Origin of the sequence: Allonocardiopsis opalescens, assembly GCF_003002095.1 — a bacterium.
Taxonomy (GTDB): domain Bacteria; phylum Actinomycetota; class Actinomycetes; order Streptosporangiales; family Streptosporangiaceae; genus Allonocardiopsis; species Allonocardiopsis opalescens.
The window spans coordinates 396,854-453,444 of the sequence record NZ_PVZC01000007.1 but is presented as its reverse complement, the minus strand read 5'-3'; the positions used below and the strand labels follow the sequence as shown (position 1 = coordinate 453,444).

Here is a 56,591-nt window from a genome sequence, read left to right as displayed (position 1 = left end):
GCGCCCGTCAGCCGCGTTCGTACGCGGCGGTGCGGCGCTGCGCGGCGCTGATCCTGCCGATGTCGAGCTTCTCGCTCCGGTCGAAGCCGTACAGGCCGTTCTGCTCCTGGAAGACGTCGGTCAGCTGCGTGTAGCAGTAGCCGAACATGCCGGGGTCGTCCAGCAGCACCGCCACCAGCCCCTCGAAGCGCCGGTAGAACTCCTCGACATCGCGCGGCCGCTCGCCGTAGCCCCAGGAGCCCTCGCTCTCGCCGGCGCCGGGGCGCCACCAGATCCCGCCGAACTCGCTGCAGAAGTACGGCTGGCCCCGGTAGGGCAGCGACCAGGGGAAGCCGGGGCCCTCGTTGACGTGCGGCCTGCCCTCGGCCAGCCCGGCCATCTGGGCGCGGAAGGCGTCGGGGTCCTGCTCGTAGCTGTGCGAGTCGTAGACGTCGGTCTCGGGCACCCGGTGGGAGTAGCCCGAGGCGTCGATCACCGGCCTGGTCTGGTCCATCGCCTTGGTGGCCAGGAACATCGCCCGGGTCACGTCGTCCAGCGGGGTGGTGCGGTCGTGCAGCCGCTGGTAGGTCTCGTTCAGCGGGCACCAGCCGACGATCGACGGATGGGAGTAGTCGCGCTCCAGCGCCTCCAGCCACTGCGCCACGTAGGAGGCGTCCGGCTGCTGGTTGGCGCCGGAGGTGTGCCCGTCCACACCGCAGCCCCAGTCGCCGAACTCGCCCCACACCAGGTAGCCGAGCCGGTCGGCGTGGTACAGGAAGCGCTCCTCGAAGACCTTCTGGTGCAGCCGGGCGCCGTTGAAGCCGGCCCGTAGCCCGAGTTCGATGTCGGCGACCAGGGCCTCCTCGGTGGGCGCCGTCATCAGCCCGTCCGGGTAGTAGCCCTGGTCGAGCACGAGCCGCTGGAAGACGCGCCGCCCGTTGAGCAGCACGGCCCTGCCCTCGATCGTCACCGAGCGCAGCCCGGCGTAGCTGTCGGCCGTGTCGACCACCCGGCCGGTGCCGTCCAGCAGTTCGAGCCGCAGCCGGTACAGGTGCGGGTCCTCGGGCGACCACAGCCGCCGCCGCTCCTCGGGCACGGCCAGCGTCAGCCGCGGGGCGAAGTCGCGGTCGGCGGGCGCCTCGGCGGCCGCCACCTCGCCCGCGCCGTCGGCCAGCACCGCGCGCACCCGGTGCCCGGGCCGGGTGGCCGACAGCGGCAGCACCAGGTGGAAGGCGCCGCCGGCCAGGTCGGGGGTAATGCGGGGGCGGCGCAGGTGCGCCTCGGGCACCGGCTCCAGCCAGACCGTCTGCCAGATGCCGGTGGTCCTGGTGTAGAAGCAGTGCGTGTTGGCGTACCAGGTCGCCTGCTTGCCGCGGGCCTGCGGGCCGTGCCGGGAGTCGCGCGCCCGCACCACGATCACCGCCTCCTCGCCCGGCGCCGCCACTCCGTGCAGCTCGGCGGTGAACGGGGTGAAGCCGCCCCGGTGCCTGGCCACCTCGACGCCGTTGACCCAGACGGTGGTGTCGTAGTCGACGGCCTGGAAGTGCAGCAGCACCCGCCGGCCGGTCCACTCCGCCGGCACGGTCACCGTGCGCCGGTACCAGACCGCCTCCAGGAAGTCGGTGTCGCCGACGCCGGACAGCTCCGACTCCGGGCAGAACGGCACCGTGATCCGGCCGGACAGCTCGGCCTCGCGCAGGCCGCGCTCAAGGCCGCTGTCGCCCCGGTCGGCCTCGTACTGCCACTCGCCGTTCAGGCAGAGCCAGTCGGGGCGGGCGAACTGCGGCCTCGGGTACTCGGGCCGGGGAACGGCGGGCGCCTCGATGGGCACGGGCTACTCCTCGCATGTCGGAGACGGGTCGGCGGCGGTCCGGACGGGCCGAAGGCCGCGCTCCCGGCGGCGGCCAGCGGCCGCCTCCGGGCGCAAGAGCCATGGCAGCACGTTTTTACATCGATGTAAATGCCTGATCCGCCACGCCCTGCCACGCACTAGGATTCGAGGGGATACGGAGGTGGAAGTGGCGAGCAGGCCCCGCATCAAGGACGTCGCCCGGCTCGCCGGGGTGTCGGAGAAGACCGTCTCCAATGTCATCAACGACTACCCCTACGTCACCGAGAAGACCCGCAGCGCCGTCCGCGAGGCGATCGCGCAGCTCGACTACCGGGTGAACCTCGCCGGGCGCCACCTCAGGAGCGGCCGCACCGGCATCATCGCGCTGGCGCTGCCGATGCTCAGCGTCGGCTACTTCGGCGAGATCGCCAACAACATCGTCCGCGAGGCCGAGGAGCGCTCCCGCACCGTGCTGGTGCACCAGACCGAGGCCCGCCGCGAGCGCGAACTCGACGCGCTCGGCGGCTTCGCCGCCGACTTCGTGGACGGCCTGATCTTCAGCCCGCTGGCCATGTCCCATGCCGACCTGCGCGAGTACCAGGCCCGGCTGCCCATGGTGCTGCTCGGCGAGCAGAACGTGCCGGGGCTGCACGACCACGTCGCCATCGACAACGCCGCGGCCGCTCGCGAGGCCACCGAGCACCTGCTCGCCCTGGGTCGGCGCCGCATCGCGGTGCTCGGCGGGCGCCTGGACGAGAAGATCGGCACCGCCCAACTGCGGGCGCGCGGCCACCTGGACGCGCTGGCCGCCGCCGGGCTGCCCGTCGACGAGCGGCTGATCATGCCGGCCGCCGACTTCTACTGGCAGGACGGCGCCGACCTCGCCGCCGAGCTGCTGGCCGGGCCGCGCCCGCTGCCCGACGCCCTGCTCTGCCTCAACGACCACATCGCGCTCGGCGCGATCCGCACCCTGCACACCGCGGGGGTTCGGGTGCCCGACGACGTCGCGGTGGCCGGCTTCGACGACATCGACGCCAGCCGATACAGCGTGCCCACGCTGACCACCGTCGCGCCCGACAAGGCCAGGCTGGCCCGCGAGGCGGTCGAGCTGCTGGAGAGCCGGATCCACGCCGCGCGCTCGGGCGCCGAGCTGCCGCCGCGCGAGGTCGTCGTGCCGTATGAGCTGCGTGTCCGCGAGAGCACGGCCGGAGGCGGGGCCCGCTAGCGGACGCGGGAGTGTCCCGCCAGCCGGAACACGTCCGTAATCCACATATCGGCCCGTCCGATTGCGGACAGTGAGTGATCCGTGGCGGATCGCGCGCCGCTGACATGGGTGGGGCCGTCCCCGTCCGGCCGTGGCCGCACGGAGGCGATCCGGTGCGTGATCAATTGCGGTCGCTGGAAAAAGATTTAAATATCTCCATCTTTTCAACGACGTTTCCCCAGGGTTATATTCAGCGTGTGGGAGCGCTCCCATACCGGAGTGGAGCCCACGCGTCCGGCCATTCCGTTCCTCGCTCGATCGGGAGGTCCCACCGCGCGTTTTCCGCCGTCTCCGAGGCGAAACCCCAGGTAGCTGGGCTTATTCACGCACGCCCGTCTTCGCAGGCGGCCATTGGTCGGCCCCGGCTGGAACTTCTCTGTCCGTTTTTACCCCCATCAAGGACAGTGAACGTCCGAAGATCATCTTAGGAGTACCCGAATGCAATGGAATCCGCTGACCGCCGCACGGCGATCGCGGCTGTGGCGCGGCGTGGCCGCGTCAACGGCGGTGGTCGCCCTGGGCGCCGGCATGACGGTCGCGGCGACCTCCGCGGCCAGCGCGGCACCCGGATGTGACGTCGACTACACGATCGCGAACCAGTGGGGCAACGGCTTCACCGCCAACGTGACCATCACCAACCTCGGCGACCCGCTGAGCACCTGGAACCTGGAGTGGGACTTCGCCGGGAACCAGCAGGTGAGCCAGACCTGGAGCAGCACCCACACCCAGTCCGGCGCGCACGTGTCCGTCCGCAACGCCAGCTGGAACGGCACCCTGGGGACCAACTCCACGGTGAGCTTCGGCTTCAACGGCACCTACTCCGGCAGCAACGCCGTGCCCACCGAGTTCACGCTCAACGGCACCGTGTGCGACGGCAGCACCGGCCCCGGCGGCCCGACGGACCCGCCGGACCCGACCGACCCCCCGACCGGCAGCAGGGTCGACAACCCCTACGCCGGCGCCCAGGTCTACGTGAACCCGATCTGGTCGGAGAACGCCTCCAACGAGCCCGGCGGCGACGCGATCGCCGACCAGCCGACCGGTGTCTGGCTGGACCGGATCAGCGCGATCGAGGGCAACGGCAGCCCGACCACCGGTGACATGGGCCTGCGCGACCACCTCGACGAGGCGGTCAGCCAGGGCGCCGACGTGATCCAGGTCGTCATCTACAACCTGCCCGGCCGCGACTGCGCCGCGCTGGCCTCCAACGGCGAGCTGGAACCGCACGAGATCGACCGGTACCGCAACGAGTACATCGACCCGATCGCCGAGATCATGTCGGACCCGGCCTACGCCGACCTGCGGATCGTGACGACGATTGAGATCGACTCGCTGCCGAACCTGGTCACCAACACCGGCAGCCGCGAGACCGCGACGCCCGAGTGCGACGAGATGCTGCGCAACGGCAACTACGTCAACGGTGTGGGCTACGCGCTCGCCACCCTCGGCGCGATCCCCAACGTCTACAACTACGTGGACGCCGGCCACCACGGCTGGATCGGCTGGGAGAGCAACTTCCGGCCCAGCGCCGAGCTGTTCTACCAGGCCGCCAACGCCGCCGGCGCCCAGCCGTCGGACGTGCACGGCTTCATCGCCAACACGGCCAACTACTCGGCCCTGCGGGAGGAGAACTTCCGCATCGGCGAGACCATCGCCGGCACCCCGGTGCGCCAGTCCAGCTGGGTCGACTGGAACAACTACATCGACGAGCTGTCCTTCGCCCAGGCCCTGCGCCAGGAGCTGGTCAGCGTCGGCTTCGACTCCGGCATCGGCATGCTGATCGACACCTCCCGCAACGGCTGGGGCGGACCCGACCGGCCCGACGGCCCCGGCCCGACGACCAGCGTCGACGCCTACGTCGACGGCGGCCGCTACGACCGCCGCATTCACCTGGGCAACTGGTGCAACCAGTCCGGTGCCGGCCTCGGCGAGCGCCCGCAGGCCAACCCCGAGCCCGGGATCGACGCCTACGTGTGGATGAAGCCGCCGGGTGAGTCCGACGGCTCCAGCCGCTTCATCGAGAACCCCGAAGGCCGGGGCTTCGACCGGATGTGCGACCCGACGTACGAGGGCAACGCCCGCAACGGCTACAACATGTCGGGCGCCCTGCCTGACGCGCCGCTGTCCGGGCACTGGTTCTCCGCCCAGTTCCGCGAGCTGCTGGCCAACGCCTACCCGCCCCTGTAACCAGGACGGGTCGACCCGGTGGTGAGCGGACACCGGGACCCGCCGCCGCTCCCGCCGTCCCGGGAAGGTCTCCCCGCCTTCCCGGGTGGCGGCCGGCGGCCGGGTGGCCGCGCTCACCCACCATGACGGCGGCGCCCGTGCCGGTCTCCCCCCAAGACCGGTACGGGCGCCGTTTTCACGTCCGGGACGGCGCCGGCCAGCGCAGCTCGACGTGCGCGGTGCCGCCCGAGGGGGCGGTGCGGTGCCCGTAGGCGGCCGACAGCCGGGCCACCAGCGCGAGCCCGCGGCCGCCGACGGCGTCGGGGGCGCTCATGGTGTAGCGGGGGCGGGCGCCGTCGCGGCCGCCCTGGTCGTCGCACTCCACCCGCACGGCGCCCGCGGCGCAGCGCACCCGCAGCCGGAAGCGCCCGCCCGGCTCACCGGAGCGGGTGTGCCGGACGGCGTTCGCGGCCAGCTCGGAGACGAGCAGCAGCGCCGTGTCGGCCACGTCGGCGGGCACACCCGCGTGGGCGAGCATCCGCCGCGTCCAGCGGCGCGCGTCGGGCACCGCCGCGATCGTGCCGCGGAAGGTCGCGGCGGCGTCCGCCTCGTGCCGGAGCCGGTCCGAGTTCCGGAGGGCGAGGTTCGACATGTCGTCAGCTCCGTCCCATCCGCTGCTTGGCCGCGCTTCTCGGACGGTGCTACCCACTACGGCGTTCCGTACGAATATCGGCGCGAGTGCGCAGGCCACGCGGATATGGTGACCATGCGTCACGCGGCTCGCGAATCGCTGGAGAACGGACATGGCGGGCGGGAGGGCCGCGGCGATGACCGTGAAGCGCGCGGCGCTCAGCCGCCGATGAGCAGGCCGACGGCGAAGGCGGCGGCCATCGTGACCAGGCTGACCAGCACATTGCGCAGCACCGCCCGGCCCACCGGGGCCCGGCCGAGGCGCGCGGCGGTGAAGCCGGTGAGCGCGAGGGCGGCCACCACGGCGGCGAAGGTGACCGGCACCCGCGCCTCCACCGGCGGCAGCACGATGGCCAGCAGCGGCAGCAGCGCGCCGAGGGAGAAGGAGACGAAGGACGAGATCGCGGCGTGCCAGGGGTTCACCTGCTGCTCGGGGTCGATCCCCAGCTCGGCCTCGGCGTGCGCGGCCAGGGCGTCGCGTGAGCTGAGCTGCTCGGCCACCTCGCGGGCCAGCTCGGGGGAGAGTCCCTTGTCGCGGTAGATGGCGGTCAGCTCGTCCAGTTCGGCGCCCGGCATCTGCCGCAGCTCCCAGCGCTCCTTGTCCAGCGCGGCCCGCTCGGTGTCGCGCTGCGCGCTCACCGAGGTGTACTCGCCCCCGGCCATCGACAGCGCTCCGGCCACCAGTCCGGCCAGCCCCGCGATCAGCACGGCGGCGCGATCGGTGGACGCCCCCGCCACGCCGACCACCAGCCCGGCCGTGGAGATGATGCCGTCATTGGCCCCGAGCACCCCGGCCCGCAGCCAGTTCAACCGCTCCTCAAGGCGGTCGGTGTGTGGCTCACCCTGGTGGTGACCGGCCGCGGTGCCGGCGGCCGGCCCGCCGTCCGGCTCGGTGGACTCAGGAGGTGAATCGGACATGTGCCCACTTTAGGGTGGCGACCGGCTGCTTCCGGAGCCCGGGGCCGCGCGGCTTCGAACGGCGATCGCGCGAACCGAGCGCGCTTCGGCCGCGCCGTGTCCGGCGCCGGACCGGGCTCAGTCCACCACCGGGTCCGCCAGGACCTCGGCCAGCACTCGGTTCTGGAAGCCGTCGGGGTCCGGGCTCGACAGGCCGCCCATGGTCGCGAGCGCCTTCCACAGCGCCCACCCGCGCGCCCGCCGCCAGGTGTCGTCGGACAGCCCTGCGGCCTCCCGGAAGACCTGCCGCTCGTGCCCCTCGAAGTAGGTCCACGCCATCACCAGGTCGCACGCGGGGTCGCCCACACCGCAGGTGCCGAAGTCGATCACCGCCGAGAGTCCGCCGCCGGCCGCGAGCAGATTGCCCGCGGCGACATCGCCGTGGAACCACACCGGCGCCTGCGGCCAGGCGGAGGTCAGCGCCCGCGCCCAGACGTCCTCGCAGGCGGCGGCGTCCACTTCGTCCTCCAGCGTCACCAGCGCGTCCTGCACCTGGTCGCCGTAGACGCTCGGATGGCAGCCGCGCCAGTAGCAGTGCCGTCCGGCAGCGGGCCCGCGCGTCGCGGGCACCGCGCGCAGGGCCGTCAGGAAAGCACCGAGATCGCGGGCCAGCGCCGTCCGGTCGACACCGTGGGCGTCCGCCAGGGTCTCCCCGGACATCCAGCGCCGCACCGACCAGGGGAAGGGGTATCCGCCGCCCGGCCGCCCGGTCGCCACCACCTCGGGCACCGGCAGCGGCAGGGCCTTGGCCAGCACCGGCAGCCAGCGGTCCTCCTTGGCGACGGCGGCCGCGTAGCTCTCACCACTCGGCAGCCGCACGGCCAGCTCGTCCCCGAGCCGGAAGGTCCGGTTGTCCCAGCCCTGCCGCTCCACGGGCACGATCGGCAACCCGCTCCACTGCGGGAACTGCGCCGCGATGAGCGTCCGGACGAGCTCGGCGGTGATCTCGGGCACGGGTCTCCTCAACACGCATGGTCCGCTGCGACGGGACCGCGCGTTCTCCGGCGGCGACCGGCGAGGCCGCACCGCACGTCTCCCGGGGCGGGATCCTGCCAGGCCGCACGGGGCTCTACCAAGCGAATATCCGTCCGTCATGCACGTATGACGGACAGCCGGCCGATGACCCATTCGGCACGGCGCGACGGCGGTATGGTCGGCGAGTCGGACTGCGGCTCTTGAGAACAACTGAATGAAATCAGTTTCCTTCGCCTGTGGACCCGCAGGTCATGAAGGGTGTTCCCCGTGCGTGCGGGGATGGTCCCGCGACAGTGGAGCTGGCCGTCCTGAACCTACAGTGTTCCCCGTGCGTGCGGGGATGGTCCATACCTGGCGCGGCAGCCGCTCACGCAGGCAGAGTGTTCCCCGTGCATGTGGGGGTGATCCCTTGCTCGGCGTCCAGGCTCGGCAGCCGCACCCGGGGCGTGCTCCGAAGGTCGGCAGGTGTGGGCCAGACTGGGCGTATGGCGATCGAGGTGGATCGGGCGCGGGTGCTGGCGTACCGGACGTGGGCGCACGGCTTGGATCGGACGGTGAGCGATCCGGCCGTGCTGGAGGTGCTGGACCTGGGGATCGCGGAGACGCGGGGCTCGGCGCGGCTGGCCTTGGACGCGCGGCTGGCCGAACCGGCCGGGGCGGTGGGGGACGGACTGGTCCACACCTGGTCGTTCCGGGGCGCGCCGCATCTGCACCGGGGCGCGGACCTGCCCGCGCTCGCCGCGGCGCTGTGGCCGCGTGACGACGTCGACGCGATGGCGCGGCTCGGGGCGGAGCGCACGCCCTTGAAGAAGGCCGGGATCGGCGGGCTGGCCGCCTTCACCGCGGCGACCGCCGCCCTGAACCGGGCTGTCACGGAGCCGTTCGCGGCGGATGCGGCGACGCGAAAGGCGCCGGGCGCAGGCGGTGCGGACGCGTCCGGCGGCGGGGCGGCACCCGTCGGGGTTGCGGCTCTGGACAAGGCGCTGACGAAGGGCGAGGCCAGCGGGCGCGTCACCGAGCTGCTGCCCGACGCCTACGCCCGGGACTGCTCGACCTGCCGGGCGCGGCACGTGTACGGCGGCATCTTCCAGCAGGTGGGCCTGTTCGCGGGGGTCCGGCTGCTGACGGACTCCGCACCGCTGCGGCTGGCGCCCCTGGCCGACGACTGGCGGCCCCCGGGCGCGTCCACCGGAGCGGAACCGCTGATCCGCGCGTATCTGCGGCTGCACGGACCCGCCACCCTCGCCGAGGCGGCCGACTACCTCGGCACCACCCAGAAGGCGCTGCGGCCCGAGTGGCCCGGCACCGGCCTGGTCGAGGTCAGCGTCGACGGACGCACGGCCTGGCTGCCCGAGGACCGCGTCGGCGCGCTCCGCACCGCCGGCGTCGACCGCGGCGGTCCGCTGGTCCGCCTGCTGCCCACCTGGGACCCCTACCTCCAGGCCCGCGACCGCGAGCTGCTGGTCCCCGACGCCGCACTGCGCAAGGAGGTGTGGCGTGTCCTCGGCAACCCGGCCGTGGTCATGGCCGACGGCGAGATCGTCGGCACCTGGAAGCCGTCCGGCTCCGGCACCCGCCTGACCGTCACCGTCCGCCCCTTCGGCCGCCTGACCGAACCCGTCGCGGCCGCCATCGAGACGGAGGCCGCCCGGGTGGCGACGGTGCGCGGGGCGCGCGATGTCCGGGTGACGGGCGCCCGTGATTGAGGGCCCGGTATCGGTAAGGTCGGCCGCGCCGCAATCCTGAGAACCAACCGAATGAAATCGGCCCTCTTCGCTCACAGACCCGCAGGTCGTGAAGGGTGCTTCCCGCGCACGCGGGGATGGTCCGATTGTGGACGGTTTTCCGCCGTGTCGGCGACAGTGCTTCCCGCGCACGCGGGGATGGTCCCTGGTGGCAGGACAACGACCTGGACGAGGAGAGGTGCTCCCTGCGCAAGCAAGGATGGTCCGGACGCACTGTCCGGCTGGAACTTCCGGCCGCTGTGCTCCCCGCGCATGCCGGGATGGTCCGTACAGGGTCAGTGGCGGAACCGGGACGTTCGTGTGCTCCCCGCCATCGCGGGGACGTTCCCGCCCCCGACACCCCAGCCGCCACCCGCCGACCGCCCACCGTCCTCACGATCTAGAGGACAATCAGGATCGACGGCTGCACAATGCGTCAGGGACGGATTGAGTTAGGGCGGGGTCGGATTGTGACGACGGCTATCAACGGCAGGATCGCGGCGGAGCTCGGGGTGGCGCCGCGGCAGGTGGCGGCGGCGGTGGACCTGCTGGACGGCGGGGCGACGGTGCCGTTCATCGCGCGCTACCGCAAGGAGGCGACGGGCACGCTCGACGACGCGCAGCTGCGCACCTTGGAAGAGCGGCTGCGGTATCTGCGGGAGATGGAGGAGCGGCGGGGCGCGATCCTGGAGTCCATCCGCGAGCAGGGCAAGCTGGACGACGCGCTCGAAGCGCGGATCATGGCGGCCGATACGAAGGCGCGCCTGGAGGACATCTACCTGCCCTTCAAGCCGAAGCGGCGGACGAAGGCGCAGGTCGCGCGGGAGGCGGGGCTCGAACCGCTGGCCGACGGGCTGCTCGGCGACCCCACGCGGGACCCCAAGGAGGCGGCGGCCGGGTACGTCGATCCGGAGAAGGGGGTGGCCGACGCGGCGGCGGCGCTGGAGGGGGCGCGGGCCATCCTGGTGGAGCGCTTCGCCGAGGACGCCGACCTGATCGGTGAGCTGCGCGAGCGGATGTGGACGCGCGGGCGGATCGTGTCGCGGGTGAACGAGGGCAAGGAGGAGGCGGGCGCGAAGTTCGCCGACTACTTCGCCTTCGAGGAGCCCTTCACCAAGCTGCCTTCGCACCGCGTGCTGGCGCTGTTCCGCGGCGAGAAGGAGGAGGCGCTCAGCCTCAGCCTGGAGCCGGAGGAGGCCGACGACGCGTCGCCCGGCGCGCTGAACGGCTACGAGGTGCGCATCGCGCGGCGGTTCGGCATCGCCGACCAGGGGCGGGCCGCCGATCGGTGGCTGAACGACGCGGTGCGCTGGGCCTGGCGGACCCGGATCCTGGTGCACCTGGGCATCGACGTGCGGATGCGGCTGCGGCAGGAGGCCGAGGACGAGGCGGTGCGGGTGTTCGCCACGAACCTGCGCGACCTGCTGCTGGCCGCGCCCGCCGGGAGCCGTCCGACGATGGGGCTCGACCCGGGTTTCCGCACCGGGGTGAAGGTCGCCGTCGTGGACGCCACCGGCAAGGTGGTGGACACGGCGACGATCTATCCGCACGAGCCGCAGCGCCGCTGGGACGAGTCGGTCGCCGAGTTGGCGCGGCTGGCGCGGGCGCACCGGGTGGAGCTGGTGGCGATCGGCAACGGCACCGCCTCGCGGGAGACCGACCGGCTGGCCGCCGAGCTGATGAAGCTGCACCCCGAGCTGAAGCTGACCCGGATCTCGGTGTCGGAGGCGGGCGCGTCGGTGTACTCGGCGTCGGCCTACGCCTCCCAGGAGCTGCCCGGTCTCGACGTCTCGCTGCGCGGCGCGGTGTCGATCGCGCGGCGCCTCCAGGACCCGCTGGCCGAGCTGGTCAAGATCGACCCCAAGTCCATCGGCGTGGGCCAGTACCAGCACGACGTGGCCGAGACGAAGCTGTCGCGCTCGCTGAACGCGGTGGTGGAGGACTGCGTGAACGCGGTCGGCGTCGACGTGAACACGGCGTCGGCGCCGCTGCTCGGCCGGGTGTCGGGCATCAGCCAGACGCTCGCCGAGAGCATCGTGCGCCGCCGCGACGAGCAGGGGCCGTTCCGCTCCCGCACCGCGCTCAAGGAGGTGCCCCGGCTGGGGCCGAAGGCCTTCGAGCAGTGCGCGGGCTTCCTGCGGATCCGCGGCGGTGACGATCCGCTGGACGCGTCCAGCGTGCACCCGGAGGCGTACCCGGTGGCGCGGCGGATCGCGGCGGCGACCGGCGCCGGTGTCGCCGAGTTGATCGGCGACAGCGCCCGGCTGCGCCAGGTGCGGCTGGCCGACTTCGTCGACGACACCGTCGGGCTGCCGACGCTCACCGACATCGTCGCCGAGCTGGAGAAGCCGGGCCGCGACCCCCGTCCGGCCTTCACCACCGCCACCTTCAAGGAGGGCGTGGAGAAGATCGGCGACCTGGAGCCGGGCATGCTGCTGGAGGGCGTGGTCACGAACGTCGCGGCCTTCGGCGCCTTCGTGGACGTGGGCGTGCACCAGGACGGCCTGGTGCACGTGTCGGCGATGTCGCGGAACTTCGTCAAGGACCCCCGCGACGTGGTCAAGTCGGGCGACGTGGTGCGCGTCAAGGTGCTCGACGTCGACATCCCGCGCAAGCGCATCTCGCTGACGCTGCGCCTGGACGACGAGCTGCCGGCCAAGGGCGGCGACCGTCCGGCGCAGGGCGGCGGCGCGCGCCGCGAGCGCGGCGGCGGCCAGAACCGGCAGCGCGGCCAGGGGCGCCAGGGCGGCGGGCAGCCGCCGGCGGGCGGCGCGCTCGCCGACGCGCTGCGCCGCGCGGGCCTGGACAAGGGACTCGACCAGGGCCGGGGCGGCGACCGGCGCGGACGCTAGGACCGCCCGGGCGCCGTCCAGCCGGCTGCGGCGGACGGCGCCCGGGCGGCGACGCGGTCGGCAGGCCGCCGCGGCGGAAGGCGATCGCGTCGCACCCGGGAGTCCCAGCCGGTGGCTGATGCCGCCCACTACGCTCGACAGGTCCGGCGAAGCGCCGGGCCCGCCGACGACCGAGCCGCCGCGTCCCGGGCGGCTCGGGCCAAGACGCCCGGGAGCGCCTTCCGTGACCTCGCAGCCCGACGTGGACGTGATCGTCTTCGACATCCTCGGCACCATGGTCGACGAGCCCGGCGGGATCGCCCGCGGCATCCGCCGCCTGCTCCCCGGCGCCGGCGACGCGCGGACGGGCGAGCTGGTCGAACTGTGGCAGCGGCATGTCGACGAGCAGCAGCGCGAGATCCTCGCGGGCCGCCGCCCCTACGCCGGCAGCACGGAGCTGGACGCCGAGGCGGCGGCCAGGGTCGCGGCCGAGGCCGGAGTCGGGGACGCGGAAGCGGTCCGCGCGCTGGCGGCCTGCGGGCGGCGGCTGGAGCCGTGGCCGGACTCCGTCCGGGCGCTGGACCGGATCGCCGCGCGCTTCCCGGTGGTCGGCCTGTCCAATGCCGACCGCCCGGCGCTCACCCGCATCAGCGCGCACGCCGGGCTCCGCTGGCACCAGGTGCTGTCGGCCGAGGACGCGCGCCGCTACAAGCCCCATCCCGACGTCTACCGGCTCGCGCTCGGCAGCGCGGGCCGTCCGCCGGACCGCCTGCTCATGGTCGCCGCCCACGCCTGGGACCTCCGCGGTGCCCAGGCCGTGGGCATGAGGACCGCCTACGTGGCGCGCCCCGTGGGGGACCCGCCCCGGCGGACGGACGCGTTCGACCTGGCGGCGGCGAGCCTGGACGAGCTGGCCGACCGCCTCGCGGCCTGACACCGGGGCGGGCCTTCGGGGGCTGAGCGGTCCGGATCAGGCCGCGACGGGCGTCGCCGCCGCGCGCCTGCCGCGGTAGGCGAGGGTGCGCAGCAGCCATTCGGCGGGTCCGCGCCGGCCGGAGCGTTCCAGGACGACCGCGAAGACCATCGAGGCGAGCCAGACCGCCACCGCCACCAGCGCGGCCTGCCACTGCGAGAGGACGCCGCCCAGCCCGAGGCCCCAGGCGCACAGCAGCGGCGCGAACAGCACCGACTGGAGCAGGTAGCAGGAGAGCGACCGCTTGCCGATGGCGGTCAGGCCCCGCACCACCGGGCCCGGTGACCGGTCCGCCGCGAAGCGCGCGGCGATGAGGGCGAACACCGCCGCGTAGCCGAGGGCCGCGAAGAGCCCGGCGAGGCCGCTCAGCACCAGCGGCGTCCAGGAGGGCACGTCCCACAGGCCGTGCTGGATGAGCACGGACGGCACGCCGCCGAGCCAGCCGACGGGGATGCCGATGGCGGCGGTCCGGACCAGCAGCCTCCGGTGCGCCTCGGGGTTCTCCAGCACCCGGTGCCGCGCGCAGACGAACGCGAGCAGCACGGCGATCGGCACGATCAGCCCCAGGACGCCCTGGCCGAACACCAGCAGCAGCCAGAACTGGAGCCGGGGCAGGATCGACGCGGGGTAGGACTCGATGTCGTTCGGGTTGGGCGTCGTGGTGGTGGTCATGGCGGCGATCTCTGGCGGGATCAGCGCGCCGCCCACCATGAGCAGCACGCCGAGGACCGCCGAGACGGCCGAGAGCACCGCGATCCACACGATGAGCGTCCTGTTCGTGCGGCGCAGGAACAGCCAGGCGGTGATGAGGCCGATCAGGCCGTAGGCGCCGAGCACGTCGCCGAACCAGAGCAGCGCGGCGTGCACCGCGCCGAAGGCGAGCAGCAGGGCGTGGCGCAGCTGCAGCAGGCGGCGCGCCGAGCGTTCGTCGAGTCCGGCCGCCTGCTGCCGGGTGTAGAGCTGCCAGATGCCGTATCCGAACAGGAAGGCGAAGAGGGGATAGCTGCGCGAGTCGATCGCGATGATGGCGATCGTCTGCCAGACGGCGTCGAGGCCGGTCGCGTCCGCGCGGTGGGCGCTGGTGGCGGAGGTCGGTTCCCCGTACAGGAACCACGGCACGTTCGCCAGTGCGATCAGCAGCAGCATGAGTCCGCGCGCCAGGTCGGGCGCGATGGCACGTCTCTGCGGAGGAGACGTTCGGACGTCGGTCGTCATGGTTGTCGCTCTCTGTGGCCGGATGCTGAAGTGGCTGGTTCGCGGGTGCGCCGCGCCCGGTCAGGACGCGTTCTCCGCTGCCCCGCTCGCCTCGCCGGTGTGGGCGAGCGCGCTGGGGGAGAGGCGGCCGACGATCGCGGGCGCCTCGTGGACGAGGGTGTCGTCGGTGAGCGCCTCCACCATGAACAGCGCGAAGTCGACCCGACGGGTCATATTGCTGGCGAGGGCCGGGTCGCCGACGTGGCGGCGCCAGACGGGCAGGCCCTGGCTCTCGCCCTCTTCGAGGTCGCTGCCGCGCACGAGGGTCCAGCGCCGGTCGCTGGCGAAGATCCGCCGGCCCGCCTCCACCTGGTCGTCGATGTCGACGGCGCGTACCAGCCGGGCCAGCGGAGTGACCATCCGCACGGTCGTCTTGAACGCCCAGGAGTACCGGTCGTGCTCGTCGCGGGCGACGTGCCAGCCGCAGGAGAAGACCAGCCGCGCGTGCGGCTCGGCGAAGTCGAGCACCGCCTGCGCCGTGCCCGAGGAGTACTGGTGCACGCCCCAGGGGACCAGCACCGTCAGCACGCCGTCGCAGCCGGCCACCGCCTCGCGGATCACCTCGCGGTCGTTGGTGGGCCCGGGGAGGATCGTGATCCGGTCCGCGAAGGCGGCGAGCTTCGGCACGCTGCGTTCGCGGCAGACGCCGACGACCTGGTAGCCGCGGTCCAGCGCGTGCTGGACCATGTACCGCCCGAGCTTCCCCGAGGCGCCGATGACGCAGACCTTCCTTAAGTCGTCCGTGCTCATGTCCTGCTCCCGTCCCCTTGCCACCCGTGTCTGACTTACGATGTAAGTGAGCGTAGACTTACGCCGTAAGTTGGTCAAGCGGAGTGGAGGAGGTGGCCATGGCCGGACACGGCCGCGGCGCGAAGCCCGAGCGGGCGCCGCTCAACCGGGACCGGGTGGTCGCCGCCGCGGTGGCGGTGGCCGACGAGAAGGGCACGGCGTCCGGGGCCACCATGCGGGCGATCGCCGCCCGGCTGAACGTGGAGGCGATGTCGCTCTACAACCACGTGTCCGGCCGGGACGACATCCTGGACGGGATGGTCGACGCGGTCTTCGGCGAGATCGACCTACCGGAGCCGGGCACCCCGTGGAAGCAGGCCATGCACGACCGCGCCGCTTCCTCACGCGCGGCGCTGCTGCGCCATCCCTGGGCCGTGGGCCTGATGGACTCCCGCAACCGGCCGGGCCCCAACACCCTGCGCCACCACGACGCCGTGCTGGGCTCCCTGCGCGCGGGGGGCTTCTCGGTCCCGATGGCCGGGCACGCCTTCAGCCTGCTCGACAGCTACATCTACGGATTCGTCATCCAGGAGGTGAGCCTGCCGGTCGTGCCCGAGGACGACTTCGACGAGATCGCCAACGAGATCCTGCGCTACATACCGGCCGAGGACCTTCCGCACCTCGCGGAGTTCATGGCCCACCACATCCTCACGCCGGGCTACGCGTTCGCCGACGAGTTCGAGTACGGCCTCGCCCTCATCCTCGACACCCTTCGGCCGGACGAGACCTAGCGGCGGGAACCTCAGCCGGTCAGCGGCGGACGCGGTAGCGGATGTGGGTGGCCTCCGGGGTGTCGATCACCCGCACGACGTCCAGCTCCACCCGCGACGGAAGCACATCGAACAGGCGGCGGCCGGCCCCGAACAGGATCGGGACCTGGTGGATCTGGATCTCGTCCAGCACTCCGGCCTCGATCGCCCGCTGGGCGGTGTACGCGCCGATCACGTGCACGGTGCGGTCGCCGGCGGCAGCCTTGGCCTGGGCCATCGCACTGGCGATGCCGTCGACCACGTAGGTGATCAGCGGATAGGCCGCGACCGACGGGTCGGGCGGCCGGTGGCTGGGCACGAAGACCGGCACGCCCTGGCCGTTGTGGTCGCCGCCCCAGTGGTCGACCTGCTCCGCGGTGCGGCGGCCCGAGACGACGGCGCCGGACGCGTGCACCTCGGCCAGCAGTTCGGCGGCGACCCCAAAGGTGCGGAAGCCGCCCTCCGGGGTGAGGGCCCAGGCGTGCAGCGGGGCGAAGCCGTCGCCGCCGGGATTGCCCGGCCGGTCGTTCGGGCCCGCGACATAGCCGTCGAGCGACACCGACATGTCCAGCACTGACACCGACACTGCGACCTCCTGCGGTCGTGATCCCTCACCGGATGGGAGGCAGCGTAGCCCTCGCGGACGACACTCCCGGGCCGCCGGGCCCGGCCGGCGCGGTCAGGGGAAGCGGGCCCGGTAGAGGTCGCGCAGCAGCGCGATCTCCGCGCCGTGGTGCATGGCCTCGCGGTTGAGGTGCAGGATCAGCGTGGCCATCGGCCGGTCGCCCCAGGGGCCTTCGGCCTCGCCGACCGGGCGCAGCAGCGCGTCGTCGTCCAGGGTGAGCACGCCCTCGCGCCAGGCGCGGTGCTGCTCGTGCAGGGCGGCGAGCCCGCCGGCGGCGGTGGTCGGCCAGTCGGCGGTGGCGACGGTCAGCGAACCGTCGCCGAAGTGCGCGCTGGCGCGGATGCCGAACACCGTGACGGCGATGTGCGCCATCCGCCAGGCGATGGTGGTGACCGGCGCCGGGTCGGGCGGCGGCCACTGCCAGTCGACCTCGCCCCGGCCGTCCGGGCCGGTGCGGATCGTCCAGCAGTCCGGCACCGGCTCCCAGAGGTACTCGTCGTCGGTCAGCCCCTCCAGCCGGGGCAGCATGTTCCGCTCCCAGTAGAAGTCGAGCTGGTCGAGCAGTTCGTCGCGCCAGAACATCCGGTGCTCCTGTCGGGGTCGGTCGGTGCCGCGTGCGCCGATGCCGGACACGACGCTAACGGGGATGACCGACAGGGCTGTGTCGATCTCTGCGCGACCGGGTCCGCGTCGGTGGTCCGGTTCTTACCCGCCCGGCTCAGCCGTCGTGCGTGTGCGCGCCCGTGTCGGCGTTCGAGGGGGCGTCGTCGTCGCCCTCCTCGGCCGGGTCCGGGGCGGTGCGCCGGATGGTCACCGCCGAGATGGCGCGTCCGCTCACCTCGGTGACCTCGGCGGTCCAGCCGTCCATGGTGACCGTCTCGCCCGGCTGCTGCGGGATGTGCCTGAGCGCCGCCACCAGCAGGCCCGCGACGGTGACGTAGCTCCCCGGCGGGCGATCGCGCAGCTCGATGCCGATGTCGCCGAGGTCGTGCACCGGATAGGTGCCGGGCAGCAGCAGCGCGCCGTCGTCCAGGCGGGTGACGGTGCGGATGTCGGAGTCGGTCTCGTCGTAGATCTCGCCGACGATCTCCTCCAGCAGGTCCTCCATGGACACGATGCCGTCGACGGACCCGGCCTCGTCCACCACGAAGGCCAGCTGCTGGCGTTCGGTGGTCATCCGGTGCAGCGCCACCGACACCGTCAGGGAGTCGGGCAGCAGCAGCGGCTGCCGGGCCACCTCGCGCGCCAGGGCCTCGCGGGTGACCAGGTCGGACCAGTGCACCACGCCGATCACGTCGTCCAGGTCGTCGCCCTCGACCACGGGCGCCCGGGAGTGTCCCACCTGGGCCAGCATGCGGGCGGCGTCGTCGGTGCGTGCGTCCGCCGAGATCATGTGCACGTCGCGGCGCGGCACCAGTACCTCGCGCAGCATCCGGTCGGTGATCTCCAGCGCTCCCGAGATGATCGTGCGCTGGGCCGCGGTGATGCCCCGGTGGGTGGTGACCATGTCGCGGAACTCGTCCTCGCTGATCTCCTCGCGCCCGGCCGTGGGGTCGCCGCCCGTCAGCCGCACGACCAGGTCGGTGGAGACGCCGAGCAGCCACACGGCCGGGCGCGACACCACCGAGACGACGTTGAGCGGACGCGCGATCACCAGCGCCCACGGCTCCGCCCGCTGCATCGCGATCCGCTTGGGCGCCAGTTCACCGAAGACGAGGGTGACGTAGGTGAGCACGATCGTGACCAGCACCACGGCGGTGGGCCCGGCGGCGTCGCCCAGCACCGGCGACAGCACCGGGACCAGCGGTTCCGACAGCGCCACGGCGGCGGTCGCCGACGCCAGGAAGCCCGCCAGCGTGATCCCGATCTGGATGGTGGCCAGGAAGCGGTTCGGGTCGCGGGCCAGCCGCGCGACCATGCGGCCGCCGGACCCCCGTTCCTCCAGCCGCTTGATCTGCCCCTCGCGCAGCGAGACCAGGGCCATCTCGCTGCCCGCGAAGGCCGCGTTCAAGATCACTAGCAGCAGGACCAGAGCGAGTTGTATGCCGACGCCGTCCATGAGGCCGCCGCTTCCCTTCATCGGTTCCGAGGTGGAGTGCCGCCCGCGCCGGTTCGCCCTGTCGCGCCTGGCAGTGCTTGCGAATGGAAGCTACCACCCGGTGCCCCGCCTACTCCCGGCGTACCTGACGGCAGGTGCGCCGGAAGTCAGGCGCGCCGCGGCCGGATCAGGAGTCCCGGGTCCCGGCGCCGTGGCGGAGTCCGTCGATGAGCAGCGCGACCATGCGCATGCTGAAGGCGGGCCCCTCGTCCGCCCCGGGCATGCACAGGTGGGCGACGGCGTACAGGACGTCCTTGGCGGGGATGTCGGCGCGGACCTCACCGGCGGCCGCGGCGGCGTCGAGCAGCGACCCGAGGGCCGGGCCGAAGCGCGACATGAAGTAGCCGGGCAGGGCGTCGAAGGCCGGGTCGCCGGAGTGCAGGGCCGCGGCGAGCCCGCGCTTGGTGGCCAGGAACTCGGTGTACCGGTGCAGCCACTTCTCAAGCGCCACCCCGGGCTCGTGGGCCGCGCTCAGCGCCGAAGCGGCGTCGGCGCAGGCGTCCACCTCGCGCTGGAACACGGCCTTGACCAGGTCGGAGCGCTGCGGGAAGTGCCGGTACAGCGTGCCGACCCCGACGCCGGCCAGATCGGCGATCTCCTTGGCGGGCGCGTCGACGCCCGAGGTGCCGAAGGCCGTCTTCGCCGCCTGGAGCAGGGAGTCGATATTGCGCTGCGCGTCGACGCGCAGCCGGCGCTGGGGGCGGGCCGGTGCGCCGGCCGGGTCCGCTCCGTTCGGTGCCGTGTTCTCGGTCACCACACACCCTCCCCTTGTGTTCCGGAACGACTTTCCGTATAGTTCTGGAACGGTGTTCCGCTTCAGTCAGCGTACGTCATCGGAGGAGCGCTCACCACTCCCTGAACCCAACCCTAGGAGAAGGCGCATGCGGTACCGCCCGCTCGGCCGGACCGGCATCAAGGTCAGCCCCTACGCGCTCGGCGCCATGATGTTCGGCGCGTCCATCGGCAACCCCGACCACGACGACTCGATCCGCATCATCCACAAGGCGCTGGACGCGGGGATCAACTTCATCGACACCGCCGACGCCTACTCGCGCGGCGAGTCGGAGCTGGTCGTGGGCAAGGCGCTCAAGGGGCGCCGCGACGACGTCGTGCTGGCCACCAAGGCGCACCTGCCGATGGGCGACGACCCCAACCGGCGCGGCAACTCCCGGCGGTGGCTGATGATCGCGGTCGAGGACTCGCTGCGCCGCCTCCAGACCGACCACATCGACCTCTACCAGATCCACCGGCCCGACCCCGACACCGACATCGAGGAGACCCTGTCCGCGCTGACGGACCTGATCCGCAGCGGCAAGGTCCGTGCCATCGGCTCGTCCGCGATGCCCGCCTCCGACATGGTCGAAGCCCAATGGGTCGCCGAACGGCGCGGTCTGGAGCGCTTCCGCACCGAGCAGCCCACCTACTCGATCCTCAACCGCGGCATCGAGGCCGAGGTACTGCCGGTCGCCCAGCGCTACGGCATGGGCACCCTGGTGTGGAGCCCGCTCGCCAAGGGGATGCTCACCGGACGCATCCGCAGAGGCCAGGAGACCGACCTCCACCGCGCGTCCATTTTCGTCAACTTCAGAGACGAACGCCGGCTCGACGCCGTCGAACAGATCGTCCCGCTCGCCGAGGAAGCCGGCCTGCGGATGACCCACCTCGCGATGGCCTTCGCCATCGCCCACCCCGGCGTGACCAGCGCCCTCCTCGGCCCGCGCACGATGGAGCACCTCGACGACCTGCTCGCCGGCGTCGATATCGCCCTCACCGACGACATCCTCGACCGGATCGACAAGATCGTCCCACCCGGCACCGACGTGGGCGCACCCGACCAGTCCACCTACCTCCCACCGGCCGTCCAGGACCCGACTCTGCGCCGCCGACCGGTGGGCGAGCGGGGAGCGGCTTGACGGGGGTTGCTCGGGCTCTTGCACGTGGCGGGGTGGGTTGTGCTGTGTCGGTGCGGAGTATTGGTCTGAAATCGATACTGACGTCTACGGGCTAGGTGCCATCCCGGCGCGCGCGGGGAGCACCTCGACCAGCGCCATACGGATGATGCGAGCGAGGGACCATCCCCGCGCGCGGGGAGCACTGCGGCGAGGGTGGCGTGCACCTGGGCGGCGGCGATGGGACCATCCCCGCGCGCGCGGGGAGCACGATGCGGCTCATCAGGCGGCCCTCCCGACAGTGGGACCATCCCCGCGCGCGCGGGGAGCACGTTCGGCGGGTGAAGGTGTCGATGTCGTCGCCGGGACCATCCCCGCGCGCGGGGAGCACGACGCATGCACTCATCCGCATCGGTTCACCCCGGGACCATCCCCGCGCGCGCGGGGAGCACACCATCCGCTCGCCTGGACCGCTGACCACCTCGGGACCATCCCCGCGCGCGGGGAGCACGAGGTCTCCGCCTCGGTGTACGACGCCGTGCAGGGACCATCCCCGCGCGGGAGGGGACCGGGGTCCGGGCCTGTCGGGGTTAGTGCGCTGGTCGATGGGGGGTGACTGTGACCTGCGGCTTTGCCGGGGCCTCCGTGTGAGTGTGGCATCTGTGGGCGTTCGTTGGCAGGCGTTTGCATCCGTTGCGGGCCATACACGGGCCAGGTCGCCGGTTGGGGTGGCGGGTGTTGTGGCTGGTCGAGGGCTAGCGTGCGGCACGTGCGGGACGGCTTCAGTTGCGGCGGCCCTGGGGCTCGATGCCCTGGGGCCGCCGCGGTCCGGCGGCTGGGGGGAGGGTGGACGGTTGCGGTCGGCGCGCAGCTGCGGGCGGGGTGAGCGGCGGCCCTTAAGCTGTGCTGGCGACGGCGGGCCTCTGGGGCCTGCCCGCGTTGTTGCTCGTCGGGGCCGCCGCTCGTAGGGGTCCCCGCCCGCAGTGGAGCGACGGCGGCAACCGGCCGCCCGACCGTGCGGGAACGCCGGTGCGTGGGCGTGGGGTTGCGCCATGTCGGGTGCATGGCACGGCGCAACCCTGGGCGGGGTTAGGTCAGCTCGGCGCGGGGGCGGAACCGCTCGGTCGGGGTGCAGTAGCGCCGCACGATCGTCCCGGCGACATCGCGGACCTTGCGGTTGGTGCGCTGGGACGCGTGGGTGAGCAGGGTGAACGCCTGGACGGATCCGCAGTTGGACCGGGCCATGAGGATGCCCATGGCCTGGTTGATGACCGCGGAGGATGCCAGCGCGGCCTTGAGGTCGGCGACCTGCTGTTCGTGCTCGCAGATCCGTTGGCCGGGGAGCACGCTGGAGATGTCGGCGGAAACGCGTATGGGGTCGTGGGTGGACTGGGGCATGGGACCGCCTCTACGGGGTCGCCTTCACTACGCCGCATGTCAGCGTAGGAGTTCATGTCCGATCGGTTCGAACCTGTACCCGACGATAGTCGACCCGAGCAGACGGCGGGCTGCGGCGGCCGGCCACGACGCACGGGCGGCGGCGAGCGGCGGCGAGCGGCGCGCGCCCGGCGCGGCCGAGCACGCGACGAAGTCGCGCGCGCAGGCCGATGCCGGGGCGCGCACCCGGCGCTGGCAACGGCGAGGGGCCGCCGCGAAGCGGCGGCCTGCCCGCCGCCCGCCCGCGTAGCGGGCGGCCTTGACCTGTTAGGGAAAATCCTCACCCGGATCATCGGCGCTGGTGCGGGCGGGTCGCGGGTTTAGTCGTGTGGTGGTGGGCATACCTGCTGGCGGTGGTTCGCAGGCACCGCGTTTTCCTCCCCGGTGCGCGGGTCTGCGGTCGTCACAATCGGCCGCGCGGGTCGGGCCGGGCGCGTTTCCCCGAGCGCCCTACGCTGCGACCCGGCCCGTGCGGCCGACGCCACGTCCTAATGCGGGTTGGCACTGCCGTCGATGATGCTGCGTGCTCCTTTGCGGAGCAGCGTGGCGGCGACGTAGGTGCCGAGTTCGTTAGGGCGCTGGGAGCTGTCCCATTCCTGGGCGTAGGCGAAGGTGGCGCCTTCGCGGCTGAAGACCATACCGGTCAGGCAGAGCTGGCCGTCTGCGGTGGTGGTGGCGTGTCCGGCGATGGGGCTGTTGCAGTGGCCCTGTAGGGCGTGCAGCATGGCGCGTTCGGCGGTGATGTGGACTCGGGTGGGGGCGTCGTCCAGTTCACGAAGAAGTTCCAGGACCGGGCCGTCTGCGATGCGGCATTGCAGGCCGATGACTCCGGCGCCGACCGCTGGGCACATCAGGTCGCGCGGTAGCTCTTGGCTGGCGCGTTGGGGCATGCCGATGCGGTGCAGTCCGGCGCGGGCCAGGACCAGGGCCTCGAACCGGTCTTCGGCGTCCAGGCGGGCAAGACGACTGTTGACGTTTCCGCGTAGCCGCTCGATCTGGAGATCGGGACGGTTCCTGAGCAGTTGGGCCTTGCGGCGCACAGCCGAGGTGCCGATACGGGTCCCGGGCGGCAGCTCCTCAAGGGAGCTGTACGGGCTGCCGGAGCGGAACACCAACACGTCGGCGACGTCTTCGCGGGGCAGGTAGGCGGCGAAGGTGAGCCCTTGGGGAAGGGGCACGTCCCCGGGCACGTCCTTCATGCAATGCACGGCGAAGTCGATTTCACCAGCCAGCAGGCGCCGGTCGATGGCCTTGACGAACGCTCCCTTGCCACCTAGCTCCGCCAGGTCGCCTTGCCACTGGTCGCCACTGGTCTTGATGCCGATGATCTCGACTTTGACCCCGGGCACCAGCGCCGCCAAGAGGGCTTGGACGTGGCGGGCCTGGGCCAGCGCCATAGGGGAGGTTCGAGACCCGATGCGCAAGGTCGGGCGGTCGGTGAGCATGCCCCCAAGGTAGGCGCTCACGTGTGCCGCCACAGGGGGAATCGGTGCAAGGGCCGCCGGTCGGGCGGCGACGGGCACGAGGTCACCCATGGTTCGGGGCTCCTTCATTCCAGGGGCCCGCGCGGCCGACAGTCGGGATGACGCTGCCGGTCTGGGCAGTTGCGGCCGCGCGGGCGCTGAGGGGGTTCAACCGCCAACGGCGGCGAGGTAGAGACCGTAGGCAATGCCGCAGGTGAAGACGCCCGCCAGGGCGAGGCAGCCGCATCCCAGTCTCATCAGGCTGTCGATCACGCGTTTCCTTCCTTCGGGGGAGCTGGCGGGGTGAAACGGGTACGAGCCGCTTCCCCCGCCAGCCGACCCGACCGGTCCGCGCTCTCCGGGGTCGAGCATCCGGCCGTAAGAGGTTGGACGACCGGTGGACCTGTCAGGCATGGGAGTCCCGGGCCGGGGTGGCCTAGCTCGCCTCGTCGGGTGCCTTGGCGGCCTCCGGCTCGGGCGGGTAGTAGAGGACTTCAGCCATGCGTCGTGCCATCTCGGCTGTTTCCTCGACGGGAACGATGGGGTCCAAGTCGCCGACCGGGTCACTGCCCGGAACGGGGTCGGGTCCCGGCTTCCACCAGACGTGCCAGTAGTGGCGGCCGCCGTCGGCGTCGTTGGGACGCAGCGCGACCCGTTCGCTCTCGTTTCCTCGCCAGACGGTGACGGTCCAGTCCTCGGGATTCACCCGGTAGTCGAGCCCTTGGGCGTGTAGTGCTTCGCCCAGCTCCACCATGGATTCGGCGGCGGGAATGTGACGCTTCGTCGGGCTCACGGCGCGGCCCCCCATCGGGCCAGTTGTTCAAGGGCGCGCCGCTGGCACAGGTCCTCGGCCTCTGCGTCCCGCTGCCGCCATCGGGCCTCGGCAGCGAGCACGTAGGGACGCACGAGAAGGATGTTCTCCAGCGTGTCCCCGAGGGCGGGCATTTCAGGCACCGGGTTCGGTCGCGGTGTCGGCCTGTGTGTCGGCCACGGCGCCCGCTCGAACACAGGACGTTCCACTCGCCGTGAATGTCGTCCGGTTCGCCTGGAACCCCTCACGATCTCGATAAGTGCGGCGATAAAGTGCACGAGTCATCAGCCCCTAGTCAGCTGGTGGCCACAGACCCCTTGGCGGAGTGTGCCTTCCGCCTTGGGGTCTTCGTGCGTTACAGCGTGACCGGCCGACTGAGGGGCACGGGGCTTGCACTGGGACAGGGATACGAAACGTACCCCCTACGCGATCACTCCCAGTTCATGCGCGATCCTGCGTGCCTGGGGGGCGATCATGAGACCTCCCCGATCGACCAGGTTCCCGGCGAGTGTGCGGGCGGTCGGGGTGAAGCGCATGTTCTCGACACTGACCCGGCAGGCGTTGTCCAGCGCCGTCGCGGCTCCGAGCTGGTCCCCGGCCGTCCAGGACGCGCGGGCGGCGTCAAGCCACAGACGCGAACGCCTGTACGGACCTGGAATGGTGTCCGGGTCGATGGCCAGCGCTAGCCGGGTGCCCTCGTCCCCTTTGCACAGCTCCGTCTGAACGCTGACCTGGTGAATCGAGACGTTGAAGGGAGCGAAGACCGTGACGGGGTGCTGCCAGCCCGCGGGCAGGCGCCGGGCCGTCTTCGCGGCATCGTCCAAGTGCTGTTGCGCTTCGCCCTCGCGGCCGCTTTGGGCGTGGGTGATCGCGTTGTGCAGTTGCAGGCTTCCCCACATGGCGGCCTGCTCCTCGGTGGCGCGGTCGCCGTCCATGAGCTGCCGAAGGGGCTGAGCCGCCCGGTTGACCAGGCTGATCGACGCGTTGGAGTCGATGTAGCGGAGAACGTTGCCCCACGCCCACGCCGCTTCCGCCATGACGTGGGGGTCGTCGGCGACTTCGGCCGCGTGCATGGCCCGGTCGGCCAGCACCATCATGAGCGACCGGTCACCGATCCACGACAACCAGTGTTCTGCCAGGGTGTACGCCTCGACCAATGCCGCTGCCGCGTCGCGTCGATCCTGCCCCTCCAACGTGCGGACAGAGTGACGCGCTTCGGTGATCAGGCTCGGCAGCAGCGGGGCTGTCGCCTGTCGCGGGCTCGGGTTCAGATGCCACACCGCCATAGCCTCACGGACCCGGCGCCGCAAGACACCACCCGGCACAGCGGGACCGTCGTGCGCGACCGGGTCCCAGGACAGGATCGCCCGGCGGATGGGTTCGGCTAGCTCATGGTCCGTGCGCACCACGAGGTTGAGCGGTACCTCCATGGGGCCGACCAGTTCCTCTACCGACTTCAGGCGCAGGGCGCGCGACAGGCGCACCAACATGTCAAGGTCGGGCATGACATTCTGCTTCTCCGCCTTCTTCACCCAGCTCGGAGAGCGTCCGACCAGACCGGCGAGAACCACCCGCGACAGGCCCCGCCGCTCTCTGATCCGCTGTAGCCGTTCCCCGAACGTCTGAACGTCGTCGATGTCTCCAGCCATGGTCTCGCCTCCACGAAGTTGTTCCTCAGGGTACCCAGCGGATCACGCCACAGCCGGGGGCGTGGTGCTTCCGTTCTAGCGGCCAGGAGCGTCGGCGTCACGGGGACCGCGCAATCGGCGCACTTGTTGGAGCCGTTCACGGCCCCTCATCTGCATGTAAACCTTTACGGCGCGTTTTTCTTGCCGCGTTGTGGCCGGGTGGGGCCATTCGGGCCGTTATTGGGGCGGGTATTTGTGGGTTCACAGGGCTTGGTTCGTCTGATACTGGGGGTAGGGCCTTCGTAGTGGAGGGGTGGGGTCCTTCATCGGTTGTTTTGGGCTGGGGGTTGTCGGGGTCGTGGGGTCGTTTGTGGGGCCGGTTGCTGCGGGTATCGAGAAGCGGGTTGTGCGGTCGGATTATGGGGTGTGGCGGGGGCAGGTTGAGCGGGCGGGTTTTTGTTCGAATCCGGTTCGGGTCGCTGGTCGGACAACGGCGGTGGACGGGGCGACGGGGGAAGTCCGGGCGGTTTTCGATTCGGGCTCTCAGCCGGACGGTGTGCTTTTGGTCGCGTGTGGGGATCGGCGTGCGGCGGTGTGTGCGAGTTGCTCGGAGACCTATCGGCGGGACCTGTGGCATGTGGTGGCCGGGGGCCTGACCGGGGGCGGGGGCGAGGGTTCGGGGTTGCGGGCTGAGACGGTGTCCGGGCTGGTCCCCGATGGTGTGGGCAGGCATCCACGCTTGTTCCTGACGTTGACCGCGCCGTCGTTCGGGCCAGTGCACACGGTGCATCGTGACGGGTCGCCGTGTCGTCCTCGGGCGGCGCGGAACGGTCGGGTGCGGGTGTGTGCGCATGGCCGTGCGGTGGGGTGCGGGTTGCGGCATTCCCGGGCTGACCGGACCGTTGGGTCGCCGTTGTGCGCGGATTGCTTCGACTATGCGGGTGTGGTCTTGTGGAATTCTTCGGTGGGCGAACTATGGCGGCGGACCCGCATTTACGCTGATCGCGCTCTGGCCCGTGAGGTGAGCGCGGTTGTGGGGCGGCGGGTTCCGACTTCGCGGCTGCGTGATGTGCTGCGGGTGAGCTATATCAAGGTGGCCGAATTCCAGAAGCGGGGCCTGGTGCACCTGCATATCGTGGCCCGGTTGGACGGGGTTGATCCGGAGGATCGGGACCGGATTGCGGCGCCGCCCTCCTGGGCGTCGGCTGCGCTGCTGCGGTCGGCGTTCGCGGCTGCGGTTCCGGCGGTGGGTGTGGAGCTGTCATCCCCGGACGGGCTGCTTCGGGTGGCGCAGTGGGGGGCGCAGTGGGACGCCTCGGACGTGTCGGCCGCATCGGATGGTTCGGTGGCGGCGGGGCGGCGGACGGCGGCGTACCTGTCGAAGTACGCGACGAAGACGGCGGGCGGGTCTGCGGCGTCGGGGTGGGCGCTGGCCCGGCGTATTCGCACGCTTCGGGTCGCGTGGCTGCGTCGTCAGGTCGGTGAGCACCTGGCCCGGATGGTGGAGACGGCTTGGACCCTGGGTGCTGAGCCGGGCCTTGAGGGGCTGCGGCGGTGGGCGCACAGCCTGGGGCACCCGGGCCACCTGGCGACCAAGAGCCGCCGCTACTCCCTCACGCTGGGGGCGCTTCGGCAGGCGCGCCGCTCCTGGCGGGCCGAGCAGCGGCGGGCGGCCGGTGAGGACGACCCGTGGGCCGATGACGCCGCGGTGCGGGTGGGTGAGTGGCGCTACGTCGCCCGGGGTTATGCCTCACTGGGAGATGCGGCCCTGGCTGAGCGGATGGCCGAACAGCACGCGTTCGCGCTGGCGGAGTACCGCGATCAGATCGCGCGGGAGAACGCGTTTCGGGCTGAGGTGGGGCTCCCGCCCGTGCCAGCGCGCGGCAGCTCACGAGGAATGAGCCGCGCAGCGTCCGCTTGAGTCCTGCCCGGTCAGCACGCGTCGGCACGTGCCCCCGCCTGAGCGCGGCAGCACGAAGCCGCGCGCCGTAGGCGCTCCATGTGCGCCTGCGGAGCGGCGCCAGGGGCGGGCGGCCGGGGGACGGATGGTGGGACGCCCCGAGCATTTCAGTCAAGGCGTTTCCCGGGAATTGTCAATTGTTTATGCGGCCGGAAACGGTCGTGTTGGCCCGTGGCTGGCCCGTGGCGTGGCCCACGGCCAGCCCGTGGAAGCTTGGGGGAATTGATGTCTCAATCGGATGTGGGTGGGTTCATGTCGGCGGCTCAGGTGGCGTCTGAGCTGGGCGTAGACCGCTCTACGGTCTATCGGTGGCTGCGTTTGGGAATCGGGCCACGGGCCGTGAAATTCGCCAGCGGTACTATCAGAATTCGGCGCCGCGATTTTATAGAATGGGCGAAGAAAGAGAGCATGGCCTACCGGAAGGACGCTGGGTGAGTACTGCATTCGAGGTCTATTCGACCCGCCCGGAAGGCGGGCAGGATATTCAGCTATGGAAAACGCGGAAGCGGACCGGGCGGCGCAAGCCGTGGGAGGTGCGTTGGCGGGTCGATACCCTTCCAAAATCCCGGTCGTTCTTGACGTCGGAGCTGGCGGAGAACTACCGGAGCGCCCTGCGCGCGGCCGCTCGGCGGGGTGAGTACTTCTCTCCCGTAAGCGGCCTTCCGGAGTCCTGGGAGCGCGCCACGGCGTCGATGTTCTCGGTGGTGGTCGACTACGCCCGCCACGCCTGGGCACAGACCGACTCCGGCAACTCCCGCCGCACCATCAGTGACAATCTGGTCCGGCTGGCGTTGGCGGCCGTCGATGACAAGGCGGTCAAGGCCACCCCCGCGCCCGGTATGCCCGCGCAACTGCGTTCGGCGCTGCTGAATTGGGGCCTGTCCTTCGACGTGAACCCCGGCGCGGAGCGGGCCGGGGACCGGGTGAAGCCGCTCACCGGCGTGCCTGAGGACGCGGCCGCGTGCCTGGCGTGGGTGGAATCGGTGTCCCGGCCGGTGGCCGACTTCGGCACCGAAACCGCCGCCCTGGCGCTGCTGGATCGGGCGTGTGTGAAGGTGCGGGGCTCGGGACGGTCGGCGCCTGCGACTTGTCGCCGGCGCCGGGGCATCCTCAGCGGCCTTCTCACCTACGCGGCCACCCGTGGCCTGATCAACGCAAGTCCGTTGAAGGGCGTCACCATCCGCCGCGCCCGTAGCAGCGACGCCGTAGACCGACGCGTAGTCCCGGACTGGGACCAGGCGGGCCGCCTGCTGTGCGCCGTGGCCGAGAGTCCCAACCCCCGTGACCGCGAACTCGCCGCGTTCTTCACCCTGGCGTACCTGGTCGGTACCCGCCCCGGGGAGACGCGGGCGGTCCGGGAAGATGACATCACCTGGCCTGAGGACATCACCGACCCCGACGCCGTACCCGGGTGGGGGCTGCTGACCGTGGCGGGCACCGCCACCGAAGTAGCCGCCGCCTACACCGACACCGGCACCAAGGGTGAGACCCGGGGACTGAAGGGGCGTGCCGACGGCGATATCCGACAGGTTCCCGTACCACCGGAAGGCGTGGCCGCGCTGCGCGACCACATCGCCACCTACGGAGTCGCCCCCGATGGGCGGCTGTTCTGGTACGCCACCCCCACCGACCCCCACGCCGTGGTACCCGGCAAGGCGTACCGCCGCACCTGGAAGCGGGCGCGTAAGGCCGCTCTGACTCCTGCGGAGCTGCGCGCCGGGGTCGCTCAGCGGCCTTACGACCTGCGGCACGGCGCCGCCTCCTACATGATCGGCGACGGCGTCCCCACACCCGAAATCGCCCGACGCCTCGGCCACACCGTCGAAGTACTGATGACCGTCTACGTCCACTGGTTCAAATCCCAGGAAAACCCCGCAAACCGCCTGCTAGAAGCCGCCTTCCGCAAGCGCGGGCCCCTCACGGGCCAAAACCCGCCCCCGACCGCCAACATCACACGTATCACCAGGTCAGCGGCCTAATGCCCTGCCCCGGTCCCCTCCCCGCGCGCGCGGGGAGCACAACGCTAGAACTTGGGCCAAAGCTGTGCCACGGGGACCATCCCCGCGCGCGCGGGGAGCACGGCGGCTGGTGTGTGTACATTGATGAGCTTTGGGGACCATCCCCGCGCGCGCGGGGAGCACTCTTCACGACCTGGGGCTTTAACGGCGACTCGCCTCGGTTTTGACCACTTCGCGAAAATCGGACAAATCGCTCACCTGTCTGTCGCCGCCGCTTCGAGCCGTGGACGAGATCGTAGGGGGCGAACCAGGCGGCGGCACCGTCGGGCGTGGTGGTGTCCGCTGTCGGCCGTCGGGGGCGGTCTTCGGCTCGCGGTCGGGCCCGTGAGCGGACGCACCGCCCCGCGCTCAAGCCGACAGCCGCCTGCCTTCGGCGGCTCGTGCGGCGGCCGCTCCCGGCGGCTCCTCGGCGCCGGGGTCGCCGGACATGGTGTAGGCGCCTTCTTCGAGGCGGGCGATCAGGTCGCGGGTCCACTCGGCGCCGGCGGCGAAGGTGTGGGACCAGAGATTGACCAGTTCGCTGATGTCGCCGGGTTCCTCCCAGTCGTGGGGGCCGCTGTCGCGGAGGACGGTGTGGCTGGTCTCCTCGACGGCCAGGCGTTCGCGGAGCAGGGCGACGGCCTCGGCGCGGGGGAGGGCGGGCAGCAGCGCGAGGGCGGCCGACAGGGAGTCGGCGCGCGGGTCGGGGCGGCGCAGGGCATCGCGGAGCAGGCGCAGGAACTCGGCCTCGCCCTCGGGGGTGATGCGGTAGTCGGTGCGGCAGTCGGGCACCTCGGTGGCGGCCAGCAGCCCCTCGGCGGCCAGCTTCTTCAGGGCGTGGTAGATCGAGCCCCACTTGACGTTGGTCCAGTCCTCGATGCCCCAGGACAGCAGTTCGTTGCGGACGAGGTAGCCGTGGGCGCCGTCGTGCCGCCGAACCACCCCGAGCACCAGCAGCCGCGTCGCCGACATCGTCTCCCTGTCCGGAAATCCTCGCGCTCACCGAGATCAGAGCCATGGTTCCACTGGACGTGAGTCTATGTTCACGTTTCCGGCGGCGTCGGCGCGGGCGGCCCTGCGGCAGGCCGAGGGCCGCCCTCCTGCCGGGGAGGGCGGCCCGGATCGGCGTCAGGGTGAGGACGCGGGCGTCAGCGGACGGCGCAGCTGACGGAGGGCACGCTGTTGCTGCCGTTCCAGGACCCGAGGAAGCCGAACTGGGTGCTGGCACCGGCCGCGAGCGAGCCGTTGTAGTTGACGTTGGTCGCGGTGACCCGCGAACCGCTGGACGTGACGTTCGCGCTCCACGAGGAGCTGATGGACTGCCCGTTGGCGTAGGTCCAGGTGACCTGCCAGCCGCTGATCGGCGCGTCGCCCGCGGTGACCGTGACGGCGGCCTGGAAGCCCGACGACCACTGGCCGACGACGGCGTAGCTCGCGGTGCAGCCGCCGGTCGGCGGGGTGGTGGGGTCGGTGGGGCTGGGGCTCGGGTCGGGGCCGCCGCCGTAGACGCTGGCCTCGCGCGAGGTCTGGCTGAGCCCGTCGGTGCCGGTGAAGATCCGGCGGCCCCAGTCGGTGACGTTGGCGGGGTTGAAGTTCTGCACCATGTCCAGGTACTCCACGCCGCCGCCGTTGCCGCTGTAGGACCAGCCGATCCAGCCGATGCCCAGGCTGCGGGTGGTGGACATGATGGTGTTCTCGTCGGGGTCGCCGTCGGAGTGGTTGTGCCCGAACTCGCCGACGACGATCGGCAGGTTCCGGGACCTGAAGGAGTTCAGGTAGCTGTTGACCTCCGCGGCGGTGTCGAACACGCCGTACATGTGCACGGAGAACACCGTGTTGCGGTCCGGGTCGCTGTTGAACACGGCCTGCGCGTTGTCGCGCATGGTGAAGGACCAGTCCTGGCCCCAGTTGGGCGCGTCCACCATGATCGTGTGGTCGAAGCCCGCGTCGCGGAGCCGGTCGATGGCCGAGGACGTCGCCGACGCCCAGTTCGCGTTCACGCTCGCGTTGTTGCCGAAGGGCTCGTTGCCGATGTTGAGGATGACGTAGTCCTCCTGGCCCTGCATGGCGCTCTGGATGCTGATCCAGTAGTCGACCGCCTGGTCCAGGGTGGCGGCGGCGCCCTCGTCCCCGTAGCCGGTGGTGTCGTGCACCTCCAGGACGCAGATCAGCCGGTTGGCCCGGCACAGGGAGATGACGTTGGCGACGTCGGCGGTGTCGTTGCGCGTCCAGCGGTGGCCGCTGCTGAGCACCACCCGCACGGTGTTGGCGCCGAAGGACTTGATCTCGGCGAAGGAGCCGGTCTCGCCCGCGTACCAGGCGTGCGGGTGGCTGACGCCGCGCATGATGAACTCGTTGCCGTTGGCGTCGTACAGGCGCCCGTTGTTCACGTGGAAGCCGGTCTCCGCCTGCGCCGGCAGCGCGAACGCCAGGAGTGAGAAGACGAGGGCGAGCAGCGCACTGCTCGCGATCGCGATTCGTGTTCGCATGGCCTACCTCAGTGGGGGACCCTTCGGGAGGAAGGGACTGGGGACATGGATGAGTAGGCGTGCGGCCGGTCGACCGCACGAATCGTGCGATGGTGCATGCGCACCGCGCCCCCCTGTGGCGCCACGCTCACTATAAGATCGGTGACTCAGTTCACACAACCGGTTAAGTTGAGTTAAGTAGACCGGTTCAGTGCGCCGGGTCGCGGCCGCGCCGGAACGGCCGGACGCGACCGCTCAGGCCAGCGCGCGGTCGTAGGCGCCGCGCAGCTCGGCGGCGCGGTCCCAGGCCGCGACCGTCCCGGGCCGCCCGGCCAGCAGGGCGTCCAGCGCGTCGAGGCAGGCGTGCCAGGCCGAGGCGGCCTCGGCGAAGTAGGCGGGGTCGTCGGGGACCTCGCCGGAGTCGACGACGACCGTGTCGGTGAAGACGAGCACGCAGCCCTCGCCGTCCGGGCGCAGCTCCCAGCGCAGCACCTCCTCGCCCCAGGTGTACTCCAGCAGGTGCGGCGGCTCGGAGCGGGTGATCTCTCCGGCGGAGACGGTGTCGAGGTCGGACGGGATGTCCAGGCGGCGCTTGGCCTCGGGGGTGAGGTCGAAGCGGAGCCGCGCGCCCGGAGTGGCGTCGAAGGCGACGGTGGCGGGGAACCAGGCGGCAAGTTCGCCGGTGTCGGTGAGGGCCCGCCACACCTTGGCGGGCGGATGGGCGAGGCGGCGTTCGAAGCGCATCACCACCCGGTTCGCGCCGTCGCGCCGTACCGACCCCAGGTTCTCCGCCATGTCCGTCCTTCCGTCGTGCTTCCGTCGCGTGCGCGGGCCGGGCGGCGGCGCCGTCCGGTACGGCCCTTATAGCCGAATTAGAATATAGCTAGTAAAGCATATTAACTGGCTCCGGGCATGCGGTGTGGACGCGCGGCCCGGTCCGCCCCGGATTCGTGGCGGGTGACGGGTTGGCATTTAGGTAAGCCTTCCCTATGATCGGCAGCGACGCGGGGTCCGTTCTGCCGCGCTCGCCCCCGGAACACAAGGATTCGCCATGCCCTGGTCGCCCCATGCCCGCACCCGGCCCGCGCGCCGCCGCAGCCGGCTCGCCGCGGCCGTCCTGCTGACGGGAGCGCTCGCGGCCGGCTGCGGCGCGATCGACGCGGCGGGCGAGGCGGCCGGGGCCGGCGGCGCCGAGGAAGGGGCCTGGACCTACCAGGACGCGCGGGCCGGCGAGATCAGCCTGCCCGCCCGGCCCGAGCGCATCGTCGCGCACGCCAGCGCGGCCGCCGCGCTGATTCCGCTGGGCATCACCCCCGTCGGCATCTACGGCGACACCCCGATGGAGGAGAACCCCGCCCTTGAGGGCTACGACCTCACCGGCGTCACCTCCGTCGGCGAGGTGTGGGGCGAGGTCAGCGTCGAGGGCATCGCCGAACTCGACCCCGACCTGTTCGTCACCGGCTACTTCCCGCTCGAGGAGCAGCTGGGCGGCTTCGAGGCCGACGACGACGCGCGGGTGCAGGCCATCGAGTCGCAGGTGCCGATCGCCAGCGTGGAGATGGGCCAGGCCGCCAGCGCCACCATCGACGACTTCGTCGCGCTCGCCGAATCCCTCGGCGCCGACCTCGACGCCCCCCGGGTCGCCGAGGCACGCGCGGCCTACCAGGCGGCCGTCGCGGAGTTCCAGGAGGTCGTGGCCGACCGGCCCGAGCTGAGCGTGGTCGCCACCTCCGCGAACGACCAGTACTACTACGTCGCGCACCCGCCGGCCTTCCCAGAGCTGCAGGACTACCAGGAGTGGGGCCTGGACCTGGTCGGGCCCGACCCGGAGTCGCTGGAGGACCCCGGCTACTTCGGCTACGTCAGCCACGAGCTGATCGACGAGTACCCGGCCGACATCATCTACTACGACGGGCGCGACTTCGCCACCTCCGCCGAGGAGCTGGACGAGAGCCAGCCCGCATGGCGCTCGCTGGCGGCCGTCGAGAACGACCAGGTCGTGACCTGGTACACCGACACCTTCACCAGCTGGGAGCGGTACGCCGAATACCTCACCACCCTCACCGACGCCCTGCGCGACGCCGACGACCTCGTCCCGTAGATGGCCGACCACACCGCCACCCCGCCACGCGGCCCGGCCGCGGCGCCGCCGTCGCCGCGCGCCGCCGGGCCGGACGCGCCGTCCGGTGGGCGGCCGGCCGGGGCCGGCCGGGTGGCGCTGCTGGTGGGCGGGCTGGTGCTGCTGGCCGCGGCCCTGGCCGCCGTCTCGGTCCTCAGCGTGTGCTTCGGCGCGCGCTCGGTGCCCTTCGCGACCGTCGTCGACGCCCTCACCGCGTACGACCCGGCCGACACCGACCAGACCGTGGTGCGCTCGCTGCGGGTGCCGCGCACGCTGGTCGGCGTGCTCGCGGGCGTCGCGCTCGGCCTGGCCGGCACGGTGATGCAGGGCGTGACCAGGAACCCGCTGGCCGACCCCGGCATCCTCGGCATCAATGCGGGAGCGGCGCTGCTGATCGTCTTCGCGATCAACGTGCTCGGCATCGGCTCGCTCAGCGGCTACGTGTGGTTCGGCTTCGCCGGCGCCGCCGTCGCGACCTTCACCGTCTACGGCATCGCGGCCATGGGCCGCGACGGCGCCACCCCGGTGCGGCTCGCCCTGTCCGGCGCCGCCGTCACGGCCGCCCTGAACTCGGTCACCACCGCGATCCTGCTCACCGACGTCGAAGCCTTCGACGCCTTCCGCTTCTGGCAGGTGGGCGCGCTGGCCGGCCGCGGCATGGACGTCGCCCTGCCCCTGGTGCCCTTCATCGCCGCCGGCGCCCTGCTGGCGCTGCTCTCCGGCCGGCTGCTGAACGCGCTCGCCCTCGGCGACGACATCGCCGCCGGCCTCGGCCAGCGCGTCGGGGCCTCCCGGATCGTGGCCGGAACCGCCGTGGTCCTGCTCTGCGGCGCCGCCACCGCCGCCGCCGGGCCGATCGCCTTCATCGGCCTGGTCATCCCGCACATGGCCCGCGCCATCACCGGCCCCGACTACCGCTGGGTGCTGCCCTACTCCGCCCTCCTCGCCCCGGTGCTGCTGCTGGGCGCCGACGTACTCGGCCGCATCATCGCCCACCCCAGCGAGGTCCAGGTCGGCGTGGTCACCGCCGCCATCGGCGCCCCCGTCTTCGTCGCCCTCATCCGCCGCCGCCGACTCGCGGAGCTGTGATGGCCGACGTCCTCACCGCCGAGAACGCCGACGCCGCCCGGGTCGGCGCCGCCAAGCGCGCGCTGCGGGATGCGCGTCGGCGGCGGTCGGCGCGGTCGCGCACCGTCACGCTGCTGCTGGCGCTGGCCGGGTGCGGGGCCTTCCTGGCCGCGCTGTGCGTGGGCGAGTACACCGTGTCCGTGCCCGAGGTGCTGGCGTCGCTGGCCGGGTACGGCGACGACGGCACCGACTTCATCGTGCTCGGACTGCGGCTGCCCCGGGCGCTGACGGGGGTGCTGGTGGGGGTCGCCTTCGGGCTGTCGGGCGCGATCTTCCAGCGGATGCTGCACAACCCGCTGGCCAGCCCCGACATCATCGGCATCAGTTTCGGGGCCAGCGCGGCAGCGGTCGTCGCCATCACGGTGTTCGGGCTGGGCGGCGCGGTGGTGTCCGGGCTCGCGTTCGGCGGCGCGCTGGCCTGCGCCGTCGGCGTCTACCTGCTCGCGTGGCGGCGCGGCGTCGGCGGCTACCGGCTGGTGCTCGTCGGCGTGGGGGTGGGGGCGCTGCTGTCGTCGACCATCTCCTACCTGCTCAGCCGCGCCGACATCTACGCGGCGCAGCAGGCGATGGTCTGGCTGACCGGCAGCCTGAACGGCGTCGGCTGGCCGCAGGCGCTGGTGCCGGCCGCCGCGCTCGCCGTGCTGCTGCCGCTCACGGCGGCGCTGGCCCGGCCACTGCGGGGGCTCCAGTTCGGCGACGACTCCGCCCGGGGGCTGGGCGTGCTCGTGGAGCCGAGCCGTTTCGCGCTGGTGGTGGTCGGCGTGGCGCTCACCGCCGTGGCGACGGCGGCGGCCGGGCCGCTCGCGTTCGTCGCCTTCCTCGCCGACCCGATCGCGCGCCGGTTGACCGGCGGCACCGCCCTGGCACCGCCCGCGCTGGTCGGCGCGCTCGTCGTCCTGGTCGCCGACTTCACCGCGCAGCACCTGATGGGCGGGGTGCAGTTCCCGGCCGGAGTCGTCACGGGCGCCGTCGGGGCGCCGTACCTGCTGTGGCTGATGGCCCGCTCCAGCCGGATCGGACGGTCGGGATGAGGCGGCCGGACCGGGACGGAACCGCGTCCGCCACCGGGCGGGCGCGTCGGGCGTCCGCTCGCGGGTGGGCGCCGCCCGCGCCCGCGGCGCCGTGGAAGCGAGAAGGGGAGTGCCCGCTGTGACCACCCACCACCGGCTGCGCGTCGAGGACGTGCACCTGGGCTATGACGAGCGCGAGATCGTCGGCGGACTGTCCCTGGAGGTGCCGCCGAGCCGGATCACGATGATCGTCGGGGCGAACGCGTGCGGCAAGTCCACCCTGCTGCGCGGCATCGCCCGGCTGCTGCGGCCGACGGCGGGCGCCGTGTACCTGGACGACCGCAGCATCCACCAGCAGTCCACCCGGTCGGTGGCGACGGTGGTCGGCATCCTGCCGCAGGCGCCGAGCGCGCCGGACGGGATCACCGTGGGCGATCTGGTCGCTCGCGGGCGCTACCCGCACCAGGGGTGGTTCGGGCGGCGCACCGCCGAGGACGAGGCGGCGGTGGCCGAGGCGATGCTGGCGACCGGCACCGTCGACCTGGCCGACCGGCCGGTGGACGAGCTGTCCGGCGGGCAGCGGCAGCGCGCCTGGATCGCGATGGCGCTGGCGCAGCGCACCGACATCCTGCTGCTGGACGAGCCCACCACCTACCTGGACGTCAGCCACCAGGTTGAGGTGCTCGACCTGCTCACCGACCTCAACCGGCGCCTGGGCACCACGATCGTCATCGTGCTGCACGACCTCAACCTCGCCTGCCGCTACGCCGACCACCTGGTGGCGATGAAGGAGGGCAAGGTCGCGGCCGAGGGGCGTCCGTCCGAGGTCGTGACGGAGGCGACGGTGACCGAGGTGTTCGGGATGCCGTCGCGGATCGTCGCCGACCCCGTGTCCGGCACGCCCATGGTCGTGCCCATCGGCCGCCACCACGGCGGCGCGGCGGCGCCGTCGTCCGGCCCCGTACCGGTCGGCGCGCCGGAGCAGCGGTGAGGAGCGGTGCGGTTCGTACGGGGTGGCGTGGCGAGGTGCCGCACCGGTCGGCACGTCAGGGCGGTGGTGGGCGGCGCGTTCCGGTGCGCGGACGAGGCGGCGAACAAGGGGTGGCCCGGACGGTGACGAGTGCTGCGGCGGTCCGCGGAACCGGGCGACGCGTTCGGCGCGCCGGTGGGACCGCGAACGCCGGGCGGTGCAGACCATGACGGGTGATGCGGCGGCGTGCGGAGCCCTTCGACGTATCTGCCGCGCGTCGGGTACGCGTCCTGCGGCGCCTCTCGGTGCCCTGGGGGAGCGGTGAGCGCGGCACCGGGGACGGGCGGCGCCCTGCTGCGGCGGATGGTGCGTCGACACTGGGGCAGGGTGGTCGGCGGGGTCGTACTGCTGTCGGGGCACCAGGTGAGCGAGGCGCTGGTTCCGGTGATGATCGGGGTGACCATCGACCGCGCCGTCGCCACGGGCGACCCGCTCGCCCTGGCGCTGTGCCTGCTCGGGCTGGCGGTGCTGTTCACGGCGCTGACCATGTGCTGGCGCTTCGGCGCCCGGCTGATGTACGCGGTGCAGGAGCACGAGGCGCACCGGCTGCGGATGGAGCTGGGCGGGCGGGTGCTGGAGCCCGGCGGGGTCCGGACCGGGCGCGCGTCGGGCGAGCTCGTCTCGATCGGCACCTCCGACGCGGAGCGGAGCACCCAGGCGCTGCGCGGCGTCGCCGAACTGGCCGGGGGCGCGGCGGCGCTCACCGTCGCGGCGGTCGCGCTGGTCGGGCTGCATCCGCTGCTCGGCATCGGGGTGCTGGTCGGCGCGGTGCTGCTCGCGGTCCTGGTACGGCGGCTTGCGCCCGTGCTCACCCGGCACAGCGCCGACCAGCAGGAGGCGGCCGGACGGACCGCCGCGCTCGCCACCGACCTGGTGACGGGCGTGCGGGTGCTGCGCGGCATCGGCGCCCAGCGCGCCGCCGCCGAGCGCTACCGGGCGTCGAGCCGGGCGACCCTCGCGGCCACGCTGCGCGTCGCCACCTCCTACGGCGCCAACACCGGCGTGACCACGCTGCTCGGCGGCCTGTTCCTGGCCGCGGTGACGGCCGCCGCCGGATACCTCGCCCTGGACGGGCAGCTCGGCATCGGCGCCTTCGTCACGGTGGTGGGCCTGGCCCAGTACGTCACCGAACCGATCGACTACGTGGGCACCTCCGCCCGCTCCTTCGCCACGGCGCGCGCCTCGGCGGACCGCGTCGCCGCCGTCCTCGCCGCCCCGCCGGAGGTCGAGTCCGGCACCCGCGAGGTCCCGGCGAGCCTGGCGGGCGCGCCCGAAAGCTCCTCGGTCGCTGCTGAGGGCGGCCGAGGAGCTCCGCAAGACGCCTTGCGGAGCCCTTCGGCGCGCCCAGCGGCTGATCTGGTACATGAACCGGCCGGTGCTGACGCGCCGGAGGCCGTACCGAACGGTGCGCGGGACGCGTCGCCGGCCGTGGAACCCGCCTCTCGGCAGGTGGGCGCGCCGTCGGACACCGGGTCCGGGCCGACGACCACGGCCGGCGCGTCGAACGGCGGGCGGCATACCCCCGGTCCGCTCGGCGAGGTACCGGCGGCCCGGCCCGTGCCCGCTGCGCCGTCCGTGCCGGAGGACGCGGCCTCGCGTCCGGAACCCGTGGCGGTACGGCCTGGCGCGGCCTTCGGTGCGGCCTCGGCCCGCGTGGCGGGAGATCCGGACGCCGATGTCATGGCTCTCCGGCAGGTGTCGGCCGTGCCCGAGGCGCCTGATGAAACCGGTGCTGGGCCCGACGCCGAGAGGGCGGATGCGCTGACCGGCGATGGGCTTTGGGCTTCGGACCCCGGCTCCGTGTCGGGGGATAGGGACGCGGCTGTGCCGACTGGTCGGGACGGCGCCGTCACGGGACGGATGTCTGTTGGAGGAACCGGCGCGCCGGGGGCTGGTGGCGGCGGGCCTTCGGACGGTCTTGCGCCCGGTTCCGGCGGTTCCGGTTCCACTTCGCCGCGCGTGACGGCGAACGACGGCCTCAGCGGCGGAGGCGATGGCGGGGCCGGTGCCGTGGTGGCGCCGCCCGGTGACGGCGAGGCGAGCGTGGCAACCGGTGCGGCCCCGCCGCACGTGGCTGCGGGCGTCGCGGGCGCAGGCGGACCGGCGGCGAACCGCGTCGGCGCAGCGGCTTCGGGCCGGGCCCCCGGCGGCGCGGAGCGCGTATCGGCGGGTCCGGCCGCCGTCGAGCTGCGCGGGCTGGGCTATCGCAGCCTGGACGGACTCGACCTGCGAGTGGGCTTCGGCGAGATCGCGGGGCTCGTCGTGCACGATCCGCGCGACGCCGCCGCACTGCTGGCCGTGCTGGCCGGACGGGTGCGCGCCGAGGAGCGGACCGGGGCGGTGCTGCTGGGCGGGGTCGCGTGGGAGGAACTGGACCTGCGGGCGGCGCGCCGCGCCGTGCTGGTCGAGCCGCACGCCACCGACCTCTTCGACGGCACCGTGCGCGGCAACCTGCTCGCCGGCCGTCCGGAGGCCGGAGAGGACGAGATCGGCGCGGCCGTGGCGGCGGCGTCGGCGGGCGATATCGTCGCCGACCACCCGCTCGGGCTGGACCAGCCGGTGGCGGACCGGGGCCGGAACCTGTCCGGAGGGCAGCGGCAGCGCCTGGCGCTGGCGCGCGCCCTGCTGGCCGACGGGCCCGTCCTGGTGCTGCACGATCCGACGACTGCCGTCGACGCGGTGACCGAGGCGGCCATGGCCGACGGCATCGCCCGCACCCGCGCGGGCCGCGCCACGCTGCTGGTGACCACCAGCCCGGCCCTGCTGGCGCGCGCCGACCGGGTGATCGTGGTGCGGTCCGGCCGGGTGGCGGCCGAGGGCGTCCACGCGGAACTCGCGGCGGACGCGTCCTACCGGGAACTGGTGCTGCGGTGAGCGCGGGGGTGGACCGGATCGCCGTCCGTCGCGGGGGACTCCTGGCCGGGTCCGGGGGCGCCGGGGCGGGACGGCCGACGTTCGCGCTGTTGCGGCGGCGTGCTGCGGGGAACGCGGTGTCGGGATGGAGGGGGACTCGTCCGCTCTGGCGGTCCCTCCGTTGTGGAGGGTGTCCGGCCGGTCGGAGGGTGTGTCCTGGTGCGGGGATCGGGTGGCTGGCGGCGTCAGGGGTGGTGGCCGTGTGGTGGGCGCGATGTCCACGGGGACGCTTGAAGGCGAGGCGCCCGTCACGGCGGCCGGTCGGTCATGGCGGTGGGCACCAGACGGCCAGGCGAGCGCGTCCGGACGCGGCCGACGCGCTGGTGGCGGCGTCCCGGAAACCGGTGCCGCGATGAGCGCGACCCCTGCCCGGACGGGCCGGCACGCGTCGTCCGCCGTGCCGGCCGGTGAACTCACGACGCTCCGGAAGCAGGTGCCGCGATGAGCACGACGCCGGTGGAAACGCGTGAGGGGACGCTGCCCGTCGCGACGGCCGGGCGCTCGTGGCGGTGGGTGCTGGCCGGTCTGCGGGAGCGGCCGGGGGCGGCGGTCGCGGTGCCGGTGGCGGCGGTGGCCGCGGCCTCGGCCGGGCTGGTGGCGCCGTGGGTGCTGGGCCGGCTGGTGGACGCGATCGCCGGGGGCGCGGGCGGGGACCGGGCCGGCGCGGTGGTGTGGGCGGTCGCCGCCATCGCCGCTGCGGCGGTCGCGACCGGGGCGCTGACCGGGCTGGCGCGGGCGCTCGTGGCGCGGACGGGTGAGCGGCTGCTGGCCGAACTGCGCGAACGGGTGGTGGCGCGGGTGCTGCGGCTGCCCGCTCAGGCGGTGGAGCGGGCGGGGACCGGCGACCTGGTGTCGCGGGTGGGCGACGACGTGGCCGTGGCGGCGACCGCCGTCACCTCGATCGTGCCCATCGTGGTGACCTCGCTGTTCACCGTCGGGCTCACCCTCGTCGGGCTGACGGCGCTCGACTGGCGGCTCGCGCTCGCGGGCGCGGCGGCGCTGCCCGTGTACTGGTTCGCGCTGCGCTGGTATCTGCCCAGGTCAGGGCCGCGATACGCCGAGGAGCGGGTGGCGATCGGGGCGCGCACCCAGGCCCTGCTCTCATCGGTGCGGGGTGCGGCGACCGTGCACGCCTACGGGGTGGAGCGCGAGCACGCGGCACGGGTGGACACCGCGTCGCGGCAGGCGCGGGACGTGTCGATCGGCGTGTTCGCGATGGTCACCCGGTTCGCGGGGTGGATGAACCGGGCCGAACTGCTGGGGCTCGGGCTGATTCTCGCGACGGGGTTCTGGCTGGTGCGCGCCGACGTCGGCGTGACCGTGGGCATGGCGACGGCGGCCGCGCTGTACTTCCACCGCCTGTTCAACCCGCTGGGCGCGCTGCTGATGACCTTCGACGACCTCCAGTCGGCCGGTGCGAGCCTGAACCGGCTGGTGGGCGTGGCCGAACTCCCCGAACCGGCGGCGGGCTCCGCCGCCCCGGTGCCCGGCGCGCAGGGGGCGCCGGGCACCGCGTCCGTCGCTCCGGTGGCGCTGCGCGTCGACGGGGTGTCGCACCGCTACGACGACGGGCCCGAAGTGCTCAGCGGCGTCGCCCTGGAGGTGGCGGCGGGCGAGCGGGTCGCGCTGGTGGGCGCGACGGGGGCGGGCAAGTCGACGCTGGCCTCGATCGCGGCGGGCGAGCTGGCGCCGGTCGGGGGCGGCGTGCGCATCGGCGGCCGGGACCTGGCTGCGGTCGGCGAGGACGAGGCGCGGCGGCTGGTCGTCCTGGTCAGCCAGGAGGCGCACGTGTTCGCCGGGACCGTCCTGGACGACCTGCGGCTGGCCGACCCGGACGCCGACGAGCAGCGGGTGGCGGCGGCTCTGGAGCGGGTCGGCGCGCTCGGCTGGGTGCGGGCGCTGCCCGACGGCGTGCGCACCGCCGTCGGCGAGGGCGGCCACGCGCTGACCCCGGCGCAGGCGCAGCACCTGGCGCTGGCGCGGCTGGCGCTCACGTCGGCGCCGGTCGCGGTGCTGGACGAGGCGACGGCCGAGGCCGGCAGCGCGGGCGCCCGCGAGCTGGAGGCCGCCGCGGCCGCCGCCACCGAGGGCCGCACCGTGCTCGTCGTCGCGCACCGCCTCACCCAGGCCGTGACCGCCGATCGGGTGGTCGTGCTGCACCGCGGCCGGGTGGCCGAGGCGGGCACGCACGCCGAACTCATCGCGGCGGGCGGCCGGTACGCCCGGCTGTGGAGCGCCTGGCGGGCGGGGGCGGAGTGACGGGAGGCGGTGGCCCGTGGTACGTGGCCACTGTCATCCGGCCGCGATACCGTGACCGGGCTACCGGCGCCTGACGGACGGATGAGGAAAGACCATGCGCAATACCGAAATGGCGAAGCTCGGCGGGTTCGTCGGCGAATGGGCGATGACGATATCGGACGCCTGGTTCCTCGAACCGCAGGGCACCACGGTGCCGGGCACCAGCACCATCGAATGGCTCGGAGAGTCCCTGCTGCTGGTGCGGACGAAGTTCGGCGGGGGCAAGCACGTGCATTCCGAGATGAGCCTCGTGCTGGGGCGCAGCGACGCGAACGACCGCTACGTCGCGCTCACCGAGGACGACCGCGGCGTCTGCCGCGAGTTCGCCATGACCTTCGACGGCGGGAACTGGACGCTGTCGCGCGAGGACCCCGACCTCCACCAGCGCTTCATCGCCACGGTCGAACCGGACCTGATCTCGGGGCGCTGGGAGGCATCAGAGGACGCGGGCGCTACCTGGCGGAAGGACTTCGACCTCACTTACGAGCGCGTCTGACCGAAGCGCCTTAGCAGGCGTCCGGCGGGGGGCCGAGGCGCGCTGGAAAGGTGAATGGATGAGCGAGGTCGAAGCGTTCATGGCGATTGTTCGGCGGTCGGCCATTGCTTTTCGCGATGCGAAGTAGGGGTCGGGCGTCTGCCGGACAGAACTGTCTTTCGTGCACGCGAACATCCCGCTCCGAAAGTGCGGCGCACCGCCCCGCTCACACGCCGTCAACCTGGTACGGGTCGTGTTCGGCGAGCAGTTTGTCGAGCCGTGCCCGGTCGACGCGGCTGGTCACGGCCGTCTCCTCCTGCCGGTCGCGCACGCACTTGGCCAGGGTGAACGTCGACGTGATCACGTACAGCAGGCCGAGCCCGAGGAAGGCGCGCATCCACATGTCGACGGGCAGGTAGGCGACGCCGATCCCGACACCCACGGCCGAGATGCCGAAGGAGAGGACCGACTGGACGAAGAAGGCGGAGGTCGTCTTGGTGGGGAGCGGTGCTCTGCTCATGGCGGCCATCCTCGGCCCGCGCGGGCGTCCCCGCCTGAGTCGCGCTACTCAGCCCGTCGGCGCGAAGCACTCAGCCGGCGTCGTCCGACGCGCGGACCGGGGGTGGTTGGCGCGCTGAGCGGCCGGCGCGGCACAATGGCCGGGGCCGACAGAAGGGCTGACGCATGAGCGTGCGATTCGGGCTGCTGGGAACAGGTTTCTGGGCGTCAGAGACGCAGGCGACGGCACTCGCGGCGCATTCCGGCACCGACTTCGTCGGCGTGTGGGGCCGCGACCCGGCCAAGGCGACGGTACTGGCCGAGCGCTTCGGCATCCGGCCCTACGACGACCCCGACGCCCTCATCGGCGATGTCGACGCCGTCGCGATCGCGCTGCCCCCCGACGTCCAGGCCGGCCTCGCGCTGCGCGCCGCCCGCGCCGGGCGGCACCTGCTGCTCGACAAGCCGCTCGCGCTCGACCGCGACGACGCGGCCGCGATCGTGGCCGAGGTGGCGGCGGCGAACCTCGCGTCGGTGGTGTTCTTCACCAACCGGTTCTCCGCCAATGTCGACGCCTTCCTGCGCGAGACGGCCGAGACCGGCGGCTGGGACGGCGTCCGCGCCACGATGTTCGCCGCCATCTTCCAGCCGGGCAACCCCTTCGGCGCCTCGCCGTGGCGCCGGGAGCGGGGCGGCCTGTGGGACATCGGCCCGCACGCACTGTCGATCATCCTGCCGGTGCTCGGCCCCGTCCGCGAGGTCACCGCCGTCGACGGCCCGCGCGGCACCGTCCACATGGTCGCGCGGCACGACGCCGGCCAGGTCAGCACCCTCGCCCTCAGCCTGGACGCCGCCCCCGCCGCCGTCAGCCACGAGTTCGTCTTCTACGGCGAGCACGGCCTGGCCACCGTTCCCAGCGGCGACCGCACCGCCGTGGACGCCTTCGGCACGGCACTCGACCAGCTCCTGCACGCCATCGCCACCGGTTCGACCCGCCACCCGTGCGACGTCCGCTTCGGCCGCGAGGTCGTCGACATCCTCGCCGCCGCCGACACCGCCCGCCGCGAACGCCGGACCGTGGAACTCCCGCGCACGGAGTGACGGCGCGCCGGTACTGCCCGGTGCGGGGACCTATGAGACGGCGCCGACACCGGACGCGGCGGACGGCGTCCGAGTGCTTCCTGGAGGAGGCCCGGACCGATGGCCGAGAGTGCCCGTCACTTCTCCGGTGACAGCGGCGGCGGCGCGTCCGGGCGGCCGGAGGTGCCCCGCCACCAGTGGCGGGCGGCGCTGCGGGCGCGGTCGAGTAGCGAGGCGGCGGGGGAGTGGCCGGGTGCGGTCGAGGCGTCGCCGTCCGGCGCGGGGACGGCGCCGGTGAGGCGGGCGCGCGCCGACGCCAGGGCGCGGCGCAGCCGCGCGGGCAGGGTCTCGGGCGGCGGGGGCAGCAGCATGGGGCCGTCACCTGCGGGATCGGCCGCCGACGCCTCGGCCAGCCGGTCGCGCAGCCGGGTGCGGATCTCGTCGGGCGTGTAGGCGCGGCGCCGCCGCTCCGCGCGGACGATCACCACTCCGGTGGCGGCGACACCCGTGAACGCGGCCAGACCGATTATCTTCCACCAGCGCATGCGCCTAGGCTATCGGCGTGTCCGAAGCGCGCATCAACCTCGACAAGGCACTCGACCTGACCCGCACCGGCGACGTCTGGGTGTTCCGCGGCCGCAGCGTGCACGACCGCGCCATCCAGGTGACGACCAACAGCCCCGTCAACCACGTCGGCATGTCCGTGGTCATCGATGACCTGCCACCGCTGATGTGGCACGCCGAACTCGGCCGCTCGCTGCCCGACATGTGGACCGGCACCCACCAGCGCGGCGTCCAGCTGCACGACCTGCGCTCGGCCGTGCTCGTCTGGGCGACCAGATACGGCCAGCGCGGCTGGCTCCGCCAGCTCGACCGCCCCGTCACCCGCGCCATGGAGGACGCCGTCCTCCGCACGATCGCCCGCCTCGACGGCACCCCGTTCCCCTCCACCGCCCGCCTGGCCGGCCGCTGGCTCCGCGGCCGCGTCCCCAACCTCCGCCGTCGCCCCACCCGCACCGAACGCGAACTCGAAACCGCCTACTGCGCCGAGGTGGTGGCACTCACCTACGAGGCGATGGGCCTCCTCCCCACCGGCCGCCGCCGCGTCAACTGGTACGACCCCGGCCGCTTCTGGAGCGGCGACGAACTCGACCTCTCCCCCGGCTACAACCTGGGCGGCGAGATCGCGGTGGACATTCCGAAGGCGTAAGTGCGGCACCGCACCGCAGCCGCGTTGGTCGGAGGCGGTCACCCAGGTCCACCAGCACCGCTTCCCGCCCGCCACGCTGTCGGCCGACACCGAGGACGGGCCGGCACGGATGACCCGTGGTGGTGACCGGTGACGGCGCTTCGGAGGTGTAACGGGAAGGGCGCCGCAGTTGTTCGACCATCCCGGCGTGCGGGGGGCTCACGCGCGGGCAAGGTTCCACTGCGCCTCAGCGGCCGTCCGCCCCGCGCACGCGGGGGTGAACCGAGTTCCTGCGCGGCGTCCCAGCGGCGAGGGTCGTCCGCCCCGCGCACGCGGGGAAGCCTGGTCAAGACGTCGATGCCGCCCGGATGAGCCGGAGCTGGCCGATCTCGGTGACGTTCTTCATCAGTTCGGCGTTGAGCCAGGCGGCGGTGTGGGCGACGGTCATGGTGGGGTCGTTCTGCCAGGGGAACGGGGCGGGGGCGTCCAGGTCGGCCTCGGTCAGGGTGGACAGGACGGTGCGCCACTGGTCGTGGAGGGAGCGGAGCCAGGCGATCGTGGGTTCGCCGGGGCCGGGCCAGCTGATGGCGGTGCGGTCGGTCGGGGGGCGGCCCTGCATGTGGTCGAGGGTCACGGTCCACCACCAGCCGATGTGCCAGGTGGTCCAGGCGGTGGTGGGAACGGGGATGGGGTCGGGTTCGGTTTCGGCCCAGTCGGGGGTCCAGGTGCCGTCGGGGGAGCGGTGCATGGTCCAGGTGAGGGGCGCGGGTTCCCAGCGGAAGTCCTCGGGGGCGAGTTCGGCCAGGTGCAGCTCGAAGAGCGACCAGGTGAAGTCGAACTGCCAGCGCAGCAGCTCGGTGCGGGACAGCGGCATTGGACTTCCTCGTCTGAGCGGCGGTGCGCCGCCGCGGTAGCGGTCCGCACGGGTCCCAGGGCTCGGTGCGGCGGCGCCTCGCGGTGGTCGGGCGCGTGCGTGCGGCGGCGCCGCGCGGTGGCGGTGCCCGGTACGACACGCGGCGAGGGCGCTTGGAGCGTCCGTGCGCCGCTGCGGTGCTCCTTGCCCGCGCGTGCACGCGGAGCCGCCGGTGCGAAGGCGGTCGCCGTTCGTTATGGGGTGCGGTTGTCGGATGGGCCGAGGGTGAGTGTGGCGGCCGGGAGCCGGTGGATCAAGTGGTTTTGTCAGTGGTCGAGCAGGGCGAAGGCGCGGACGGTGAAGGTGCCCAGGCCCTCGACGGCGGGTGGGGCCGCGGTGAAGCGGAAGCCGTGGGGTGGGAGGCGGTCGAGGCCGCGGAGGTGTTCGACCACGGGGATACCGGCGCCGAGGAGGGCGGTGTGGGCGGGGCGGAAGGCGTCGTCGGTGTCGTCGATGTTGAGGGAGTCGATGCCGACGAGGGCGGCGCCCTGCTCGACCAGCCAGGCGGCGCCGTCGGCGGTGAGGTAGGGGTGGCCGTCGTTGTAGCGGGTGGTGCCGAAGTGGCGGTCCCAGCCGGTGTGCAGCAGGACGGCGCGGCCGGTGACGTCGTGGGGGAGCAGCAGCGAGCGGTCGATGGCGCGCTGGTCGCCGACGGTGGCGCGCACGACGACGCCGTCCAGGTCGACCATGCGCGACAGCAGGACGTTGGCCAGGTCGGGGCCGTCGGCGAAGCGGTGGAACGGGGCGTCCAGGTAGGTGCCGGTGTTGCCGACCATGCTCACCCGGCCGATGTGGAACTCCGTGCCCGGCGCGTAGTGGCCGCGCGACTCCTCGCGGCTGAGGTGGGCGCCGATCTCGGGGCCGGGCAGGCCCGGATAGGTCTCCATGCCGGTGCGCACGCGGTGGCTGAGGTCGATCACGGTGCGGCCGGTGGCCGCCTCCGCCGGTGCCGGTTCGGCCGACGCGGTGCCGCGCGAGCCCTTGTGCTGCTCCCGGATCAGCTTCTTGGCGCTGATCCGCACCTCGTCGACCATGAGCAGGCCGAGATGGCGCACGAAGAGCTCGGCCAGCTCACGGTCGCCGATGTCGTCACCGGGGATGTCCAAGCGGAAGTCGTCCACGCGCAGACCGCCGCCGTTCGCGAAGGTCACCTCGGCGTCGAAGCGCACGCGCCATTGATCGTCAATGCCCATGCGCCCATGGTGCCGCACCGCCCTGACGCTCGGTGAACGCGGTACCCGGCAAGCGCGCCGGACGCCGCTGGTGGGAGGCGGTGCGCGGACCGCGCACCCGGTCGCGGTGACACGCGGTCATGGCAGGCCACCGGTCGGGCTCGCTGAGCGCGGTGGTCGGCGGTGCGCTCGCCCGGTTCTGCCGGCGCCGAAAAGCGGTGGGCCCGTGCGGAGATGATCACCTAGCATGCGCGCCATGGAGCAGCGGCCGACCGATCTGCACGACGACGCCCTCCGGGAGTGCCTTGCGGACTGGGGCATCGACGCCGCCACGCTGGCGTACGCGCCCGTGGGCTTCGGCGACCACCACTGGACAGCGGTCGGGAGCGACGGGCGGCGCTGGTTCGTGACCGTCGCCGACCTGGCGCACAAGTGGCACTGCGGCGCGACGCCTCCGGACGCCTACCAGGGGCTGCGGCGGGCCATGGACACGGCGGCGGCGCTGCGCGAGGCCGGACTGGAATTCGTGGTCGCGCCGGTGCGGACGGCCGGGGGCGGGACGGTGCGGCCGCTGGGGGAGCGGTACGCGGTCAGCGTCTTCCCGTTCCTGGACGGCAGCGCGGGCGCTTTCGGCGAGCGGCTGGGGGACGCCGATCGGCGGCTGGTCATCGATGTGCTCGCCGAGCTGCACCGGCAGCCGCCACCCGGCGAGGTCCCGGTGCCGTCGCCCCAGCCGTCGGCCCGCGCCGGCCTGGAGCGGGCGCTCGCCGAACTCGGGGAGCCGTGGCACGGCGGGCCCTTCGCCGAGCGGAGCCGCGCGCTCTTCGCCGACCGCGCCGAGGTGCTGCGCCGGAGCCTGGCCGCCTTCGACCGGCTGGCGGCCGACGTCGCGGCAGACGGGCCGGTCCTGGTGGTGACCCACGGCGAACCGCACTCCGCGAATCTGCTGCGGCAGGACGGGGGCTTCCGGCTGCTCGACTGGGACACCGTCGGACTGGCCGTGCCCGAGCGCGACCTGTGGCAGGTCGCCGAAGGTTCCGACGACCTCGCCCGCTACGCCGAGGCCACCGGACGGCGGCCCGACCCGCTCGCGCTGGAGCTGTACCGGCGGCGCTGGGCCCTGGAGGACGTCGCCGAGTACGCCGCCTGGTTCCGCGCACCGCACGGGCGGACGCCGGATACGGAACTGGCCTGGAACGGACTGGTCGACACCCTGGACCGCCTCGGTGAGGACGACCAGGGCTGATCGCGTCCTCGCCGGCGCCCGGCGCCCGTGTCCCGATGGGGCGAGGTCCCGTGGCGACGGGTCAGGGCAGTGCGCCGGTCTGGCGGAGCAGGGTGAGCGAGTCCGCCACGGCCCAGTGCTCGTACATGCGCCCGTCGCGGAAGCCGACCATGTCCATGACGCGGAACTCGACCTGCCGGCCCGACGGCGGGACGCCGAACCACGGGCCGGTGTGCCTGCCGCGGAAGAGTTTGTGGGTGGCGACGATGCCGCTGTGCGCGACGCAGTGCAGGATCTCCACCGAGAGATCGGTGAAGGCCGTGTGCATGGCCGCCATGGTGGCGCGGACCCCGTCGCGGTCCGTGCCCTGGCCGGGTTCGGCGGTGTGGTCGCGGTAGTCGGGATGCACCAGGGTGTCGATCAGGTCCAGCCGTCCCTCCTGCTGCACCTTGCCGACGAAGTCCCGGATGCGCTGCTCGTTGGAGCTGGTGGTGTCCGTCTCGTTCATGCCACCGAGTTCAGCGGACGGATCGTGCGCCGGGCAAAGACCGATCGGATCCGCCCCCATACCGTGAGGGTATGGACTCCCGTGAGCTGGCCTACTTCGTCGCGGTGGCAGAAGAGCTCAGTGTCAGCCGTGCCGCGGCACGGCTGGGTATGGCGCAGCCGCCGCTGTCACGGGCCATCCAGCGGCTTGAGCGGCGGTTGGGTGTGCGTCTGCTGGAGCGCGGCAGCCGCGGGGTCGCGCTGACCGCGGCCGGGGCCGTCCTGCTCGAACACGGGCGCGTCGCGCTGGCGTCCCTGGCGGCGGCGCGGCGGCTGGCCCAACGCGCCGGCGCCGCGGCGCCGCGGCTGGTCGTGGCCACCAAGCCCGGAGGAGACGCGGGGCTGCTCGCCGCCGCGCTGCCCCGATACGCCGAACAGCCCGAGGCCGTGGCGGTCGAGGTGACGATCTGCGGTATCGGCGAGGAGAAGACCCTGCTGCGGGACGGCTCCGCCGACCTGGCCCTGCTGCGCCTGCCACAGGAGGAGACGGCCGGACTGGCCGTCCAGGATCTGCTCGTCGAACAGGAGATGGCCGTGTTCGCCCCGAACCACCCGCTCGCGCGGCGCGATCGCGTGAGCATGGCGGAACTGGGCGGCGAGACCATGCCGCGCTGGACGGCCCGGTCACCCGGCACCGGCCCGCTCATCAGTGATACCGGACAGGTCGCCGAGCTGATCGCCCTCGGCCGCATGGTCGCCGTACTCCCGGAGTCGGTCGCCGCCGGGCTGGGCCGCGGCCTCGCCGCCGTTCCGGTCACCGGGCGGCGGACCAGGCTCATGGCCGTATGGGCGGAGCAGCGCCGCGACCTCCCCCTGGCGGCACTGGTCCGCACGCTCGCCGACACCGCCGCGCGGCACGGGCCGAACGGACGTGCTGGAACCGGCCGGTGAGCACGGCGGCGCCGCACCGGCCGGCACTCGGGCGCCGGCTCCGAGATGTGGCCGCCGGTGTTCCGCGTGGCGCGTTCAGTAGCAGAACCCGATGATGCCGTGCCCCTCGCGGGCCGTGGCCGCGCGCATCCATTCGACGCAGGACTCGATGGCGGCGCGTTCGTCGCGGGGGAGTTCGGCGCGCTGCTCAGGGGTGACGGCCTCCCACTGGTCGAGGGCCTTGCGGCATTCGTCGGGGCGCCATTCGCCGCAGCCGGGGAGGTCGGAAGGGGTGGGCAGCGGCGGGGGGAATCCCGGGTAACTGAAAGCGCTGACGGTGACGGCGGTGAGGCCGATGCGCTGCAATTGCTCGTCGACCTGGCCGAGCCAGGCGAAGCGGAAGGGGCTGAACCAGTTGTTGTCCAGGAAGCGGCCGTGGAAGCGGCAGATCAGCTCGTAGGCGTAGGCGTACTGGAAGGCCCACGCGGGGTCGAAGGGGCCGCCGTCGATGACGGCGCGCAGGGATTCGTAGCGGGTCGGGGCGCCTCTCTCGATCTCGCTGCGGAAGTAGTCGTCGTCGGCGGTGAGATTTCGCTTGAACCGGCCACCGATCATCCGGCGGAGCTTCTCGTCGCGGGAGCCGACGGCGGCACCGACCTGCTCGATGTCGGCGAGGTAGAGATGCATGCTCAGGCTCATGGCCGGAAGGTAGCAGCGGCTCATGACAGCGGGGCGCCGCGCCGACACGAATGCATTCCTGATTCGATTCCGCGGGCATGGCCGGTCCCGCCCTTCGCCGCCCGGAGCCCGGGGCGTCCGGCACGCGGAGGCTAGCATGCGGCGATGGACGCCTGCGTTTTCTGCCGGATCGCGGCCGGAGCGGGCCCCGCGCACCTGGTGGCCGCCGACGCGCACACGCTCGCCTTCCTCGACACCGCTCCGGCCACGCTGGGGCACACCATCGTGGTGCCACGACGGCACATCGCCGCGGTGTGGGACCTCACCGACGACGACGGCGCCAGACTCGCCGGCGCGGTGCGCGTGACCGCCCTGCGGCTGCGGGCGGCGCTGGAACCGGACGGCCTCACCATCACGCACTCCACCGGTGCGGCCGCCGGACAGGAGGTCCCGCACGTACACGTGCACCTCGTCCCCCGGTGGTACGGCGACAACGTGCGCGCGCCGTGGAGTGGCGCGCCGGCCGACCACGCCGACCTGGCCGCCATCGCGGAGCACATCCGGGGCGCGGGCTGACGGCCGCCGGTCCGCGGACCGAGCCGGGGAAGATGGTCGGCCACCACGGCAGTCGCCTCCGGGGCGGCGTAAAAGGAGTAGGCGCCGGTGCCGCCGTTCGGGGACCATGACGTCCATGGACGAGCACCTGGTCGAGCACGCGCGGCGCCTGGTGGTGCGGCGGTTCCCCGGGGCGCTCGCCGCCGCCCTGGCCGGGTCGGCGGCCGCGGGGCGGATGACGGCGAGCAGTGATCTGGACGTCGTGGTGCTGGTCGGTGACGGCGGGGTGGGCTTCCGGGAGACGGTCCGCGCCGGAGGGCGTCTGGTGGAGCTGTTCGTGCACACGCCGACCGTGCTGGACGAGATCTTCGCGGCCGATGCCGTGTCGCGGCGGGCGACCATGCAGACGATGTGGGCGCACGGACGCGTCCTGCTCGACACCGGCGGAGCGGCGCAGCGGGTCCGGGCGCGGGCGCGCGACGAACTGCGCGCGGGGCCTCCGGCGCTGGCGGCGCACCAGGTCGAGGAGAGGCGCTACGGGCTGACCGCCGAGCTGGACGACCTCGGCGACGCGCGTGACCCGGCGGAGCGGCTGGTGGTGGCCACCGGTGTGCTCGACCTCGCCGCCGACCTGCTGTGCGACCACCGCCGGGCCTGGGTCGGCAGCGGCAAGTGGCGGCCCCGGCGCTTGCGGGAGGCCGACGCCGAACTCGGCGGTGCGCTGCTCGCAGGCCACCTGCGCATGTGCGCCCACGGCGAAGCCGCGCCGCTGGCCGAGGCCGCCGCCGAAGTGCTCGGGCTGGTCGGCGGCCCGCTGCGCGAAGGGTACCGGCGGGAGTGGCCCGGGGACCGCCGGGCCGCGGTGCCGCGGCGCGCGGACCGCGCCTGACGCGGGCGGCGCGGCTAGGCCCCCGGCGGGCGCTGGGGGCGCGGCGGCATGGGGCCGCCGACGGGCGGGCCCGCCCGGACGACGGCGCCGCCCAGGCAGAGCAGCGAGGCGAGCGGCATGACGACGAACACCGGGTGCTTCGGGCCGTTCGCCTGGCCGTGCCAGTAGCAGCGCCGCGCGGCCCCGGAGGGTGTTTCCCGGCACGGCCGGAGCGGCCGGAAGCATTGCGCCGCAAGGGTTCCGGCGCTGTGCGGAGCGCCGCCGCGCCCTTGGCGGGACGCGGCGGCGCGAGGGCTAGGCGGCGCAGTACTCGGCCTGCTGACCGGTGATGCGGTAGGGGCAGTCGGCGTAGTCGAGCAGCCGCAGGACGGATTCGCGGTTGCGGGAGGTCTCGCGCTGGATGATGTCGTCGGGCGGGTAGAAGCCGCCGCCCGCGGTGCCGGTCGGGTACATCTCGTAGGTGTAGGAGAAGATCCCCTGGTCGCCCCACATCCAGTCGTTCACCGAGCCGTCGGTGATGTAGAGGTCGCTGGACTGCTGCGGGGTGTATCCGTTGGCGGCGGCCATGTGCTCGCCGAGCGCGGCGAAGGCGGCCTCGTCGTCGGCGGTCAGACCGGGCGCGGTGTCGTTGTAGGTGTAGCCGAACGGCCACAGGATCAGTTCGCCGTAGGTGTGGAAGTCGATGCCCGCGGTGATCTGCTGCTCGCCGCCGACGACGCGGCCGCGGACGAAGTCGGCCACCGCGCTGACCTCGGGCGAGGACTCCGCCGACGGGCCCCGGTAGGTGCCGCTGGACGGGGTCCCCGAGGAGCCGCCGCAGCAGCCCCAGCGGTAGTCCCAGTTGCGGTTGAGGTCGGTGCCGACGGCGGTGCTGCCGGCGTTGGGCTGGCGGTTCTTGCGCCAGCTGCGGTAGGAGCCGGTGGCGATGTCGTACTCGCCGCCGTCGGGGTTGACGTCGGGGAGCAGCCAGATCTCGCGGCTGTTCACCAGCTGGGTGACCCTGCTGTCGGAGCCGTAGTCGTCGGTCAGCTCGCCGAGCAGGTAGAGGGCCATCTCCACGGTGAGGTGCTCGCGGGCGTGCTGGTGGAAGGTGAGCAGCACCTCGGGCTCGTTCTCGTCGGTGCCGGCGTTGTCGCTGATCTTGATGGCGACCAGGTCGCGGCCCTGGTAGGAGTCGCCGATGACGGTGCGGCGGACGATGCCGGGGTGGTCGGCGACGGCCTGGGCGATGACCGCGTTCATCTCGGCGTAGTTGTGGTAGTTCGAGTCGGACGGCGGGAAGTCCAGCGGGCGGATGTCCTCGGGCGCCGACGGGTCGGAGAGCGGAGTGACCTGGTAGCCCAGGTCCTCGATCGCGTCGACCTCCGACGGCAGCGCGGTGATGTCGACGGCGCCGTCGGCCACGCCGTCGATGGCGGCGCCGGTGCGCGCCACCTCGGTGCGGTCCTGCGGGGTCGTCGGGCCGGTGACCCGGTACTGGCCGAGCTCGGCCGCGGCGGCCGACCCGGGCGACTCCGCCGCCGGGGCGTCATCGCGGGGCGCGGCGCCGGCGGGGCCGGCGCCCGAGGCGGCGAGGGTGAGCGCCGTGAGGGCGGCGCCGGTGACCAGCCCGTGTCTGAGCAGCTTGCGTCCGTTCACAGATCCTCCAACGGGGAGCGGGGAGTGAGGCGCTGGACCGCACCCCCCAATTGGAGGAATTCACGCAGAGTACGTCAATATGTCCGATGCGTGATCAAATGCCGCTGATTCGGGCGCGAGTGCGACTGCCAGGTGGCAGGTGGTGCCCGATGCGCCTCCGCGGCCATCATGTCCAGATGTGGCCGCATCCGGCCAGGGCGCCGCGCCGGGCGCGGGCGGCCGCCCGCGCACCGGACCGCTACGGCGCGGCCGGTACGGCGGTGCCGCCCTGGCTGAGGAAGCGCTCCATCGGCAGGGTGGCCGCGCCCAGCGCCACGGCCTCGGGGCCCAGCTGGCACAGCTCGATCGAGGTCTGGCCGAAGGGGTGCCGCAGCGCGTGCCGGGCGGCCGAGGCGCGCACGCCGGGCAGCAGGCGCGGCCCGAGCAGCATCCCGGCCCAGCCGCCCAGGATGATCCGCTGCGGGTTGAACAGGTTGATCAGGTCGGCGATGCCCGCGCCCAGGTAGACGGCGGTGCGGTCCAGCACGGGCCCGGCGTCGGCGGTGTCGAGCAGGGCGGCGACGGCCGCCTCCTCGCCGCCGTCGGCGGCGGTCGGGGCCGTGCCGGTGTGCTCGCGGTAGCGGTCGAGCACCGCCTCGGCGCCGACGTATGCCTCCAGGCAGCCGCGCGCCCCGCAGCGGCAGGCGCGGCCGTCGATCTGGATGGTGGTGTGCCCCCACTCGCCCGCGCTGCTGCTGGCGCCCCGGTAGGTGGCGCCGTTGGCGACCACGCTGGCGCCCACCCCCGAGCCGATCAGCGCGATGACGGCGCTGCTCGCCCCGCGCCCGGCGCCGAACCACATCTCGGCCTGGCCCATGCTCTTGGCGCCGTTCTCGATGAACAGCGGCAGAGTGGTGTCCTCGCGCAGCAGCCGCTCCAGCGGGACGGCGTCCCAGCCGACGGTCTGGCCGTGCACCACCGCCTCGGGGGTGTGCTCCACGACGCCGGGCACGCCGACGCCGACGCCCAGCACCCGCTCGGCGGGCACGCCGCTGTTGTCCAGCACCGCGCGCAGCCCGGCGTGGATCAGGCCGACCAGCGCCTCGACGTCGCGGCCGCCGGAGTCGAGGCCGTAGTCGGCCTTGGCCTTGGTGGCCATGGAGAGGTCGAACAGCTCCACCCGCACCCGGGTCTCGCCGACGTCGACGCCGACGAGGTGGCCGTGGCCGGCGTTGACGCGCAGCAGGACGTGCGGGCGGCCGCCGTCGGACTCCACCGAGCCGTCCTCGACCACCACGCCGTCGCGGATCAGCTGGCTGACCACATTGCTGACGGTGGCGGCGCTGAGGCCGGTGGCGCGGGCGAGGTCGTTGCGGGTGAGCGTGCCGCGCAGATACAGCTGCCACAGCAGCACCGAGCGGTTGCCGCGGCGGAGATCGCGCACCGTGCGCCGTCTGCGGTCGATCATCCGATCCCCTCCCCAGCCCTGCCCGGGCCGGTTCCGCCCAGCTAGCACGCATAGTTTACGCCGTGTAACAAGTGCTCCGACCGGTCTTCCCCCGTGATCACGTGCCGCTTTCCCCTCGGCGGCCCCCTTGACGGCGGTCGCTGGGGCCAGGTTAAATCGCGACTCAAATTAAGTCCTGAAGCATTTCGGTCCGGGGCGGCGGCGCGGTCCCGTGCGGCTCGCGCGCACGGGGGCGGCCGGCCCTCGCGGACCGGCGGCGCGCGGGGCGAAACGGCCTTTCGGTAAGGGGCGACACATGCGGATGCGGATCCTGGCGGCGGCCACGGCGGCCGGCCTGCTGGCTGCGGTATCGGGCTGCGG

The 56,591-nt window shown here is 72.9% G+C and carries 49 protein-coding genes (1 of these 49 cut by a window edge); 24 read left to right on the top strand and 25 right to left on the bottom strand.

Translation table 11 applies throughout. The features are described from left to right. Positions 1-7: 7 nt before the first annotated feature. Positions 8-1,810 (bottom strand): glycoside hydrolase family 2 protein, encoded by a 1,803-nt coding sequence (locus CLV72_RS23740; protein WP_211303070.1) that lies wholly within the window; start codon positions 1,808-1,810, stop codon positions 8-10. A gap of 187 nt (positions 1,811-1,997) precedes the next feature. Between CLV72_RS23740 and CLV72_RS23735 the strand changes: the two genes are divergently transcribed. Together CLV72_RS23735 and CLV72_RS23730 are read left to right on the top strand one after the other, a co-directional pair. Further along, positions 1,998-3,035 carry a LacI family DNA-binding transcriptional regulator gene (locus tag CLV72_RS23735; protein WP_245930398.1) on the top strand — a complete coding sequence of 346 codons (1,038 nt, stop codon included), beginning with the start codon at positions 1,998-2,000 and terminating at the stop codon, positions 3,033-3,035. Between the two features lie 477 nt (positions 3,036-3,512). Next, positions 3,513-5,261, top strand: a complete 1,749-nt coding sequence (locus CLV72_RS23730; RefSeq protein WP_106250395.1) for a glycoside hydrolase family 6 protein — start codon at positions 3,513-3,515, stop codon at positions 5,259-5,261. A gap of 175 nt (positions 5,262-5,436) precedes the next feature. Here CLV72_RS23730 and CLV72_RS23725 read toward each other — a convergent pair whose 3' ends face one another. From CLV72_RS23725 to CLV72_RS23715, 3 genes are all read right to left on the bottom strand, one after another. Beyond that, complete coding sequence (locus tag CLV72_RS23725) at positions 5,437-5,892, bottom strand: ATP-binding protein (protein WP_170141087.1); 456 nt, start codon at positions 5,890-5,892, stop codon at positions 5,437-5,439. A gap of 197 nt (positions 5,893-6,089) precedes the next feature. Continuing rightward, the gene (locus tag CLV72_RS23720) at positions 6,090-6,848 is read right to left on the bottom strand and encodes a VIT1/CCC1 transporter family protein (RefSeq protein ID WP_106250390.1); all 759 of its coding nucleotides are present in this window, start codon (positions 6,846-6,848) and stop codon (positions 6,090-6,092) included. Positions 6,849-6,965: 117 nt separating this feature from the next. Beyond that, positions 6,966-7,841, bottom strand: coding sequence for an aminoglycoside phosphotransferase family protein (locus CLV72_RS23715; protein WP_106250388.1), 876 nt, complete (start codon positions 7,839-7,841; stop codon positions 6,966-6,968). A 506-nt stretch (positions 7,842-8,347) separates the two neighbouring features. Here CLV72_RS23715 and CLV72_RS23710 point away from each other — a divergent pair. The 3 genes from CLV72_RS23710 to CLV72_RS23695 all read left to right on the top strand — a co-directional run bounded on the left by CLV72_RS23710 (position 8,348) and on the right by CLV72_RS23695 (position 13,351). After that, the gene (locus tag CLV72_RS23710) at positions 8,348-9,568 is read left to right on the top strand and encodes a DNA glycosylase AlkZ-like family protein (RefSeq protein ID WP_211303069.1); all 1,221 of its coding nucleotides are present in this window, start codon (positions 8,348-8,350) and stop codon (positions 9,566-9,568) included. A 488-nt stretch (positions 9,569-10,056) separates the two neighbouring features. Then, positions 10,057-12,438 (top strand): Tex family protein, encoded by a 2,382-nt coding sequence (locus tag CLV72_RS23700; RefSeq protein ID WP_281262431.1) that lies wholly within the window; start codon positions 10,057-10,059, stop codon positions 12,436-12,438. A 223-nt stretch (positions 12,439-12,661) separates the two neighbouring features. Further along, the gene (locus CLV72_RS23695; RefSeq protein ID WP_211303068.1) at positions 12,662-13,351 is read left to right on the top strand and encodes a haloacid dehalogenase type II; all 690 of its coding nucleotides are present in this window, start codon (positions 12,662-12,664) and stop codon (positions 13,349-13,351) included. Between the two features lie 36 nt (positions 13,352-13,387). Here CLV72_RS23695 and CLV72_RS23690 read toward each other — a convergent pair whose 3' ends face one another. Both CLV72_RS23690 and CLV72_RS23685 read right to left on the bottom strand, forming a co-directional pair. Next, on the bottom strand, positions 13,388-14,605 hold the full coding sequence (locus CLV72_RS23690; protein ID WP_106250377.1) for a DUF418 domain-containing protein: 1,218 nt from the start codon (positions 14,603-14,605) through the stop codon (positions 13,388-13,390). A 60-nt stretch (positions 14,606-14,665) separates the two neighbouring features. Further along, positions 14,666-15,394: an NAD(P)-dependent oxidoreductase gene (locus CLV72_RS23685; RefSeq protein ID WP_106250375.1), complete on the bottom strand. Its 729-nt coding sequence runs from the start codon at positions 15,392-15,394 to the stop codon at positions 14,666-14,668. A 98-nt stretch (positions 15,395-15,492) separates the two neighbouring features. Between CLV72_RS23685 and CLV72_RS23680 the strand changes: the two genes are divergently transcribed. Then, entirely contained in the window at positions 15,493-16,164 is a 672-nt protein-coding gene (locus CLV72_RS23680; protein ID WP_211303067.1) for a TetR/AcrR family transcriptional regulator C-terminal domain-containing protein, read from the top strand. A gap of 19 nt (positions 16,165-16,183) precedes the next feature. Here CLV72_RS23680 and CLV72_RS23675 read toward each other — a convergent pair whose 3' ends face one another. The 4 genes from CLV72_RS23675 to CLV72_RS23660 all read right to left on the bottom strand — a co-directional run bounded on the left by CLV72_RS23675 (position 16,184) and on the right by CLV72_RS23660 (position 19,659). Further along, positions 16,184-16,768 (bottom strand): dihydrofolate reductase family protein, encoded by a 585-nt coding sequence (locus tag CLV72_RS23675; RefSeq protein WP_106250373.1) that lies wholly within the window; start codon positions 16,766-16,768, stop codon positions 16,184-16,186. 93 nt (positions 16,769-16,861) lie between these two features. Then, complete coding sequence (locus CLV72_RS23670; protein WP_106250371.1) at positions 16,862-17,389, bottom strand: DinB family protein; 528 nt, start codon at positions 17,387-17,389, stop codon at positions 16,862-16,864. 136 nt (positions 17,390-17,525) lie between these two features. Next, positions 17,526-18,866, bottom strand: coding sequence for a hemolysin family protein (locus CLV72_RS23665; RefSeq protein ID WP_106250368.1), 1,341 nt, complete (start codon positions 18,864-18,866; stop codon positions 17,526-17,528). A gap of 166 nt (positions 18,867-19,032) precedes the next feature. After that, on the bottom strand, positions 19,033-19,659 hold the full coding sequence (locus CLV72_RS23660; RefSeq protein ID WP_211303066.1) for a TetR/AcrR family transcriptional regulator: 627 nt from the start codon (positions 19,657-19,659) through the stop codon (positions 19,033-19,035). A 127-nt stretch (positions 19,660-19,786) separates the two neighbouring features. Between CLV72_RS23660 and CLV72_RS23655 the strand changes: the two genes are divergently transcribed. Next, positions 19,787-20,818 carry an aldo/keto reductase gene (locus tag CLV72_RS23655; RefSeq protein ID WP_106250365.1) on the top strand — a complete coding sequence of 344 codons (1,032 nt, stop codon included), beginning with the start codon at positions 19,787-19,789 and terminating at the stop codon, positions 20,816-20,818. A 1,065-nt stretch (positions 20,819-21,883) separates the two neighbouring features. On the opposite strand, the gene CLV72_RS23650 is transcribed toward CLV72_RS23655, so the two are convergent. The 4 genes from CLV72_RS23650 to CLV72_RS23635 form a co-directional block, all read right to left on the bottom strand. Further along, positions 21,884-22,192: an ANTAR domain-containing protein gene (locus CLV72_RS23650; protein ID WP_106250363.1), complete on the bottom strand. Its 309-nt coding sequence runs from the start codon at positions 22,190-22,192 to the stop codon at positions 21,884-21,886. 527 nt (positions 22,193-22,719) lie between these two features. Continuing rightward, a complete protein-coding gene (gene hemC / locus CLV72_RS23645; RefSeq protein WP_106250508.1) occupies positions 22,720-23,676 on the bottom strand; it encodes a hydroxymethylbilane synthase in 957 nt (318 codons plus the stop codon). A 454-nt stretch (positions 23,677-24,130) separates the two neighbouring features. Further along, positions 24,131-24,487 (bottom strand): hypothetical protein, encoded by a 357-nt coding sequence (locus CLV72_RS23640; RefSeq protein ID WP_146159540.1) that lies wholly within the window; start codon positions 24,485-24,487, stop codon positions 24,131-24,133. Between the two features lie 440 nt (positions 24,488-24,927). After that, entirely contained in the window at positions 24,928-26,154 is a 1,227-nt protein-coding gene (locus tag CLV72_RS23635) for a helix-turn-helix domain-containing protein (protein WP_106250358.1), read from the bottom strand. 292 nt (positions 26,155-26,446) lie between these two features. Here CLV72_RS23635 and CLV72_RS33835 point away from each other — a divergent pair, with 292 nt between their 5' ends. The 3 genes from CLV72_RS33835 (at position 26,447) to CLV72_RS23620 (ending at position 30,072) form a co-directional block, all read left to right on the top strand. Continuing rightward, the gene (locus CLV72_RS33835) at positions 26,447-28,054 is read left to right on the top strand and encodes a replication initiator (RefSeq protein WP_342755688.1); all 1,608 of its coding nucleotides are present in this window, start codon (positions 26,447-26,449) and stop codon (positions 28,052-28,054) included. 78 nt (positions 28,055-28,132) lie between these two features. Beyond that, positions 28,133-28,528, top strand: coding sequence for a helix-turn-helix transcriptional regulator (locus tag CLV72_RS33995; protein WP_425428108.1), 396 nt, complete (start codon positions 28,133-28,135; stop codon positions 28,526-28,528). Continuing rightward, positions 28,525-30,072, top strand: coding sequence for a tyrosine-type recombinase/integrase (locus tag CLV72_RS23620; protein WP_245930397.1), 1,548 nt, complete (start codon positions 28,525-28,527; stop codon positions 30,070-30,072). Before CLV72_RS33995 ends, CLV72_RS23620 begins: the two co-directional genes overlap by 4 nt. Before the next feature lie 387 nt (positions 30,073-30,459). Here CLV72_RS23620 and CLV72_RS23615 read toward each other — a convergent pair whose 3' ends face one another. The 3 genes from CLV72_RS23615 to CLV72_RS23605 all read right to left on the bottom strand — a co-directional run bounded on the left by CLV72_RS23615 (position 30,460) and on the right by CLV72_RS23605 (position 33,353). Then, the gene (locus CLV72_RS23615; RefSeq protein WP_106250353.1) at positions 30,460-31,062 is read right to left on the bottom strand and encodes a PadR family transcriptional regulator; all 603 of its coding nucleotides are present in this window, start codon (positions 31,060-31,062) and stop codon (positions 30,460-30,462) included. Positions 31,063-31,238: 176 nt separating this feature from the next. Then, positions 31,239-32,579: a cellulase family glycosylhydrolase gene (locus CLV72_RS23610; RefSeq protein ID WP_106250351.1), complete on the bottom strand. Its 1,341-nt coding sequence runs from the start codon at positions 32,577-32,579 to the stop codon at positions 31,239-31,241. A gap of 234 nt (positions 32,580-32,813) precedes the next feature. Next, complete coding sequence (locus CLV72_RS23605; protein WP_106250348.1) at positions 32,814-33,353, bottom strand: SRPBCC family protein; 540 nt, start codon at positions 33,351-33,353, stop codon at positions 32,814-32,816. A gap of 256 nt (positions 33,354-33,609) precedes the next feature. On the opposite strand from CLV72_RS23605, the gene CLV72_RS23600 reads away from it, so the two are divergent. The 7 genes from CLV72_RS23600 (at position 33,610) to CLV72_RS23570 (ending at position 43,552) form a co-directional block, all read left to right on the top strand. Beyond that, the gene (locus CLV72_RS23600) at positions 33,610-34,659 is read left to right on the top strand and encodes an ABC transporter substrate-binding protein (RefSeq protein ID WP_106250345.1); all 1,050 of its coding nucleotides are present in this window, start codon (positions 33,610-33,612) and stop codon (positions 34,657-34,659) included. After that, on the top strand, positions 34,660-35,766 hold the full coding sequence (locus CLV72_RS23595; protein WP_106250343.1) for a FecCD family ABC transporter permease: 1,107 nt from the start codon (positions 34,660-34,662) through the stop codon (positions 35,764-35,766). It abuts the gene before it with no gap. Then, positions 35,766-36,836: a FecCD family ABC transporter permease gene (locus CLV72_RS23590; protein WP_106250340.1), complete on the top strand. Its 1,071-nt coding sequence runs from the start codon at positions 35,766-35,768 to the stop codon at positions 36,834-36,836. The genes CLV72_RS23595 and CLV72_RS23590 overlap by 1 nt, the downstream gene beginning before the upstream one ends. A gap of 118 nt (positions 36,837-36,954) precedes the next feature. Beyond that, a complete protein-coding gene (locus tag CLV72_RS23585) occupies positions 36,955-37,806 on the top strand; it encodes an ABC transporter ATP-binding protein (RefSeq protein ID WP_106250337.1) in 852 nt (283 codons plus the stop codon). Between the two features lie 300 nt (positions 37,807-38,106). Further along, a complete protein-coding gene (locus CLV72_RS23580; protein ID WP_106250335.1) occupies positions 38,107-40,719 on the top strand; it encodes an ABC transporter transmembrane domain-containing protein in 2,613 nt (870 codons plus the stop codon). A gap of 480 nt (positions 40,720-41,199) precedes the next feature. After that, the gene (locus CLV72_RS23575; RefSeq protein ID WP_106250333.1) at positions 41,200-43,017 is read left to right on the top strand and encodes an ABC transporter ATP-binding protein; all 1,818 of its coding nucleotides are present in this window, start codon (positions 41,200-41,202) and stop codon (positions 43,015-43,017) included. Between the two features lie 94 nt (positions 43,018-43,111). Further along, the gene (locus tag CLV72_RS23570) at positions 43,112-43,552 is read left to right on the top strand and encodes a hypothetical protein (RefSeq protein ID WP_146159539.1); all 441 of its coding nucleotides are present in this window, start codon (positions 43,112-43,114) and stop codon (positions 43,550-43,552) included. A gap of 205 nt (positions 43,553-43,757) precedes the next feature. On the opposite strand, the gene CLV72_RS23565 is transcribed toward CLV72_RS23570, so the two are convergent. After that, positions 43,758-44,051, bottom strand: a complete 294-nt coding sequence (locus CLV72_RS23565; RefSeq protein WP_106250328.1) for a YiaA/YiaB family inner membrane protein — start codon at positions 44,049-44,051, stop codon at positions 43,758-43,760. Between the two features lie 164 nt (positions 44,052-44,215). Here CLV72_RS23565 and CLV72_RS23560 point away from each other — a divergent pair, with 164 nt between their 5' ends. After that, positions 44,216-45,130 carry a Gfo/Idh/MocA family protein gene (locus CLV72_RS23560; RefSeq protein ID WP_106250325.1) on the top strand — a complete coding sequence of 305 codons (915 nt, stop codon included), beginning with the start codon at positions 44,216-44,218 and terminating at the stop codon, positions 45,128-45,130. 116 nt (positions 45,131-45,246) lie between these two features. Here CLV72_RS23560 and CLV72_RS23555 read toward each other — a convergent pair whose 3' ends face one another. Further along, positions 45,247-45,654 carry a hypothetical protein gene (locus CLV72_RS23555; protein WP_106250322.1) on the bottom strand — a complete coding sequence of 136 codons (408 nt, stop codon included), beginning with the start codon at positions 45,652-45,654 and terminating at the stop codon, positions 45,247-45,249. A 32-nt stretch (positions 45,655-45,686) separates the two neighbouring features. On the opposite strand from CLV72_RS23555, the gene CLV72_RS23550 reads away from it, so the two are divergent. After that, positions 45,687-46,319 (top strand): hypothetical protein, encoded by a 633-nt coding sequence (locus CLV72_RS23550; RefSeq protein WP_211303080.1) that lies wholly within the window; start codon positions 45,687-45,689, stop codon positions 46,317-46,319. A gap of 325 nt (positions 46,320-46,644) precedes the next feature. Here the strand turns inward: CLV72_RS23550 and CLV72_RS23545 are convergent, their stop codons facing one another. Both CLV72_RS23545 and CLV72_RS23540 read right to left on the bottom strand, forming a co-directional pair. Next, complete coding sequence (locus tag CLV72_RS23545; RefSeq protein WP_106250318.1) at positions 46,645-47,172, bottom strand: DinB family protein; 528 nt, start codon at positions 47,170-47,172, stop codon at positions 46,645-46,647. Positions 47,173-47,477: 305 nt separating this feature from the next. Next, positions 47,478-48,404, bottom strand: a complete 927-nt coding sequence (locus CLV72_RS23540; protein ID WP_106250315.1) for a cyclase family protein — start codon at positions 48,402-48,404, stop codon at positions 47,478-47,480. 235 nt (positions 48,405-48,639) lie between these two features. Here CLV72_RS23540 and CLV72_RS23535 point away from each other — a divergent pair, with 235 nt between their 5' ends. Further along, positions 48,640-49,629, top strand: coding sequence for an aminoglycoside phosphotransferase/kinase family protein (locus CLV72_RS23535; RefSeq protein ID WP_106250503.1), 990 nt, complete (start codon positions 48,640-48,642; stop codon positions 49,627-49,629). Positions 49,630-49,690: 61 nt separating this feature from the next. Here the strand turns inward: CLV72_RS23535 and CLV72_RS23530 are convergent, their stop codons facing one another. Continuing rightward, a complete protein-coding gene (locus tag CLV72_RS23530; RefSeq protein WP_106250313.1) occupies positions 49,691-50,116 on the bottom strand; it encodes an ester cyclase in 426 nt (141 codons plus the stop codon). A 71-nt stretch (positions 50,117-50,187) separates the two neighbouring features. On the opposite strand from CLV72_RS23530, the gene CLV72_RS23525 reads away from it, so the two are divergent. After that, the gene (locus tag CLV72_RS23525; RefSeq protein WP_106250310.1) at positions 50,188-51,045 is read left to right on the top strand and encodes a LysR family transcriptional regulator; all 858 of its coding nucleotides are present in this window, start codon (positions 50,188-50,190) and stop codon (positions 51,043-51,045) included. Between the two features lie 75 nt (positions 51,046-51,120). Here the strand turns inward: CLV72_RS23525 and CLV72_RS23520 are convergent, their stop codons facing one another. Further along, the gene (locus CLV72_RS23520; RefSeq protein WP_106250501.1) at positions 51,121-51,723 is read right to left on the bottom strand and encodes a DUF7691 family protein; all 603 of its coding nucleotides are present in this window, start codon (positions 51,721-51,723) and stop codon (positions 51,121-51,123) included. A 144-nt stretch (positions 51,724-51,867) separates the two neighbouring features. Between CLV72_RS23520 and CLV72_RS23515 the strand changes: the two genes are divergently transcribed. Beyond that, complete coding sequence (locus tag CLV72_RS23515; protein WP_106250307.1) at positions 51,868-52,278, top strand: HIT family protein; 411 nt, start codon at positions 51,868-51,870, stop codon at positions 52,276-52,278. Positions 52,279-52,393: 115 nt separating this feature from the next. Then, positions 52,394-53,146 (top strand): hypothetical protein, encoded by a 753-nt coding sequence (locus CLV72_RS23510; RefSeq protein ID WP_211303064.1) that lies wholly within the window; start codon positions 52,394-52,396, stop codon positions 53,144-53,146. A gap of 294 nt (positions 53,147-53,440) precedes the next feature. Here CLV72_RS23510 and CLV72_RS23505 read toward each other — a convergent pair whose 3' ends face one another. Then, the gene (locus CLV72_RS23505; protein WP_245930396.1) at positions 53,441-54,784 is read right to left on the bottom strand and encodes a M14 family metallopeptidase; all 1,344 of its coding nucleotides are present in this window, start codon (positions 54,782-54,784) and stop codon (positions 53,441-53,443) included. A gap of 238 nt (positions 54,785-55,022) precedes the next feature. Next, positions 55,023-56,231, bottom strand: a complete 1,209-nt coding sequence (locus CLV72_RS23500; RefSeq protein ID WP_106250302.1) for an ROK family transcriptional regulator — start codon at positions 56,229-56,231, stop codon at positions 55,023-55,025. 295 nt (positions 56,232-56,526) lie between these two features. On the opposite strand from CLV72_RS23500, the gene CLV72_RS23495 reads away from it, so the two are divergent. Beyond that, positions 56,527-56,591, top strand: partial view of an extracellular solute-binding protein gene (locus CLV72_RS23495; protein WP_211303063.1) — the beginning only. The gene runs 1,240 nt beyond the window's last position; the window shows 65 of its 1,305 coding nt (coding positions 1-65); it begins with the start codon at positions 56,527-56,529; the stop codon falls past the right edge of the window.

What these genes read in the sequence shown, in the direction of transcription:
- CLV72_RS23730 (WP_106250395.1), top strand. Translation starts at nt 3,513, where the DNA reads ATGCAATGGAATCCGCTGACCGCCGCACGGCGATCGCGGCTGTGGCGC.
- CLV72_RS23725 (WP_170141087.1), bottom strand. Translation starts at nt 5,892, where the DNA reads ATGTCGAACCTCGCCCTCCGGAACTCGGACCGGCTCCGGCACGAGGCG.
- CLV72_RS23720 (WP_106250390.1), bottom strand. Translation starts at nt 6,848, where the DNA reads ATGTCCGATTCACCTCCTGAGTCCACCGAGCCGGACGGCGGGCCGGCC.
- CLV72_RS23710 (WP_211303069.1), top strand. Translation starts at nt 8,348, where the DNA reads ATGGCGATCGAGGTGGATCGGGCGCGGGTGCTGGCGTACCGGACGTGG.
- CLV72_RS23690 (WP_106250377.1), bottom strand. Translation starts at nt 14,605, where the DNA reads ATGACGACCGACGTCCGAACGTCTCCTCCGCAGAGACGTGCCATCGCG.
- CLV72_RS23685 (WP_106250375.1), bottom strand. Translation starts at nt 15,394, where the DNA reads ATGAGCACGGACGACTTAAGGAAGGTCTGCGTCATCGGCGCCTCGGGG.
- CLV72_RS23680 (WP_211303067.1), top strand. Translation starts at nt 15,493, where the DNA reads ATGGCCGGACACGGCCGCGGCGCGAAGCCCGAGCGGGCGCCGCTCAAC.
- CLV72_RS23670 (WP_106250371.1), bottom strand. Translation starts at nt 17,389, where the DNA reads ATGTTCTGGCGCGACGAACTGCTCGACCAGCTCGACTTCTACTGGGAG.
- CLV72_RS23665 (WP_106250368.1), bottom strand. Translation starts at nt 18,866, where the DNA reads ATGGACGGCGTCGGCATACAACTCGCTCTGGTCCTGCTGCTAGTGATC.
- CLV72_RS23655 (WP_106250365.1), top strand. Translation starts at nt 19,787, where the DNA reads ATGCGGTACCGCCCGCTCGGCCGGACCGGCATCAAGGTCAGCCCCTAC.
- CLV72_RS23650 (WP_106250363.1), bottom strand. Translation starts at nt 22,192, where the DNA reads ATGCCCCAGTCCACCCACGACCCCATACGCGTTTCCGCCGACATCTCC.
- hemC (WP_106250508.1), bottom strand. Translation starts at nt 23,676, where the DNA reads ATGCTCACCGACCGCCCGACCTTGCGCATCGGGTCTCGAACCTCCCCT.
- CLV72_RS23635 (WP_106250358.1), bottom strand. Translation starts at nt 26,154, where the DNA reads ATGGCTGGAGACATCGACGACGTTCAGACGTTCGGGGAACGGCTACAG.
- CLV72_RS33995 (WP_425428108.1), top strand. Translation starts at nt 28,133, where the DNA reads ATGTGCGCCTGCGGAGCGGCGCCAGGGGCGGGCGGCCGGGGGACGGAT.
- CLV72_RS23615 (WP_106250353.1), bottom strand. Translation starts at nt 31,062, where the DNA reads ATGTCGGCGACGCGGCTGCTGGTGCTCGGGGTGGTTCGGCGGCACGAC.
- CLV72_RS23610 (WP_106250351.1), bottom strand. Translation starts at nt 32,579, where the DNA reads ATGCGAACACGAATCGCGATCGCGAGCAGTGCGCTGCTCGCCCTCGTC.
- CLV72_RS23605 (WP_106250348.1), bottom strand. Translation starts at nt 33,353, where the DNA reads ATGGCGGAGAACCTGGGGTCGGTACGGCGCGACGGCGCGAACCGGGTG.
- CLV72_RS23600 (WP_106250345.1), top strand. Translation starts at nt 33,610, where the DNA reads ATGCCCTGGTCGCCCCATGCCCGCACCCGGCCCGCGCGCCGCCGCAGC.
- CLV72_RS23595 (WP_106250343.1), top strand. Translation starts at nt 34,660, where the DNA reads ATGGCCGACCACACCGCCACCCCGCCACGCGGCCCGGCCGCGGCGCCG.
- CLV72_RS23590 (WP_106250340.1), top strand. Translation starts at nt 35,766, where the DNA reads ATGGCCGACGTCCTCACCGCCGAGAACGCCGACGCCGCCCGGGTCGGC.
- CLV72_RS23575 (WP_106250333.1), top strand. Translation starts at nt 41,200, where the DNA reads ATGAGCACGACGCCGGTGGAAACGCGTGAGGGGACGCTGCCCGTCGCG.
- CLV72_RS23570 (WP_146159539.1), top strand. Translation starts at nt 43,112, where the DNA reads ATGCGCAATACCGAAATGGCGAAGCTCGGCGGGTTCGTCGGCGAATGG.
- CLV72_RS23565 (WP_106250328.1), bottom strand. Translation starts at nt 44,051, where the DNA reads ATGAGCAGAGCACCGCTCCCCACCAAGACGACCTCCGCCTTCTTCGTC.
- CLV72_RS23560 (WP_106250325.1), top strand. Translation starts at nt 44,216, where the DNA reads ATGAGCGTGCGATTCGGGCTGCTGGGAACAGGTTTCTGGGCGTCAGAG.
- CLV72_RS23555 (WP_106250322.1), bottom strand. Translation starts at nt 45,654, where the DNA reads ATGCGCTGGTGGAAGATAATCGGTCTGGCCGCGTTCACGGGTGTCGCC.
- CLV72_RS23545 (WP_106250318.1), bottom strand. Translation starts at nt 47,172, where the DNA reads ATGCCGCTGTCCCGCACCGAGCTGCTGCGCTGGCAGTTCGACTTCACC.
- CLV72_RS23540 (WP_106250315.1), bottom strand. Translation starts at nt 48,404, where the DNA reads ATGGGCATTGACGATCAATGGCGCGTGCGCTTCGACGCCGAGGTGACC.
- CLV72_RS23535 (WP_106250503.1), top strand. Translation starts at nt 48,640, where the DNA reads ATGGAGCAGCGGCCGACCGATCTGCACGACGACGCCCTCCGGGAGTGC.
- CLV72_RS23530 (WP_106250313.1), bottom strand. Translation starts at nt 50,116, where the DNA reads ATGAACGAGACGGACACCACCAGCTCCAACGAGCAGCGCATCCGGGAC.
- CLV72_RS23525 (WP_106250310.1), top strand. Translation starts at nt 50,188, where the DNA reads ATGGACTCCCGTGAGCTGGCCTACTTCGTCGCGGTGGCAGAAGAGCTC.
- CLV72_RS23520 (WP_106250501.1), bottom strand. Translation starts at nt 51,723, where the DNA reads ATGAGCCTGAGCATGCATCTCTACCTCGCCGACATCGAGCAGGTCGGT.
- CLV72_RS23515 (WP_106250307.1), top strand. Translation starts at nt 51,868, where the DNA reads ATGGACGCCTGCGTTTTCTGCCGGATCGCGGCCGGAGCGGGCCCCGCG.
- CLV72_RS23510 (WP_211303064.1), top strand. Translation starts at nt 52,394, where the DNA reads ATGGACGAGCACCTGGTCGAGCACGCGCGGCGCCTGGTGGTGCGGCGG.
- CLV72_RS23500 (WP_106250302.1), bottom strand. Translation starts at nt 56,231, where the DNA reads ATGATCGACCGCAGACGGCGCACGGTGCGCGATCTCCGCCGCGGCAAC.